Origin of the sequence: Parapedobacter soli (genome assembly GCF_025460835.1) — a bacterium.
GTDB lineage: Bacteria > Bacteroidota > Bacteroidia > Sphingobacteriales > Sphingobacteriaceae > Parapedobacter > Parapedobacter soli.
Window position 1 is genome coordinate 1 of the sequence record NZ_JAMXAY010000003.1, and the last position, 57,671, is coordinate 57,671.

At 50.9% G+C, this 57,671-nt stretch carries 46 protein-coding genes; 28 read left to right on the forward strand and 18 right to left on the reverse strand.

All coding sequences use genetic code 11. The annotated features are described in order from the left end of the window. Positions 1 to 7,190, reverse strand: a 7,190-nt coding sequence (locus NGM62_RS02125; RefSeq protein WP_262245541.1) for a BspA family leucine-rich repeat surface protein, incomplete at its 3' end; no start/stop codon positions are given. 367 nt (positions 7,191 to 7,557) lie between these two features. Here NGM62_RS02125 and NGM62_RS02130 point away from each other — a divergent pair. After that, complete coding sequence (locus NGM62_RS02130) at positions 7,558 to 8,205, forward strand: DUF6266 family protein (protein ID WP_262245542.1); 648 nt, start codon at positions 7,558 to 7,560, stop codon at positions 8,203 to 8,205. A gap of 10 nt (positions 8,206 to 8,215) precedes the next feature. After that, positions 8,216 to 8,788 (forward strand): DUF6266 family protein, encoded by a 573-nt coding sequence (locus NGM62_RS02135; RefSeq protein ID WP_262245543.1) that lies wholly within the window; start codon positions 8,216 to 8,218, stop codon positions 8,786 to 8,788. Positions 8,789 to 8,791: 3 nt separating this feature from the next. On the opposite strand, the gene NGM62_RS02140 is transcribed toward NGM62_RS02135, so the two are convergent. Further along, complete coding sequence (locus NGM62_RS02140) at positions 8,792 to 9,412, reverse strand: response regulator transcription factor (RefSeq protein ID WP_262245544.1); 621 nt, start codon at positions 9,410 to 9,412, stop codon at positions 8,792 to 8,794. Between the two features lie 70 nt (positions 9,413 to 9,482). Next, entirely contained in the window at positions 9,483 to 12,440 is a 2,958-nt protein-coding gene (locus tag NGM62_RS02145) for a sensor histidine kinase (protein WP_262245545.1), read from the reverse strand. A gap of 142 nt (positions 12,441 to 12,582) precedes the next feature. Between NGM62_RS02145 and nuoH the strand changes: the two genes are divergently transcribed. The 9 genes from nuoH to NGM62_RS02190 all read left to right on the forward strand — a co-directional run bounded on the left by nuoH (position 12,583) and on the right by NGM62_RS02190 (position 21,822). Further along, positions 12,583 to 13,656, forward strand: a complete 1,074-nt coding sequence (nuoH, locus tag NGM62_RS02150; RefSeq protein WP_262245546.1) for an NADH-quinone oxidoreductase subunit NuoH — start codon at positions 12,583 to 12,585, stop codon at positions 13,654 to 13,656. 231 nt (positions 13,657 to 13,887) lie between these two features. Then, positions 13,888 to 14,448, forward strand: coding sequence for a 4Fe-4S binding protein (locus tag NGM62_RS02155; protein ID WP_262245547.1), 561 nt, complete (start codon positions 13,888 to 13,890; stop codon positions 14,446 to 14,448). Further along, a complete protein-coding gene (locus tag NGM62_RS02160; RefSeq protein ID WP_262245548.1) occupies positions 14,448 to 14,990 on the forward strand; it encodes an NADH-quinone oxidoreductase subunit J family protein in 543 nt (180 codons plus the stop codon). Before NGM62_RS02155 ends, NGM62_RS02160 begins: the two co-directional genes overlap by 1 nt. Further along, complete coding sequence (gene nuoK, locus NGM62_RS02165; RefSeq protein ID WP_315975846.1) at positions 14,987 to 15,292, forward strand: NADH-quinone oxidoreductase subunit NuoK; 306 nt, start codon at positions 14,987 to 14,989, stop codon at positions 15,290 to 15,292. Before NGM62_RS02160 ends, nuoK begins: the two co-directional genes overlap by 4 nt. 10 nt (positions 15,293 to 15,302) lie before the next feature. Then, positions 15,303 to 17,351: an NADH-quinone oxidoreductase subunit 5 family protein gene (locus tag NGM62_RS02170; protein WP_262245549.1), complete on the forward strand. Its 2,049-nt coding sequence runs from the start codon at positions 15,303 to 15,305 to the stop codon at positions 17,349 to 17,351. After that, positions 17,348 to 18,952, forward strand: coding sequence for a complex I subunit 4 family protein (locus NGM62_RS02175; protein WP_262245550.1), 1,605 nt, complete (start codon positions 17,348 to 17,350; stop codon positions 18,950 to 18,952). The genes NGM62_RS02170 and NGM62_RS02175 overlap by 4 nt, the downstream gene beginning before the upstream one ends. A 17-nt stretch (positions 18,953 to 18,969) precedes the next feature. After that, positions 18,970 to 20,466 (forward strand): NADH-quinone oxidoreductase subunit N, encoded by a 1,497-nt coding sequence (locus tag NGM62_RS02180; protein WP_262245551.1) that lies wholly within the window; start codon positions 18,970 to 18,972, stop codon positions 20,464 to 20,466. Between the two features lie 760 nt (positions 20,467 to 21,226). After that, positions 21,227 to 21,442 carry a hypothetical protein gene (locus NGM62_RS02185; protein ID WP_262245552.1) on the forward strand — a complete coding sequence of 72 codons (216 nt, stop codon included), beginning with the start codon at positions 21,227 to 21,229 and terminating at the stop codon, positions 21,440 to 21,442. Beyond that, complete coding sequence (locus tag NGM62_RS02190; RefSeq protein ID WP_262245553.1) at positions 21,439 to 21,822, forward strand: type II toxin-antitoxin system VapC family toxin; 384 nt, start codon at positions 21,439 to 21,441, stop codon at positions 21,820 to 21,822. Before NGM62_RS02185 ends, NGM62_RS02190 begins: the two co-directional genes overlap by 4 nt. A 19-nt stretch (positions 21,823 to 21,841) precedes the next feature. Here NGM62_RS02190 and NGM62_RS02195 read toward each other — a convergent pair whose 3' ends face one another. Further along, positions 21,842 to 22,987 (reverse strand): TlpA disulfide reductase family protein, encoded by a 1,146-nt coding sequence (locus NGM62_RS02195; protein WP_262245554.1) that lies wholly within the window; start codon positions 22,985 to 22,987, stop codon positions 21,842 to 21,844. A gap of 390 nt (positions 22,988 to 23,377) precedes the next feature. Between NGM62_RS02195 and NGM62_RS02200 the strand changes: the two genes are divergently transcribed. The 4 genes from NGM62_RS02200 to NGM62_RS02215 all read left to right on the forward strand — a co-directional run bounded on the left by NGM62_RS02200 (position 23,378) and on the right by NGM62_RS02215 (position 25,680). Beyond that, the gene (locus NGM62_RS02200; protein ID WP_262245555.1) at positions 23,378 to 24,838 is read left to right on the forward strand and encodes a tyrosinase family protein; all 1,461 of its coding nucleotides are present in this window, start codon (positions 23,378 to 23,380) and stop codon (positions 24,836 to 24,838) included. Positions 24,839 to 24,976: 138 nt separating this feature from the next. Next, positions 24,977 to 25,324 (forward strand): hypothetical protein, encoded by a 348-nt coding sequence (locus NGM62_RS02205; RefSeq protein WP_262245556.1) that lies wholly within the window; start codon positions 24,977 to 24,979, stop codon positions 25,322 to 25,324. Positions 25,325 to 25,348: 24 nt separating this feature from the next. Further along, positions 25,349 to 25,555 carry a hypothetical protein gene (locus tag NGM62_RS02210; RefSeq protein ID WP_262245557.1) on the forward strand — a complete coding sequence of 69 codons (207 nt, stop codon included), beginning with the start codon at positions 25,349 to 25,351 and terminating at the stop codon, positions 25,553 to 25,555. Next, positions 25,552 to 25,680, forward strand: coding sequence for a hypothetical protein (locus NGM62_RS02215; protein ID WP_262245558.1), 129 nt, complete (start codon positions 25,552 to 25,554; stop codon positions 25,678 to 25,680). The genes NGM62_RS02210 and NGM62_RS02215 overlap by 4 nt, the downstream gene beginning before the upstream one ends. Before the next feature lie 153 nt (positions 25,681 to 25,833). Here the strand turns inward: NGM62_RS02215 and NGM62_RS02220 are convergent, their stop codons facing one another. The 3 genes from NGM62_RS02220 to NGM62_RS02230 all read right to left on the reverse strand — a co-directional run bounded on the left by NGM62_RS02220 (position 25,834) and on the right by NGM62_RS02230 (position 28,447). Then, entirely contained in the window at positions 25,834 to 26,775 is a 942-nt protein-coding gene (locus tag NGM62_RS02220; protein ID WP_262245559.1) for an Rpn family recombination-promoting nuclease/putative transposase, read from the reverse strand. A 406-nt stretch (positions 26,776 to 27,181) separates the two neighbouring features. Continuing rightward, positions 27,182 to 27,550 carry a VOC family protein gene (locus NGM62_RS02225; RefSeq protein WP_262245560.1) on the reverse strand — a complete coding sequence of 123 codons (369 nt, stop codon included), beginning with the start codon at positions 27,548 to 27,550 and terminating at the stop codon, positions 27,182 to 27,184. A 75-nt stretch (positions 27,551 to 27,625) separates the two neighbouring features. Next, positions 27,626 to 28,447 carry an AraC family transcriptional regulator gene (locus tag NGM62_RS02230; RefSeq protein ID WP_262245561.1) on the reverse strand — a complete coding sequence of 274 codons (822 nt, stop codon included), beginning with the start codon at positions 28,445 to 28,447 and terminating at the stop codon, positions 27,626 to 27,628. A 183-nt stretch (positions 28,448 to 28,630) separates the two neighbouring features. Between NGM62_RS02230 and NGM62_RS02235 the strand changes: the two genes are divergently transcribed. The 3 genes from NGM62_RS02235 to NGM62_RS02245 all read left to right on the forward strand — a co-directional run bounded on the left by NGM62_RS02235 (position 28,631) and on the right by NGM62_RS02245 (position 30,781). Then, positions 28,631 to 29,950, forward strand: coding sequence for a serine hydrolase domain-containing protein (locus NGM62_RS02235; RefSeq protein ID WP_262245562.1), 1,320 nt, complete (start codon positions 28,631 to 28,633; stop codon positions 29,948 to 29,950). Between the two features lie 308 nt (positions 29,951 to 30,258). Beyond that, positions 30,259 to 30,465 (forward strand): hypothetical protein, encoded by a 207-nt coding sequence (locus NGM62_RS02240; protein WP_262245563.1) that lies wholly within the window; start codon positions 30,259 to 30,261, stop codon positions 30,463 to 30,465. Then, positions 30,455 to 30,781: a type II toxin-antitoxin system RelE/ParE family toxin gene (locus NGM62_RS02245; protein ID WP_262245564.1), complete on the forward strand. Its 327-nt coding sequence runs from the start codon at positions 30,455 to 30,457 to the stop codon at positions 30,779 to 30,781. The genes NGM62_RS02240 and NGM62_RS02245 overlap by 11 nt, the downstream gene beginning before the upstream one ends. A 54-nt stretch (positions 30,782 to 30,835) precedes the next feature. Here the strand turns inward: NGM62_RS02245 and NGM62_RS02250 are convergent, their stop codons facing one another. Both NGM62_RS02250 and NGM62_RS02255 read right to left on the reverse strand, forming a co-directional pair. Next, positions 30,836 to 32,062, reverse strand: coding sequence for a hypothetical protein (locus tag NGM62_RS02250; protein WP_262245565.1), 1,227 nt, complete (start codon positions 32,060 to 32,062; stop codon positions 30,836 to 30,838). Then, entirely contained in the window at positions 32,055 to 32,675 is a 621-nt protein-coding gene (locus NGM62_RS02255) for an RNA polymerase sigma factor (protein ID WP_262245566.1), read from the reverse strand. Before NGM62_RS02255 ends, NGM62_RS02250 begins: the two co-directional genes overlap by 8 nt. A gap of 139 nt (positions 32,676 to 32,814) precedes the next feature. On the opposite strand from NGM62_RS02255, the gene NGM62_RS02260 reads away from it, so the two are divergent. Then, positions 32,815 to 33,807 carry a glycosyltransferase gene (locus NGM62_RS02260; protein ID WP_262245567.1) on the forward strand — a complete coding sequence of 331 codons (993 nt, stop codon included), beginning with the start codon at positions 32,815 to 32,817 and terminating at the stop codon, positions 33,805 to 33,807. Between the two features lie 115 nt (positions 33,808 to 33,922). On the opposite strand, the gene NGM62_RS02265 is transcribed toward NGM62_RS02260, so the two are convergent. Next, entirely contained in the window at positions 33,923 to 36,004 is a 2,082-nt protein-coding gene (locus NGM62_RS02265; protein ID WP_262245568.1) for a TonB-dependent receptor, read from the reverse strand. A gap of 109 nt (positions 36,005 to 36,113) precedes the next feature. Here NGM62_RS02265 and NGM62_RS02270 point away from each other — a divergent pair, with 109 nt between their 5' ends. Further along, a complete protein-coding gene (locus tag NGM62_RS02270; protein WP_262245569.1) occupies positions 36,114 to 36,752 on the forward strand; it encodes a hypothetical protein in 639 nt (212 codons plus the stop codon). On the opposite strand, the gene NGM62_RS02275 is transcribed toward NGM62_RS02270, so the two are convergent. Beyond that, the gene (locus NGM62_RS02275; protein ID WP_262245570.1) at positions 36,745 to 37,638 is read right to left on the reverse strand and encodes a hypothetical protein; all 894 of its coding nucleotides are present in this window, start codon (positions 37,636 to 37,638) and stop codon (positions 36,745 to 36,747) included. The two genes, NGM62_RS02270 and NGM62_RS02275, sit on opposite strands and share 8 nt — an antisense overlap. A 220-nt stretch (positions 37,639 to 37,858) precedes the next feature. Here NGM62_RS02275 and NGM62_RS02280 point away from each other — a divergent pair, with 220 nt between their 5' ends. From NGM62_RS02280 to NGM62_RS02295, 4 genes are all read left to right on the forward strand, one after another. Then, a complete protein-coding gene (locus NGM62_RS02280; protein WP_262245571.1) occupies positions 37,859 to 39,112 on the forward strand; it encodes a DASH family cryptochrome in 1,254 nt (417 codons plus the stop codon). A gap of 145 nt (positions 39,113 to 39,257) precedes the next feature. Next, positions 39,258 to 42,053 (forward strand): 2-oxoglutarate dehydrogenase E1 component, encoded by a 2,796-nt coding sequence (locus NGM62_RS02285; protein ID WP_262245572.1) that lies wholly within the window; start codon positions 39,258 to 39,260, stop codon positions 42,051 to 42,053. A gap of 22 nt (positions 42,054 to 42,075) precedes the next feature. After that, positions 42,076 to 43,329, forward strand: a complete 1,254-nt coding sequence (gene odhB / locus NGM62_RS02290; protein WP_262245573.1) for a 2-oxoglutarate dehydrogenase complex dihydrolipoyllysine-residue succinyltransferase — start codon at positions 42,076 to 42,078, stop codon at positions 43,327 to 43,329. Positions 43,330 to 43,351: 22 nt separating this feature from the next. Continuing rightward, positions 43,352 to 44,374 carry a hypothetical protein gene (locus tag NGM62_RS02295; RefSeq protein ID WP_262245574.1) on the forward strand — a complete coding sequence of 341 codons (1,023 nt, stop codon included), beginning with the start codon at positions 43,352 to 43,354 and terminating at the stop codon, positions 44,372 to 44,374. On the opposite strand, the gene NGM62_RS02300 is transcribed toward NGM62_RS02295, so the two are convergent. Further along, the gene (locus NGM62_RS02300; protein WP_262245575.1) at positions 44,361 to 45,122 is read right to left on the reverse strand and encodes a DeoR/GlpR family DNA-binding transcription regulator; all 762 of its coding nucleotides are present in this window, start codon (positions 45,120 to 45,122) and stop codon (positions 44,361 to 44,363) included. The two genes, NGM62_RS02295 and NGM62_RS02300, sit on opposite strands and share 14 nt — an antisense overlap. A 174-nt stretch (positions 45,123 to 45,296) precedes the next feature. Here NGM62_RS02300 and NGM62_RS02305 point away from each other — a divergent pair, with 174 nt between their 5' ends. The 3 genes from NGM62_RS02305 (at position 45,297) to NGM62_RS02315 (ending at position 49,218) form a co-directional block, all read left to right on the forward strand. Continuing rightward, on the forward strand, positions 45,297 to 46,889 hold the full coding sequence (locus NGM62_RS02305; protein WP_262245576.1) for a glycerol-3-phosphate dehydrogenase/oxidase: 1,593 nt from the start codon (positions 45,297 to 45,299) through the stop codon (positions 46,887 to 46,889). Between the two features lie 45 nt (positions 46,890 to 46,934). Then, entirely contained in the window at positions 46,935 to 48,419 is a 1,485-nt protein-coding gene (glpK, locus tag NGM62_RS02310) for a glycerol kinase GlpK (RefSeq protein WP_262245695.1), read from the forward strand. Positions 48,420 to 48,483: 64 nt separating this feature from the next. Then, the gene (locus NGM62_RS02315; protein ID WP_262245577.1) at positions 48,484 to 49,218 is read left to right on the forward strand and encodes an MIP/aquaporin family protein; all 735 of its coding nucleotides are present in this window, start codon (positions 48,484 to 48,486) and stop codon (positions 49,216 to 49,218) included. 10 nt (positions 49,219 to 49,228) lie between these two features. Here the strand turns inward: NGM62_RS02315 and NGM62_RS02320 are convergent, their stop codons facing one another. The 6 genes from NGM62_RS02320 to NGM62_RS02345 all read right to left on the reverse strand — a co-directional run bounded on the left by NGM62_RS02320 (position 49,229) and on the right by NGM62_RS02345 (position 55,282). After that, a complete protein-coding gene (locus NGM62_RS02320) occupies positions 49,229 to 50,197 on the reverse strand; it encodes an MBL fold metallo-hydrolase (RefSeq protein ID WP_262245578.1) in 969 nt (322 codons plus the stop codon). Further along, positions 50,197 to 50,790 carry a dephospho-CoA kinase gene (gene coaE / locus NGM62_RS02325; RefSeq protein ID WP_262245579.1) on the reverse strand — a complete coding sequence of 198 codons (594 nt, stop codon included), beginning with the start codon at positions 50,788 to 50,790 and terminating at the stop codon, positions 50,197 to 50,199. Before coaE ends, NGM62_RS02320 begins: the two co-directional genes overlap by 1 nt. A 24-nt stretch (positions 50,791 to 50,814) precedes the next feature. Beyond that, positions 50,815 to 51,762: a CdaR family protein gene (locus tag NGM62_RS02330; RefSeq protein WP_262245580.1), complete on the reverse strand. Its 948-nt coding sequence runs from the start codon at positions 51,760 to 51,762 to the stop codon at positions 50,815 to 50,817. A gap of 117 nt (positions 51,763 to 51,879) precedes the next feature. After that, positions 51,880 to 54,150: an aconitate hydratase gene (locus NGM62_RS02335; RefSeq protein WP_262245581.1), complete on the reverse strand. Its 2,271-nt coding sequence runs from the start codon at positions 54,148 to 54,150 to the stop codon at positions 51,880 to 51,882. A gap of 173 nt (positions 54,151 to 54,323) precedes the next feature. Continuing rightward, the gene (gene rpe / locus NGM62_RS02340) at positions 54,324 to 55,004 is read right to left on the reverse strand and encodes a ribulose-phosphate 3-epimerase (RefSeq protein WP_262245582.1); all 681 of its coding nucleotides are present in this window, start codon (positions 55,002 to 55,004) and stop codon (positions 54,324 to 54,326) included. Positions 55,005 to 55,072: 68 nt separating this feature from the next. After that, positions 55,073 to 55,282 (reverse strand): hypothetical protein, encoded by a 210-nt coding sequence (locus NGM62_RS02345; RefSeq protein ID WP_262245583.1) that lies wholly within the window; start codon positions 55,280 to 55,282, stop codon positions 55,073 to 55,075. A 247-nt stretch (positions 55,283 to 55,529) separates the two neighbouring features. Here NGM62_RS02345 and NGM62_RS02350 point away from each other — a divergent pair, with 247 nt between their 5' ends. Beyond that, positions 55,530 to 57,599, forward strand: a complete 2,070-nt coding sequence (locus tag NGM62_RS02350; protein ID WP_262245584.1) for an HD family phosphohydrolase — start codon at positions 55,530 to 55,532, stop codon at positions 57,597 to 57,599. The last annotated feature ends 72 nt before the right edge of the window (positions 57,600 to 57,671 follow it).

The following is a 57,671-nucleotide window of genomic DNA, read 5'->3' on the forward strand; positions in this document are numbered from 1 at the left end:
TCGCCAGCGAGGGTAAGCCTGTGTTCGGTGCCGTCATAGGTAGACGATGTATTGTTAAATGTAATGCCGCTGATTTCTGCTGGGATGATGGTCAGTGTTGCGGTCAACTCATCATCTCCGTAGTTCTGTCCACCGTCGATGTAGGCGGTTATTTCGTAGGTACCCACATCCGTCGCCCCGTTGCCCGGTTCGCCATCGATCTGGTAGGTCACCGTTACCCCTGCCGGCAGGTCGCCGGTCAGTTCAATCACGTATTCGGTGCCGTCATACACGAATGAGCCGCTGTTGAATTCAACGCACTCATACGCCGCGGGTGTAATCGTCAGCGTACCTTGCTCAAAAATGATTTCGTAGTTATCGCTAAGCGATAAGTTGCCCTGCGTGATGGCGTAATTACCCACGTTTTCGCCGACCTCGCGGTCAAGCCCGCCAGTAAACGCATCATCGCCAATCAATTCGGGCGCAAAGGTATACGTCAGCGCCGGATCATCCGTACCGAATGTTTTGGTTTTGTCGGCTGCAGCAACCGTGATCTCGAGAGGCGTAATCGTCAACATGGCGGTCAGTTCACCGTCTTCATAATTCGCACCACCATCGATTAGCGCCGTAATTTCATACGCACCGGCATCTGTAGCACCGTTGCCCGCCCCGCCGTCGATCTCATAGCTAACCGTCGTCCCTTCCGGCAGCTCACCGATCAGTTCAAGCACATGTTCGGTGCCGTCATACACGAACGAGCCGCTGTTGAATGCGATGCCTTCGTATTCCGCTGGGGTGATCGTCAGCGTACCCGCCTCGAAGGTGAGTTCGTAATTATCGCTTAGCGACAGGTTGCCCTGCGTGATGGCGTAACTACCCACGTCATCCCCGGCCTCGCGGTCGAGCACGCCGGTAAACGCGTCATCACCGACCAGCTCCGGGGCGAAGGTATACGTCAGCGCCGGATCATCCGAGCCGAATGCTTTGGTTTTGTCGGCTGCAGTAACCGTAATCTCGAGAGCTGTGATGGTCAGCGTGGCCGTCAGTTCGGCATCTTCATAATTATTGCCGCCATCGATCAGCGCGGTAATCTCGTACACACCGGCATCGGTAGCACCGTTGCCCGCCTCGCCGTCTATCTCATAGGTAACCGACGTCCCTTCCGGCAACTCGCCCGTCAGTTCAAGCACATGTTCCGTGCCGTCATACACGAACGAGCCGCTGTTGAATGCGATGCCTTCGTATTCCGCTGGGGTAATCGTCAGCGTACCCGCCTCGAAGGTGAGTTCGTAGTTGTCGCTTAGCGACAGATTGCCCTGCATGATGGCGTAACTACCCACGTCATCCCCGGCCTCACGGTCGAGCGCGCCGGTAAACCCATCGTCGCCGACCAACTCCGGGGCGGAGGTATACGTCAGCGCCGGATCATCCGAGCCGAACGCTTTCGACTTATTTTCCGCAGTCACCGTGATTCCCAGAGGTATGATGGTCAGCGTGGCCGCCTCGAAGGTGAGTTCGTAGTTGTCGCTTAGCGACAGATTGCCCTGCATGATGGCGTAACCACCCACGTCATCCCCGGCCTCACGGTCGAGCGCGCCGGTAAACGCGTCGTCACCGACCAGCTCCGGGGCGAAGGTATACGTCAGCGCTGGATCATCCGAGCCGAACGCTTTCGACTTATTTTCCGCAGTCACCGTAATTCCCAGCGGTGTGATGGTCAGCGTGGCCGCCTCGAAGGTGAGTTGGTAGTTGTCGCTTAGCGACAGATTGCCCTGCATGATGGCGTAACTACCCACGTCATCCCCGGCCTCGCGGTCGAGCGCGCCGGTAAACCCATCGTCGCCGACCAACTCCGGGGCGGAGGTATACGTCAGCGCCGGATCATCCGAGCCGAACGCTTTCGACTTATTTTCCGCAGTCACCGTGATTCCCAGAGGTATGATGGTCAGCGTGGCCGCCTCGAAGGTGAGTTCGTAGTTGTCGCTTAGCGACAGATTGCCCTGCATGATGGCGTAACTACCCACGTCATCCCCGGCCTCACGGTCGAGCGCGCCGGTAAACGCGTCGTCACCGACCAGCTCCGGGGCGAAGGTATACGTCAGCGCTGGATCATCCGAGCCGAACGCTTTCGACTTATTTTCCGCAGTCACCGTAATTCCCAGCGGTGTGATGGTCAGCGTGGCCGCCTCGAAGGTGAGTTGGTAGTTGTCGCTTAGCGACAGATTGCCCTGCATGATGGCGTAACTACCCACGTCATCCCCGGCCTCGCGGTCGAGCGCGCCGGTAAACGCGTCGTCACCGACCAGCTCCGGGGCGAAGGTATACGTCAGCGCCGGATCATCGGTGCCGAATGCTTTCGACTTATTTTCCGCAGTCACCGTGATTCCCAGAGGTATGATGGTCAGCGTACCCGCCTCGAAGGTGATTTCGTAATTATCGCTTAGCGACAGGTTGCCCTGCGTAATCGCGTAACTACCCACGTCATCCCCGACCTCGCGGTCGAGCACGCCGGCAAACGCATCGTCGCCGACCAGCTCCGGTACGACGGTATACGTCAGTGCCGGATCATCCGTACCGAACGCTTTCGACTTATCTTCTGCCGTCACGGTAATGACCAGTGGTGTCACCGTAAAGGCATTGTTATCCGCTTCGAAGGTAATCGCGTAATTACCTGCCTGATCACCACCGAACACCAGTTCGATGTCATACGCGCCCACATCTTCACCCGTTTCGCGCGATGCTGCCGACACGATATCCGCCAGCTCGTCATCAAACGCCAATGCATCGCCCGCAGCCAGTTCATACGCATACGTGGTGGGCTCAACCGCGCCGTATACTTTACCCTGGTCAGCTGCAGGAACAACGGTTACCGCTTTCGGTACCACCGTAACGGCTATCACAATTGATGCTGCCTCAAAATTATCCGATTCTTCCTGCTCGATGGTTAACGTGGCCGTTCCCACCTGTTGCGCCGCCACGACGCTTAGGTCCGCGAGATCAAGCACCGGCGTATCATCGCTATCAAATGCATAGGCGGGCTCGCCTTCCGGGTTGGTCGTACTGACCGCCAATTCCCCTGTGTCGCCGTAGGTCAGCGAGAGCCCCTCTTCTACGTCGATGGCGACGCCGTTCCATGAAGCTGCCAAATCCGGTATTCCTTTTGCCACGACGATGGTAACCTCTGCCTGTAGGCTTTCGACGTTGAGGTAGCACTCCGTTTCCGGTATCAACAATGGCACGGTAAACACGTAGGTTCCCGCTACATCGCCATCGTATGTACCCCCCACCGGACTCGCCAGCGTCCAGTTTGCCAAGTCGCCATCCAACGGTATGGAAACTTCCGTATCGTCGCTCAACCTAGCAGTCACGGTAGTAGGTAAGCCTTCTATGTCTCCCATCTCCGTACCATAGGCCACCTGCACGGCATCCGGCATGGTCAATGACTGAACAAACACGTACTCCCCTTGGTACTCGTAGGCCCCCATGTCTATCACACCGCCGCCTACAAAGTCATACACCCGTGGGTTGCCGCCCATATCGAGGTCGTCTGCCAGGTCTCCGCCCGCATCGATATACGCTTGGTTGCTACCCACGCTGATGGCAGGGCTGCACGCGCTTAATTGTAAATAACCGGCATCACCGGGCGTGGTACTCACGAATGCCGGATCGGCGTCGATGTTATTGCCGCCGTCCAGGATGCCCATTGCATTATTCCAGTTCGCACTTCCACCCGAATGAGCGACCAAGCTATTAACGACGGTTACCTCGCCGCCCACTGTGGAAACGGATATGGATGCGGATGGATCAGTCGGGTCACCTTCTACTTCGTTCTCCCATATCACTACATTGTTCAGCAGGGTTGAGGTCCGCTCCACATATATTGCACCGCCATCAAACTGGGGGGTGAAAACCCCGACAATCCAGTTCCCATAAAACGTGGCGTTGGTTACAGACAACGATGTTCCCGTACCACTGCTATGTATACCCCCACCCGGGCCGGAAAATGTTCCGTCTTCAACCAATCCGGCTCCATTGTCTGCGAATATGGCCTGCTTGATGTCAAGAGACCCTCCAAAATTACGTATCCCCCCACCACCGCCGGGTGCCATGTTCCGATAGAACGTCACGTTGGATAACTCCGGAGAGCTGCTTTCTGTTAAGAGGGAAACCGAGTTGTACATCCCGCCACCCCAATCGCCCAAATTATTAGACCATGCCACGTGGGTGAATTGTGGCGACGAGGAGATGACATATGTCCCACCACCAAAAAACCGATAAACGGTGCGTCCCATTACGGACGGGCCCGATGTATTGCCACTAGCGTAGCCACCTGTTACCGTAAATCCGTCCATGAGAGCACTGCCTACATATCCCGATGCAATGGTCACGTGATAGGCATTCTCGGTATGATTATCATAATTATCCGTATGGTCGTTACCGTTGAAATCTCCGCTTAGAATACTGCCTTGTTCCAGATTATTTATACCCGGCAGGATACGTGCATCTTCCAAGGTTTTAATTCCGGCAAGCGGGTCAAACCCACCATATAGTTGCACATTGGGTACTAGCACAAAACTATTGTCCCGGCCGCCGTCGGTGGTATATTGACCGTCGGCAGCGCTATATAAAGGCAAATACGTTCCTTTGGCCACAAAAATCTTCAGCGGATTCGAACCATTCCACTCTGGACTGCCGCCAACATGCCGCTCCCGCGCCCATTTGAGCGCATCGGCCAGTTGGGGGATGGCGTTGTCCCAGCTATCTCCCGCGCCTGTGTAGCCTGTGGCTGCCGTATTTACGTTAATATCAACGTAAAGTATATTGCTTCCGCCCGGCGTAATCGCCGCACCACATTGTTCTGAATCTCCTGTGAAACTCCATTGATGGTCGGCCACCAATTGCTGCCGCGCATCGGCACCAGCGCAATACGTAAGGCCATCTGCCCCAAGGTTTATATCTGATGGTACGTTTTCCTGTGCTGCCCACCCAATGAGCGTGGCGTCATAGTTGGCGGTAGAAATCCCGGAATAGCTTAACATCTCATACATACTGTTCACACGGGACACGTCCCAGCTACTCAGATCCTGATTGAAAACCGCTGCCTCATAAAACAGGCTGCCTGCATCACAGCCATTGGTCAACGCAATACCCGGTTTCCAGCCGGCCAGTGAACCGTTGAAAGCCAGCGCGCCGCGGAACATATTATACATACTTCGCACACGGGACACGTCCCAGCTACTCAGATCTTGATTGAAAACTGCTGCCTCATAAAACAGGTTGCCCGCATCACAGCCATCGGTCAACGCAATTCCCGGCTTCCAACCCTCCAGTGACCCGTTGAAGGCTAGCGCGCCGCGGAACATATTATACATACTGTTCACACGGGACACGTCCCAGCTACTCAGATCCTGATTGAAAACCGCTGCCTCATAAAACAGGCTGCCTGCATCACAGCCATTGGTCAACGCAATACCCGGTTTCCAGCCGGCCAGTGAACCGTTGAAAGCCAGCGCGCCGCGGAACATATTATACATACTTCGCACACGGGACACGTCCCAGCTACTCAGATCTTGATTGAAAACTGCTGCCTCATAAAACAGGTTGCCCGCATCACAGCCATCGGTCAACGCAATTCCCGGCTTCCAACCCTCCAGTGACCCGTTGAAGGCTAGCGCGCCGCGGAACATATTATACATACTGTTCACACGGGACACGTCCCAGCTACTCAGATCCTGATTGAAAACCGCTGCCTCATAAAACAGGCTGCCTGCATCACAGCCATTGGTCAACGCAATACCCGGCTTCCAACCCTCCAGTGACCCGTTGAAGGCTAGCGCGCCGCGGAACATATTATACATACTGTTCACACGGGACACGTCCCAGCTACTCAGATCCTGATTGAAAACCGCTGCCTCATAAAACAGGCTGCCTGCATCACAGCCATTGGTCAACGCAATACCCGGTTTCCAGCCGGCCAGTGAACCGTTGAAAGCCAGCGCGCCGCGGAACATATTATACATACTTCGCACACGGGACACGTCCCAGCTACTCAGATCTTGATTGAAAACTGCTGCCTCATAAAACAGGTTGCCCGCATCACAGCCATCGGTCAACGCAATTCCCGGCTTCCAACCCTCCAGTGACCCGTTGAAGGCTAGCGCGCCGCGGAACATCTCAAACATACTGCTCACATGGGACACGTCCCAACTACTCAGATCCTGGTTGAAAACCGCTGCGTCATAAAATAGGCCGCCTGCATCACAGCCATTGGTCAACGCAATTCCCGGCTTCCAACCCTCCAGTGACCCGTTGAAGGCTAGCGCGCCGCGGAACATCTCAAACATACTGCTCACATGGGACACGTCCCAACTACTCAGATCCTGGTTGAAAACCGCTGCGTCATAAAATAGGCCGCCTGCATCACAGCCATTGGTCAATGCAATTCCCGGCTTCCAGCCCGCCAGTGAGCCATTGAAGGCCTCCGCTCCGCGGAATAGATTATACATGCCGTTTACATGAGACACGTCCCAGCTGCTCAGATCCTGATTGAAAACTACGGTTTCACTGAACATACCGCCCAGATAGCAACCTCCGGCCAATGCGACTCCCGGTTGCCAGCCTGCCAGCGAGCCGTTGAAGGCCTTGGCACCGTAAAACATCTCCAACATCGTGCTCACATGGGACACGTCCCAGCTACTCAGATCCTGATTGAAAGACTCCGTCTCGCGGAACATGGATGACAAACTTTCCACTTCGCTCAGATCAGGTGCCTCCGTGGTGGTTACCTGAAGATTCTTGGCCCCATAAAATGCGCCGGACATATTTTTCCATGCGATGTCTCCCCATTGGTCAACCGTAAGGATCTTGTCTTTGTCTCCGCCGTTATTGAAGTAGATTCGTGGAAAATCACCCGTTATCGCTACCCGATAAATTCCGGGGGATGGGAAGGTAATCGTTAAATCGCCGGTTATCCCTGTTTCGGTGCCGTTGACAGCGGCGTCATCCACCTTCTCCCAGTTAACATCATAATTGTACCCGCTTCCCGCAGTTGGGATGCTGATTTCATTATCACCCGAGATGCCAGGGTTGGTGGTTTGCCAGGTAGTGATGAAGGGTTGTTGCGCCATTACGGCTAAACTTGGCATGACAAACAGCAGGACAGTCCACAACCGGACCATTGGCATGAGTAGATGGGGTAGAAATCTTTCCATAGCGCTACAAATTGACGACAAATCAACCATAAATAACACCCCTCCTTTGGGGGGGGGTATTCCCAAAACGCGTAAAGACACACCTCGTCCAATTTGGCAAATAAAATTTATCTACTACATATACTATTACTATAGTAATCTTAAGTTTAATCGTATTTTTATCGTAAATCCATCGTATTTTTATCGTATTAAATACGATGAAAATAGGTTATATATAGGTTTAATAAAGCATTTTTAGTAATTTATAAATAATTACGGTCTAAATTTTACTAATTATCTTTTGGCCGAAAAGGAAGAAACGTGTATACTTGTGGTGTCAAAACCATATAGGTCTACCCGACATGGCGAAATCTAAAACATCGTAATCATGGGTATCATTAAAAAAGGCATCAACGGGCCGTTCAAGGGCAAAGCGGGCGCCGTGGTGGGAAGTAGCTGGAAAAAAGTCGATTACATCAAGGGGTTGCAGCGGAAGAAAGGCACCAAGCGTAAACCCTCGCCCGAACAGGCGGTCCAGCAACAACGTTTTAAACTGCTGAACGATTTCCTTAGACCCCTTTCCAAGATATTGGAAATCAGCCTCAAGCCGCTGTTAGCGAAAGCCACGGGCGTAAACGCGGCATTTAGCCTGAATTACGATCGTGCTTTTTTGGTGGACGGTGAGCATACGTCGCTCAACTATGGGGCGATGCAGTTCAGCTATGGGTCGCTATACACCGCCGGGGCAGAAAAGGCTTGGCGCGAAAATGGTTTTGTAAAGGTCACCTGGCATACCGAGACCTATGGCATGGGCGGCGAAATGGATGATTTTGCCTATGTATTGGTATATTGTCCCGAAACCGACCAATTTTTTGGAAGTAAGCCGGATGTTACCCGGCAGGATGGCATCGCTGTTATCGATCTACTTGGCGATAAATGTACCACCGGGCTTCATACCTGGATTTTCTTCGTTGACAAACAGCAGAAGCGAGCCTCCCCAACCGTCTACATTCCCCTATCGCCAAGCGAATCTTAAAACCACCGCTATGGATCTCCTTTACGATCGCAACAGCCCCAAAAAAACGGAACAGTCCTATGGCAAACTTGCCGTCCAGCAACGGATGCGCCTCGCCATGGCCTTCCTCAACCCCTTACGTTCCGTCATCGCCGAAAGCTGGCTAAGCCATGGCAAGGGAAGCAAAAAGAAAGCCTTCGGGCAGGCACTGAAAAGCTTGATGCAAGACGCGCTGGAAGGCGACTATCCCGACCAGCACGTCATCCCCGAGCGTGTCTGCATCAGTACGGGCATCCTGCCCGGGCTGTCGGCCGAAGACGTGGTGCGCAGCGAGCAGACGCTGGAAGTGTATTTTTCAAGCAGGGAGACCCCGCTTGCGCGGGCCAACGATGAAGTGGTATTGGTGGTTTACAGTCCGCAACGAGGTATAGCCGCACGCAACACCCACGTATGCTACCGCAACGAAGGGTACATCAAGGTCAACCTGCCGCCCCAGCTTTGGGCAGCTCCTTTCCACGTCTACCTATTTATACACAGCGCGAGTAAAAAACAATACAGCAAGAGCGTGCACGTCGGGCAGCTGGGGCCGTGGCAGGAACCGTAACTTTTATTTGTATTTCCGACTGATCAGCGCATGGCGGCTATTTACCTGCAGCTTCTCGTAGATGTTCTTGATGTGGAATTTGACGGTCTCCAGCGAAATGTCAAAGCGGATGGCCACTTCCTTGTTGGTGAGCCCTTCTTCAATTGCTTCAACCACCTGCGCCTCGCGTGGGGTCAGCTTTTCCTGCAGGTCTTCGGTATGTTTCGGATTGAAATATTCCACTACCTTCCGCGCAATCCCCGGCGACATTGGCGCACCGCCTTCGTGCAACGATAATACCGCTTCTTTGATTTTTTGCAACGGCGTTTGCTTCAGCAGGTACCCCGACGCACCATTGCATAACGCCTGGAACACCCGGTTGGCATCGTCATAGACCGTCAGCATGATGACCTCACACTTCGGTGCACGCTTCTTGATACGCTTCACCCCCTGGATGCCCGACTCGCCGGGGAGGCCGATATCGGACAGGACAATATCTAGCACGACACCTTCCTTCCACTGATCGAAAAACGATTCGACCGAATGGGCAGCAAGCTGAACGGAAAAGCCGGGTTGCTCCTTGAAAAAATCCACCAGCATCCGTCGGATTTGCTCATCGTCTTCAATTATGGCTAGGCGTATCATATGGTAAAGGTACGTATTGTATCTATAAAACCATCCCCCCTTTTTGGGGAGGGCAGCAAATCGCAGACTGTTAAGGGATGATCAACGTGAGTCGGAATACGCCACCTTCTGCCGTATGCGACAACTCACCGCCTACCCGGTCTGCCCGTTGCAGCATACTCTCCAGCCCCCGCCCACCTTGATGGTTGGACATGGGGCCATTCCCGTCCGCATACCGGTTCTGCATGGTGAGCCGGATCTCGCGATCGAACTCCAGCACGATGGTAATTTCCGACCCATCACCATATTTAATGGCATTGGTAATGGCTTCCTTGAAGATGAGGAACAGGTTCTGCCGCACGAGCTGCGTAACGGCCCGTGTGGACTGGTCGCCCCGCACGTCAAATCGGTAACTGATCTCCAACTCTTCACGGAGTTTGAAGAGGTAATCCTTCATACGGATCACCAGATCCTTTACCGTATCGAAGCGCGAGTCGATAGACCACACCATGTCGCTCATGGTGAGCAATGCTTGTTTACTGGTATCGGCAATCTGCCGCAGCTGCTTGTCGTCGGGCAAGTCCCGGTGTTTGACCGATAGCATATCCGCCTGGAAGTAGATGCGAGTCAAGGAACTCCCCACTTCATCATGCAAATCGCTGGCAATCTTGATGCGCATTTTCTTCTCCTTTCGCAGGACATTCTCGCGGTACCTGAAAAAACCACCGATAGCACCGGCTACCGCCAACAACACCACCACGTTAAACCACCACGTTTCATAAAAGTGCGGCAACTTCGTTATGGTAAACGTTCTTTTACTACCTGTTAATGCGGTACTGAGGGTTTCCAGCTCGAAACGGTACTCGTCGGGGGAAGGTTCAATGAGGGAGATGAATTGCCCTAACTCCAACGGCTCCCAATTACCACCGTTGAGTGCATACCGGATTTCACAATCGACACGGTGATTGCCCGGTGTACCCACATAAAGGCCGGTTAAGCTTTGCCCTGCTAGCAGTTCCAGTGTGTGCTCGCCCCTATAGGGCCATGTGTAATCGGCCGATTTTGCACCTGATGCGCCCGTGGCCGTATGTATTTCGGTAATGTAGCTCTCCAGTTGATTCTGGCGCTCAAACCACGGTTGGGTCATATCCAGCACCGTGTAGCCCATTAAGCCACCAACGTACATCCGCTGCCTTGATGCATCCCAAAAAGACGCACCCGAATTGAACTCCGATTGGCTCAGCCCCTCCGCCGCACCGATACGCCGAACCCGCCGGCCATTGACCAGGTTCAAGCCATCGGCCGTGCCGGCCACGAACATACCATTGGCATGTTCCAAACTATAGACGAGGTTGTTGCTGAGCCCTTCCTTTCTGGTCAACACATCCACGATATACCCGGCCGTATCAAGTGCTACCAATCCCTCCCCTTGCGTGGCCAGCCAAATGGTGTCGCCTACCACAATCGACTTAAATACCCCTACATTACCGGATTGTGGGTATCGCTTGGTTAACTTCCCATTTCTCACCACATAAAGGCCCAGGTGCGTACTTAGCAACAAACTACTGTCGGGCAACACCCGGATATGCCGGATCTGAAAGTCCAACGCATGGGGGTCGCCCGATGCCAACAGGTATTTATCCAACTGGTAAGTCTTCTTGTCCAGAAGCCATAGGCCGCTCATACTACCGATAAGGTAGTTGTCCGGTGTTTCGGCAAGGCTCATCACGTATGCCGGCAAATTATAAATATATTGATTGCTCGCCGTTTCCGAAAGGGTGCATTGCAGGTCTGAAATCTGCCCGAGCTGCCGATTAAAAACCTTCAGCATCCCACCTTCTGTACCGATCAAAAGCTCGTCGGCATTCATCGGTAGCATCGTATAGGCGTGCTTCAGATTTTGAAAAACACGTGTTACCCCATCGGGCCCGATGAAGCCGGCACCATTATAAGTACCATAAAACAGCGCACCATCGGGATAAACATAGATTCCGCGTGTGCTCTTATTGACACCGGGATTCGTGGGAATGAGCTGTGATAGTCCGTTTGTCTTCGGGTACACCACAAAAATCCCTTCGTCGGTACCCAGCAATGCTTCGTTTCCGAAGATGGTAATGTTTGTGGTATTGAACCGATGTGTCGAGGGGATGGTCAACCGCTGTTTCAAACCGAGGTCAGCATCAAGTAGGCAGGCCGATTCGTCGTCGGCGTAGATAAGCATCCCATTGTCTGCGGCCATCACATACGACCTATCGTTCGATAGCACAAAATGCCCGGGTTGGAATGGCGACAACACCCCATCGGCATCAAACCGATAGATACCGTCGTCGTGGACATCCAGCAGTAACCCCTCACCCTGCGCAATCACGTTACTCACCATTTTGTTTATTCCAGGCAACATATGGTATTGTACATCAGCTGGGTTATCGGCGTCTATCGATAAAATTCCGCCCGCCGTGGTACCTACCCAGTATTTCCCCTTCCAGAATGCGGAGCTGCGCGGCGATTCTTTATTGTTGGCCTCGTTGCCCCGGTCATACAAGTCGTCTATACGTGTAAACCGGTTGTCTTCAATCAGCAGGAGGTGTCCGTTTTCATAAGCTACCATCATCGCCGTGTCGGTCAGCTGCCTGATCCAGACCACTGAGCGGTCGCGGATTGGTGGCATCAGGGCGGAGTCCACCGGATGCACCGTCCACGTTTTAAGATCCAAGTAGCTCAGATTGGCATTGCCCGCCATCCAGAGGCGGTTCTGCCGGTCAATCAGCATGCGCTGGGGCATATCATCGGTGAGCTGTTGATCGGCGATGGTTTCCAGGATATCCAATGACCGGTAACCGTCATAACGGTAAATTTCACCATTCGTCAAAAACCAGATAAACCCGAGGCTGTCTATGGTAATATCTTTGACCAATACTTCTTCACGATTGGGAAACAGCTTCAATTTGGCAATTATATATTCCTGTGCGGCAACCTGGTTAATGGTGCTAACGGTCAATATGATGGATAGTAACGTCTTTAGGATATCTAGCACAATATGTCCATTCATTGGGTAAAACGACGATAAAAATAGAAAAAATTCGGAAGCAAACACCGCTCAATATAATTCTGTAAGAATAATCTACCAACTCACTATATATTATCCATTCAAATCCTTATGTTTGCACGATATTTTTAGCAGGTAGCGAAACGTGGCTTTTTACCTTACATACCTTCTTATCGGGGCCATATTATTCGGGTTCATCGCCGGCTTCACACTGTTTGCCGTATATAGCGAACGCAAAATAGCTGGCTTCGTACAGGATCGGCTCGGCCCTATGGAAACGGGCCGATACGGTAGCCTGCAAACGCTTGCCGACATCCTCAAACTCATCCAAAAGGAATACATCACACCTGCTGCAGCCGACAAGGTGCTTTTTGCCGCTGCGCCGGTCATCATCTTCATTGCAATATTCCTCGGCTTCGCCGTGATGCCCTGGGCTCCCGGATTGGCGCCCTCCGGCCTCTATCTCGGACTCTTCTTCGTGATAGCCATCATATCTGTCGACGCCATCGGCTTGCTAATGGCCGGCTGGGGGTCTAACAATAAGTTTTCGCTGCTCGGCTCCATGCGGGCCGTGGCACAGATTGTATCGTACGAAATTCCTTCGGGCCTGGCCCTGATTGCTGCGGTGATGGTTGCGCAGACACTCGACCTCCGCGAAATCGTAGTCAACCAAGGTATACAAACCGCCGAGCACTTGTTGTTGGCAGGTATATGGGATGTAACAGATATCGGCGGACTGTTTGCCTGGAATGTGTTCCAAGCCCCCCATCTGCTATTGGCGTACGTGATTTTTTTTATCGCTTCCCTTGCCGAGTGCAACCGCGCGCCGTTTGATATTCCCGAGGCCGAGTCGGAACTGGTGGGTGGGTTCCATACCGAATATGGCGGACTCCGCTTCGCATTCATTTTCCTCGCTGAATATGCAATGATGTTTCTGGTGGCCATGATCGGCGTGGTGGTCTTCCTCGGCGGATGGAATACGCCGCTGCCGAATATCGGGGCAGTAAGGCTGGCGGATTGGACCACCGGACTGGTATGGGGTATTTTTTGGACACTTTCTAAGACACTGCTCATCGTGGGTGTCCAGATGTGGATCCGTTGGACATTGCCCCGGCTACGGGCCGACCAGCTGATGTCACTCTGCTGGAAAGTGCTTACGCCGTTGGCGTTCCTGTGCATGGCCATTTCGGGGATATGGCGGGTATGGGTGATGGTGTGATGGTGAGATGTGAGATGTGTGATGTGTGATGTGTGATGTGTGATGTGTGATGTGTGATGTGAGATGTGTGATGTGAGATGTGAGACAATAGACATTAGACATTAGATTTGAGACGATAGACATTAGACATTAGATTTGAGACGATAGACATTAGACATTAGACAAGAAATACTAAGTACCAGGCACTTAATACTAAGTACTTAGTACTAAATACTGAATAAGTACTGAGAAATGTTCAAAACAACCTTACATGCATTCATTACCGCTGCCAAGGGATTGGCGGTTACCCTGGCGCACTTTTTCGGTGCGCGGCGGTCGCGCGGTATGCGGGATGTACGTAAGGAGAATTATTTCGACCAGCAAGAAGGCGTAACGACGGTGCAGTTCCCGAAAGAAAAAATGCCCATCCCCGAGGTGGCCCGCTACCAGCTGGATGTCGAAATCGACGACTGTATCGTTTGCGACCTATGTGCCAAGGCCTGCCCTGTGGATTGCATCACCATCGAAGCCGTGAAGGCGACCGACGTGATCGGAAAAACATCCGACGGCAGCGTCAAACGCTTATATGCGGCGCAGTTTGACATCGATATGGCCAAGTGCATGTACTGTGGCCTATGCACCGTGGTTTGCCCCACAGAATGCATCACCATGACCGACCAATACGACCGCAGCATGACCAATCTGGCGGAACTGACGTATGCTTTTGCTAATATGACGCCCGAGGAGGTGGAAGAGAAAAAACGCGAATGGACAAAATTCCAAGCTGAAAAGGAGGCGGCAAAGAAAAAATAATGCAAGCACTGGTGTTTTATGCTTTTTCTGCTATCGCTATCGGTTCGGCCGTTGTGCTGGTCAGCATGCAGAATATGGCCCGGGCATTATTCCTTTTCTTCATTGTCCTTTTTTCCGTCGCCGGCCTGTACGTCTTTGCCTTGGCCGATTTCGTGGCCATCACGCAAATACTCATTTACGTGGGCGGCGTACTGGTGCTGATGCTCTTTGCGTTTATGCTTTCCAATAAGACATTGCTCGATCAGCTGCAACGTGGGACATCCCACTTCTTCGCACTACCGGTATGGCAGGCCCTGTTGATTTCCGCATGTTTCTTGGCCATCCTCGTGTACGCCTCGTTACAACTGGGCACATTCCAGCCTGCTTGGATGGTTGCCGCAGAAGCCGCAGGCACGACCATAGGGCCGGCCGATAGCACCGTGAACCACATCGGCATCCATTTGATGACACGGTACCTGTTGCCGTTTGAAGTGGTCTCCATACTGCTTATGATGGCGCTGGTCGGTGCTGCACACCTTACCCGGAAGGAGGCCAATCCATGATTACGCTTACCCACTTCCTTATCGTTGGCGCCTGCCTGTTTTCCATAGGTCTATACGCGGTAATGGCCCGCCGCAATGCCATTATGGTGCTGGTGGGCATCGAACTGATGATAAACGCAGCTGTCCTTAACCTCGTTGCCTTCGGGCGTTATGACAGCGAACATTATGGTGGCCAAGCTTTTGCACTATTCGCTATTGTATTGGCGGCAGCGAGCGTAGCGGTTGCGCTGGCCATCATTCTCAACGTGTACAGACATTACAAGACCATCAACCCCGAAGATATCAACCACTTAAAGGACTAACAAATCGACGTTGACGCCCGATACACCAACATACCCGATCCTGGCTGCCTTTGCAACGGTATTGTTTCCGTTCATCGGCTTCCTGCTATCGGCATTGGCTGGTAAAAAAGCCAAAAGTGGTTTCTTGGCTATCATTACAATCGCATTGAGCGTAATCACCGCCGGATATACCTTTGCCATGGTGTGGGGAGAAGCGCCTATACATGCCCAATGGCACTGGTTCACTATCGGCAACGAGGCTTTTCATTTGGGGATTTTCCTTGACAATATTGCGGTACTGATGTTGCTGGTGGTTGCAACAGTAGCCCTCCCCGTACATATCTACTCCGTGGCTTACATGAAAGGCGATCCGGGCATCCACCGCTACTGGACATACCTCAGCCTTTTCTGCGCCGCCATGCTGGGACTGGTTATTGCAGACAACCTCCTACTCACTTATATCTGCTGGGAAATCGTGGGTTTCGCATCTTACCTGCTTATCGGCTTCTGGTTTACCAAAGATGCCGCCGCCCAAGCCAACAAACGTGCATTTATCATCAACCGTATCGGCGATATCGGCTTCCTTATCGGCTTTGCACTGCTATATAGCGGTTTCGGCACACTCGATATCAACGCCCTTTTCGGTATGGAAGGACTTTTCGTAGTGCCCGCGGCTACGGATGCACCGGCTTCCGCCGCGCAGGGTGGGTTACCGGCCGGTTGGATTACGGTGGCAGGATTGGCCTTTTTCCTCGGTGCGATGGCCAAATCCGCACAATTTCCATTACATGTATGGCTGCCTGCGGCGATGGAAGGCCCTACTTCCGTATCATCGCTTATCCACGCCGCCACGATGGTTGCCGCGGGCGTGTTTCTGCTTGCCCGTATCTTCCCCTTGTTTGACGGGACCGTGTTGCTCATTATCGCTGCTACGGGAACCATTACCGCCCTCGTCGCTGCCTATTTCGCCCTCACCCAGTTCGATATCAAGAAAATATTGGCGTTCTCCACGGTCTCGCAGCTGGGTTTCATGGTGGCCGCCATCGGCATCGGCATGTATCCCATCGCCTTATTCCACTTGGTGACACATGCATTTTTCAAGTGCCTGCTGTTCCTCTGCGCCGGGGCCATCATCCATGAGATGCAGCACCTCAGCGACAGGCATCAACTGGGCATCGACCCCCAGGATATCCGTCAGATGGGCCGGCTGCGCCGGTATATGCCCGTTACGTTTGCCACGATGCTCATTGCGTCGCTCGCACTCGTTGGTTTTCCGCTTACATCGGGCTACCTTTCCAAAGACGCACTATTGATACACGCTTTCGAATGGGCGGCGTGGCAGCAGGGGGTTGCCCATATCATACCCTATGTACTGACTTTTGTAAGTATCCTTACCAGCTTCTACATCTTCCGGCTTTTAGCCAAGGTATTCTTTGGTCCTACCGTCACGGCGCCGTTGGCCAACGGCCAAGCAGGAATCCACGATCCCTCCTTTTGGATGCTTGGGCCCATGTTGTTTCTGGCAGCCTGTTCATTTTTCCCCCTATTCACACTACAGCCGTTGCACTATGCGCACGCATGGCTGTTGGAGGGAATCGGAGTTTCAACGCCGTGGGCACCCATTCCGTTGCTGCACGTCGCCGTGCCCGCCGTAACCACCGCAGCCACCTTGGCCATAGCAGCGTTGGCATGGCACTGGTATGTAAAGGGGAAGTATGCGTTGAAGACCGATGGCCTCCTCTATCGTTTCTCGCTGCATCAGGGGTATTTGGACAGCTTCTATGACCGCGTGGTGGTGGGCGCCGTATTGGGCCTGGCAAACATACTGCGTTGGTTAGACAAACACCTGGTAGACGGCATAGTCCACGGATTGGCCGCCATCGGGCGCGGCTTGGCTTCCATTGCAGGCTGGATAGACCGGCAGGTAGTTGATGGCTTGGTACGGTTGGTCGGCAAACTCGCCTGGGGGCTGGGCAGCATGTTGCGGCATACACAGGCAGGCCGGTTACAAGGTTATCTCTCCAGCCTATTTTTAATTATTTTGGTGATTTTGCTATACCATTTTATTGTGCAAGCATGAACCCACATCTATTAACCATACTTATTTTCTTACCGCTTCTCGCCGCGGCAGTGATGCTTACCGTCCCCGCCCGCCGGCAAAGTGCCTATCGATACATTGCACTCGTCACCGGTTTATTCCAGTTGGTGCTAAGCGGCGGGATGTATTACCTCTTCCACCCCAAGGGTGCCGGGATCTCGCAAGAGCGGCTTTACCAGTTCGTCGACCATATCCCCTGGATACGGCTCGATATGGGTGGCTTGGGCCGATTGGAAATCGATTACTTCGTTGGTGTGGATGGCCTTTCCATGCCGTTGCTTTTCCTTTCCGCACTGGTGATGGTCATCGCCATCGGCGCTTCGTGGAATGTGCAGAAAAGCGCAAAGGGCTATTTCGTCCTGCTGATGACCCTCGACATGGCGGTAATGGGCGTATTCTCGGCGCTCGACTTCTTCCTGTTTTATGTCTTCTACGAATTGATGCTGCTGCCGCTGTATTTCCTTATCGGTATATGGGGCGGCGTCCGGCGTGAATATGCGGCCATCAAGTTCTTTCTTTACACGCTATTCGGCTCGGTATTCATGCTGCTGGTTATCGTGGGCCTTTATTTTTCGGTAACCAACCCCGACACGGGCGCACATACCTTTAATATGCTGTATATGATGGACCCGGCCAACTACGTTTCGGGGTCGTTCTTCTCGGCATTGGCCAACCAGGAGCTCTTCAGCATACCGGCGCGCCTGCTCGGCTTCATTGTGCTGTTCATCGCATTCGCTATCAAGGTGCCCATTGTACCCCTGCATACGTGGCTCCCGGATGCACACGTGGAGGCCCCCACACCTATTTCGATTATACTGGCGGGCATCCTACTCAAGGTGGGTGGGTACGGTATCCTCCGGATATGCTTCAGCATCTTCCCCGATGCGGCGGTACAGTCGGCGTGGTGGCTCGGATTAATCGGCGTGGTATCCATTATCTATGGGGCGCTTGTGGCGTTGACACAACACGATTTGAAGCGTATGATTGCTTATTCATCCGTGTCACACATGGGGTTTGTGATACTAGGCATGGCTTCGCTCACCACGGAAGGAACCGCTGGAGCCATGTTCCAGATGATCAGCCACGGGTTCTTATCGGCCGCCCTGTTTTTCCTTGTGGGCATGCTTTACGACCGCGTGCACGATCGGGGAATCTACCATTTCCGCGGACTGGCAACGCTCATGCCGCGGTACACGGTATTTGTGGCGCTTGCTTTTTTTGCGTCGCTGGGACTGCCCGGGTTTTCGGCATTTATCGGTGAAGTGTTCGTAATCATCGGCACATTCAATGCCGAAAGTGTAAACGGCCTGCTTCCCCGCTGGATGGCCATTGCCGGATCGGTGGGTATCCTGCTCAGCGCCGCGTACTTCCTCTGGACATTGCAGCGGATGTTTTTCGGGCAACCCTATCTCAAAGGGGGTGGCGCATGGTCTAAGGCGTTGACCGATGCATCACCACGGGAAACGGCGATTATGGTGCCGATGCTGGTGCTTGCATTGGTGCTTGGCGTGTATCCCGCCCTTGCATTCGATAAGATTAACGCATCGGTGCTGGCACTGGTAGAATTGGTGGTGGGTAATTGAAAGTTGATAAGTGAAAATTGATAGTTAACGTGATCGATCTGCTGCCTGACATATCAGAAAGACTGGACCACATTATCCACAGCCTACCCGCCTTGGCACCCGAGCTGGTGTTGATTGCAACGTTCGTTGCGAGTATCCTTAGCGGGTTGTTTGCCGACCGGTTGTGGTGGCACGGCACGTTTGCTGTGACTGTCATCGGCATCCTGCTTTCCGCCGTGTGTAGCAGCTTTCAGGTAGGCAATCCCGATGCCGACGGGGTGTTATTTGGCATGGTCTCCACCGATGCGTTCGGGCAATACATGCGGATCCTGGTTGCCGTCGTCTGCCTGCTGTTTGCACTCTTCGTACATGCCAGCCCCGATTTCCGCGCACACCGTAAAAAGACGGCGGATCTTTACACCATCTTGTTGGCCGTTCATATCGGCCTCAACCTGATGGCGCTCGCTACCAATTGGCTGATGACATTCATCGCCATTGAGATGGTATCCCTTGGCTCTTATCTCATGGTGGGTTACCTGGCAGCGGCACCACGGCAAACCGAAGCGGCAATGAAATACGTGTTGTTCGGGGCGGTATGTTCGGCAGTAATGCTGTATGGCATGTCTTTGCTCTACGGCTTCACGGGCACCCTGGATTACACGTCGCCGCAGCACATCCAAGGACTCAACGGCACTCCTTCGGCGTTGGTTACCCTTGCTCTCCTGTTTGTTTTTACCGGCATAGGTTTTAAGCTTACGTTCGTACCGTTCCATTTCTGGACGCCCGATGTGTACCAAGGGGCACCCACGCCAGTCACAGCCTTTCTTTCCACCGCACCCAAAATCGCAGGCATTGCCCTGCTGGCCAATATCCTGTATGCGTGGCCTGCCGATAGTTTTGCCTATCAAAACCTCCAACTGATGCTGGCGGGTGCAGCTATCGTGACGATGCTATGGGGGAATTTGGCAGCGCTCCGGCAGACCGACGTGAAACGGATGATGGCCTACTCATCCATCGGCCATACGGGTTTCCTGATGATGGCGGTATTGGCGTACTCGTCGCAAGATTATACCGCCCTGCTATACTATTTGGCGGTTTACTCCCTGATGAACATGGGAGTATTCATGCTTACCGGTTATATCGAGTCGCGTACCGGGGCGGTGGACTTAGCCCGGTACGACGGACTGGGTAAAATCATGCCGCTTGCACTGGTATGCTTTACCCTCATCATGATATCGCTTACAGGTATCCCTCCCACGTCGGGTTTCGTGGCAAAGCTGTTGGTGTTTACGGCCGTATTCCATAGCTGGCAGGCCACCGGTGATATCAGCATGGTTCTGCTGCTGATTGTCGGTGCACTCACCACGGTCATTTCGCTGTTCTATTACTTCAAGATTCCGTTGCACGCATTCCTGAAAACAGCGGACAGCCAACCGGAAATGAAACCCATGCGGTATTCCATTTTATGGTTGGCGGTGGTACTTACGGTTGCCGTATGGGTACTGGGGGTATTTCCGGATTGGTTGGTGGGTTAACGGGATTAGCAAATTCTTATATTCTCGGCCTACTTCTTGGATTCCTTTTGTTATGGAAACAAGAAAGTACGCGCACGACCAGCCTCTTTTCATTAATAACAAAATAAAGCGAATAAGGGAATTTTGTGAGTTTTAAGGCGCGCACCGTTTTATACCGTATTCTTGTTCTTGTTAACGGATCAGATTCAAGGGATTTGTAAGCTACATCTAATGCCGAAATAAACTGGTAAGGCGCATACAAGTCGGCGCAACTTGCTTTGGCCTCCTAGATTTAACATCACCAAGGAAGATTTTTTAGGATAACCACAACTACCGCGGCTAGCAGCAAGAGCAACAGGCTGACCAATTGCGCTTCCTGACCATCACTGCTTCCGCTCGCCAGCTAACCACGACCAGCGCGGCAGTACCTTGCGGTTTGCCAACCGACCGGAATCTATATACTTCGAAGTGTTTAGCAATTAGAACGTTAAATAGCTTGTTACCAAAATGGTAACAATTTTTATATCTTCGCCTTTATACCGACTTAAAATCGTTTTTAATATTTTTAACATGATGGCCGCCATTAGACAAATAATTTTGAGTGATTAGACCGAATTTTGTATTTTTGGACTAATGGTTGATTTGACTGACTTTTTTTTCGGTTGCACCACTTTTCCGGCTTCGAATTTGTTATCCAGTCGTTAATCTTTATTTTTGTAAATAGTAACAACGTACAGCTACTATGCAAGAGGTAACATTGAAATTCAAAAATAACAAGGCAATGGAAGCGCTGTTGGACTTTGCAAAGAAGTTTGATGTGGTAGTAGAAAAGAAGGTACCCATTCAAAAAACAAAAGGCACGCCGAAACCCAACCAAGACCAGTTGCCTATTACATTTGCAAAACACGCCGATGTTACCGCGTTGGCTGGCATTTGGAAAGACAGGGAAATTTCACTTGAGGAATTGAGAAAAGGCGCCTGGGCTGACCGCATATGAGTTACGTCATTTGCGACACCAATATTTTCATCTCACTTTTTCGGGGAGTTAACACGACAATTGCTGAACTGCAAGCTATTGGTAGTGAAAACACGTTAATTCCTTCAATTTCGGTTATGGAACTCTATCGTGGTATGCGAAACAAAAGTGAAGTCAACCAGATGAAGAAAAAACTGAATAGCTATAACATAATTCACTATAATGAAGATGTGTCCGAATTGGCTATTAAACTGGTGCTCGACTATCGGCTATCACATGACCTCACGATACCCGATGCTATAATTGCTGCAATGAGTGTCGTTTATCAGATCCCTTTGTTTACTTATAATGTCAAGGATTTCAAGTTTATTCCGCATATAACATTGCATCCCAGCAGGTAGCACACTCATTTTCCGGCTCCTATGGCTGTATGGCCACGATTTTTTCCAATATATCCTTCACCTCGTCGGCCGTGGGATTTACGGCAAGGATGGCTCCCGCTGCATCGATCAGCACCATAGCGCCGCCCTCGTTGGTGATGCCGTATTTGGTCCATACGCCATACTTGCTTTCCAGATCGATGAGATTGGCGGACCAAGGCGGCTTTTCCCGCTCCAATAAAGCAACGAGCGCATCCGTATTTCGGATTTCACGGGCAATGTTCACAATATCGAATCCCTTTTCGTTGAAAGCCTCATACACAGGCACCATCGTGCGGGTCTTTTTAATGCAGGGGCCGCACCACGATGCCCAAAAGTTAAGCAGCGTAGCTTTTGCAGCGAGAAGGGAGTCGGCCAGTACCCGGTTACCTTCCAGATCATCCGCGTGGAAGCTCACATACTGCTTGCCTTCCTGCAATTGGTATCTCCCATTCAGGTACGCGCCTATCATTTCCGTATACGGATTGTCGGGGAAACGTGCCGCAAAAGCCGGATAGTGTTTTTCCGCCAAACGGTACGTCGCCTCATCGTTCGTTGCAATCAGCAATTCCTTAATGAGCTGATAAGAAACTAGGGTCGGGTGCTCGGTGATATACGCGTCGTGCAGATCTAAATATGCCATTCCCAGCAGTGAATCTTTGGCCAGATGATGGAGACTGTCGATTTCCGCTTCCCGTGTCGCCAGTTGTTCCTTGATGCTTGATCTAAACTTATGGTATTCATTGGTCAACGGGCTTCCCGAGACGGTATTGGCCGCATAGCCTTCGCCCGGATGGAGCGTAACATATACGTTCTCACCCGAAAAGACGACAAACGGCCGTAGGAGTCCGGCATTGAAGTTCTCTTCAGGAATCAACATGTAGGCTTCGGGGTGACCTGCCGGAAGCGTAAACTGGAATTTGCCATCTATAACGGGAACCAGGATTTGGCGTGCGTAAGGATGTTCATGCGCCTTTGCAAAGACGATGTGCTTGCTTTTGCCACCGACCAGTTCGCCTGAAATCATCCAGCTGCGCTGTATGGCTCCCAATACTATGGGTTTCGCGGTGGTTTCTTGGCCTGCAGCTATATTACTCCCTGTGGTTACGCAGATGGTCAATACGGTAATTTGGATCAGTCTATACATGGCGTAAGCTATTAATTGGTGAATATCAGTTCTAAACGATTACTTATGGGGTACTACGAAGGTAGCTAACGGAGAAAATAAGCGGTAGCCTTTTAACATTTTTAACATAGTAGCCGATATAAAAAAGTTTATTCGCAGCAATCTGCTTTCATCGGTGCTCATGATCGCTTCGCAGTTATCGATCTCATTATCCTCGCATCCATCCGCAGGGCATGGGGCGCTGCCGCATCACAACTTCAGGTTACTGCATTCAACCTAACCAAATACCTATTCTGGGGTATTGTAGGGATCGGACACGCCGATTAGTTTTGTGTGTATCCTTACTGGTTATCTGGTAGATAGTATGTGATATCGTTTAAATACACCATTAAAATTAAACACTAAATAATTATGGAACAGTTGGAATTTTCTTCCCAAGGCCTAAACCGGCGTCTATTCATCAAAGGTATGGGATGGATTACCGTTGGACTTCTGGCCGGCGTTGCACTAGGCGGCTGTGAAAGCTGCATTGAACAAATCAGGAATAGGCCGATACGACGGCGATTACGTAGCGGGTCGGCGGAGGTTGATGCGGTTTTGGAAACCTATCGCGAAGCAATCACGCTAATCAAAGCGCTTTCGGCGGCCGATGCCGCCGATCCGCGGGGGTTGGTGGCCCAGGCTGCTATCCACGGAACAAGTGGCAGTGGCTTTAACTACTGCCAGCATGGAACCGACCACTTCTTCTCCTGGCACCGGGCTTATCTCGTTTGGTTTGAGCGTATCTGCCAGAAAGTGACGGGCGACGAAAGCTTCGGCCTCCCGTATTGGAACTGGAATCAAGATCCTGCGATCCACCCCGCATTCTTAGACCCTGCGAGCGTGCTGTATATGCCACGCAACAATACCACTATGGCAGGGCTGTACCCTGTGTCCGATGATGCACTCAACCCTATCTTCTCAGACACCAACTTCTTTACCTTTTCCTCGCAGCTGGAGGGCACGCCGCACAATAGTGTTCATAGCTTTATCGGCGGCAGCTTTGGCGGCGCCGGCTCGGCGATGGATCCGATATTCTGGATGCATCATTGCATGGTTGACTATTGCTGGACCAAGTGGAACCTCGAGTTGAACAACAACAACACCAACGATTCCGGCTGGCTCAATGAAAATTGGACCCATTTCTATGACGCGGACGGCAATCCGACAGAAACAACGGCTGGAGCCACCACCCTGATGCCACTGTTCAGTTACCAATACGAAAGCAGTGCCATCGGCAACAATCCGGCAACAGAAGAACCGGCAAGGTCCGATTTCAAGAAATTGGAGGACCGTGTCCGCAAAGGAGCCGACATCAAACTGGATATCAAGCAACGCATCCCACTGGCAGACACGGCAATGATCGGTATGCGGCAGCCCTTTACGGCGAGGTCATCTGCTAAGGTTAGCGAGTTTACACGGATACTAAACATCGAAAAGGCTAGCGATACCATCTTCGCGAGCATCGGCTTTGCAAGTTTACCACCCGCCAGTGACTTCTTTGTCCGGGTTTTCGTGAATTACGCAGCCGCAGATGTCAATACGCCAATAGGCGATCCGCACTTTGCGGGAAGTTTTGCATTTTTCGGAACAGATGGCGGCCACCAGGGCCATGGCGATCATGACCACCACCAGCCGAAGTTTCTGGTCAACATCACACCCACGATCGAGCGTCTCCGCAGTCGCGGTGAATTGCAGGATAGCTCCGAACTGACCATCCATCTGGTCAGCGTGCCAAACAGTGGACAATTTTCAAATCCCGATGCCGTGCTACGGCTGAACAAGGTAGAACTGATTGTTACACCGGTTATCGTGAATACGCAGAAAAATTAACCCATTTTTGTAATGAAATAATCGAACGGGTTGTTGACCATTAACTTTTACATATTGCCCTTGTTATTGGCGTCATTGGTTGGCGTGTCTTGCCGCCAACCGGGAGAACGACAGCACGCATTAGGCCAAAATCAGCAGATGGCGGATTCTATTCATATCACCACCTTGTCACAGCCGTCCTTTCGACAGCGGATTCGGGACGTGGAAATGACTGGGCGTAATAAATTTGTTCGGGTGACCGTAGACAGTATTTTCAACCCGAATGTCGTTGCCATTAGCTTTGAACTTTATTGGCATGCAGCGGGTCGAACGCAATTCCTTGGCGCTGTTGCCCCGTTCCCGGCGGATTATCCCGGCAGCTTCATTGTCGCTACCGATGGTAAACTGGCCGGAGACGGACAGTTGGAATTTAGATTGGTATTGCTAGACAGCCGAGACAAAGGCGCCCCGCTTAAGGTTTTGGTGAGACCCCTCAAACTGGAATAAAGGAATTGCAAAGTTCCATTTACAATGGCGGACGAATTGCACAGCTGGAACCATGGCCTTATTACCCTCGGTGATTTCAACATCGAAAAGGCCGGCGCCCCCACATACGAGGCCTTTGTCTCCAGAGGGCTATATGTACCACCGGATCTGCAGGGTATCCCCCGGACAATCTTCAAAAAACCTATTCGTTCTACGACCAACTCGCTTGGATTGAAAATGAACTGGCTATGACGTACGTCCGGGGCGGAATCTATGATTTCCGCGGAACCATACTGCAAAGCAGGGATTATCCCGAAAGCCAGCTTTCGTGGCGCATCAGCGACCACTTCCCACTGTGGGCAGAGTTCATCACTTAATACTTTTTCCACCTCGCCATGAAGCTACGGCAATCAAATATCCGGTATACCGAATGAATCCTGTGGATAGTTTACGGGACGAGTAATTGATGGGGTTAGGGGGACAAACCACTTTAGCTAGCTTGGCCATTCGTACGATAACACGAATTACCGCTACTTCATTTTCTTATTCAAATCAGCACGGACCTTGCGCACGAAGTCAACGGATACTTCCGCAACCCCTGCTGCTGCGCTATCATCCAGACCCAACTGTTGGATTAAATTTGCCACTACGGTAGCTTTACCCTGCTCAATTCCTTGTTCAATTCCTTGTTCAATTCCCTGCCTAAGCCCCTTTCGAATTAATAAATCATACGTGCTCATGACTTTATTTTTAATCGTTAACGGTAATCCATTTACAAATTCTTTTATCTGCTCTTCGGTGAAGTCAACCCTGCCTAGGCTGTAAATCAAAAGTGAGGTATGCTGATCATCACTTCCCTCCACCAAGCCCGCAGAAAGTATATCTCGAAACCTTTCCTTTAACTTGCGCTTGTCAAACGCGTACTTGAGGGTAAGCAAAGCAGATACCAAAAACTGATTACCTATTGCGTTGATAGCCGCTTCAGGAGTATCCCTTAAGTTGTGGTAAATATACTCAAAATTCGGAATAAATCCAAGGAGCCCGCCGCCTAACTCATTGAACAGCCTCTCCAATGTCCAATATTCCCATTTCTGCTTGCCGTGATAAAACAAGACGGGTATAATCGGCGAAAGCTCCCTGTACCGCTGTTTGATCTGCTGCTGGTATCCAGAAAAAAGGTAACCACCCACTTGCACAGGTGTATATTTATCAGGTGTGCTTTTATGCTCTACTAACAAGCATATCGCCACGCTGCCTTTTCCATCGCGGCGAAGGCAAGTATAAACCACGTCCGACATTGTCTTTTCCAACTCGGCAGACACATAGCTATCCGGCACCCGCTTAAGTGTGGTGAGATCCAGCAACTTAATGAGGTGGTCGGGCAACGCTGATTTGAAATAGTCCACCGCCATCTGGCTGTCAGCCAGTACCGATCGGAAAAAACTGTCGTGAGGCGAGTAGATGTTTGTCATAATTCATCGGTTATCCTTATGTATATCACAAATATACAAAATGATAAATTCATTAGCAAATATTCCTCGATGAGAATACGCGAAGTTTTCACCTACCTTTACCTCAACGCTGAATATATGCTGGCATACAGTCCTATATTTGGCCCATAGCCGATCCCGAACGGGTAAACGAACTACGGAAAGCCGCCGGTTTTGAACTCACCGTAGAAGAGAATGCCAAACGGCTGGATGCGGTTTACAACCCCAAGCAGGAATTACCCAAAAAATAGGGATGTTTAATCCAAATCCCATGCCGCTAAATCGGGGCGATCTTAACCAAAAGAACTTTTGTTAAAAAGAACGGAAGCCATGAAGCCGATATTAGACATTAAAGATGACGAGGCACCCTTCTTCCTTGAGGTGCTTATTATTCAGTGGAATACAAACCCAGTTTATTCCCCTCTGTGTCAACAAAAAGCGCAAAACACCCCATTTCAGTGCTAATTTCAGTTTTAGGTAAAATCAGCTGCCCCCCATGTTCCACCACTTTGTCCAGCATGGGCTGCAAGTCGTTGCCCGCATTGAAATAAATAACTACGCCGTCTGCAGTTGGTTTGTAGTCATTACCGTTAACCAAGACCACGTTTGCCGTTTCGCCATCGCTTGGCAAAACCCCCATCCGGGTGCCGCCCATATCGACTTCTTCAATGGTTACGTCTAAAATGGATTGATAAAACGCTACCGCCCTCGTGAAGTCGGCTGTCGGAATTTCTACGATTGAGATTAAATGATTCATATGCTTTACTATTAGAGTTTTTGCACCGTAAAATTAGTAGGCGTTCAGCGCCCGAAATAGTAAAAACGCGACATGTTAACCCTTCGCATAAAAAAGAGAAGACAAAGCCAGCTGGTCGTCCGTTAGGAATTCCTTCGGTGTGGTTCCGGTAAACTCCCTAAAATCCTTGATGAAATGGTTTTGGTCGTAATATTCGCTTTTGTAGGCAATCTGTGTTAGCGTTCCCTCCTTTTTATTGAGCAACAGCTTTAATGCCGTTTGCAGTCGAATAACCTTGCCTAACTGTTTCGGGCTGATCCCTATTTGTTTCACAAACTGTCGTTCGAGCTGCCGTCGTTTTGATAGATCGCCTTTAAGTATCGATCGGATTGAAGAGCTGCCGTTGGTCGCTAGTAAGGTGTCTATCGTCGTTGTTACGATATGATCTATCGTGGATTTTTCGTTGAGTTTATCCAGGAAGAAAGCTTCGATTCGCTCAATCCGTTGTTTGGTATCCTTGGCCGCGATGATTTTTCGCTCCAACTCGACGGCAATTACTTCTCCAAAAAGCTGAGCGATCGGTGTTTCTTTATTGGCAAGGTTTTTAATGGGTACGTTCACAAAGTTCGCAAATCCGTAGGGATAAAAACGAACGGCAAACGTGTTCACATAGCCCGTTGGCTGAATGTAAAAGGGTTCAATTGTCTGCCCCAGAACCATTGCGCGGGGTTGTAGTAGAAAGTCATCTCCGGCTGTAAACCGTTTAATGTCGTCTCCAAGAATAAAGGCCATTTCGATACAGCCGTCGGGAATGATTCGTTGTTTTTCTGCCCCGTATGCTGCTGGCACTTCCAACGTCCAATAACATTGGATAAATGCCGATAAATCTGCGTGCGGTTGGAACGTCTGGTAGTTCATTTTAGTTGGTATATTGATTAATACCTCGAAAATACACAAATATCCGGCGTATTCATTATCATATTTACATCCAAAAATGGGTCCTATACCAGCCAAACGTTCTTAAGTGATGGCAATTAATTCGCGGAGCGCCACCTAAGCGGTGAGTCAGTAACAAAACTGATTGAAAATCGTCTCATTCATATGAGAAGACTAACCACCATAACATCATTGCTTCTACTCGTCGCAATGACTGCCTTTGGCCAGGATTTCGACACGAACAAACTGGACGCCTATTTCGATACCTTAGCGAAGAACGATCGGTTTATGGGCAGCGTAGCCGTATCGAAAAATGGTGAACTGATTTACACCAGATCGGTGGGATTCCTTGAAGCAGGTAATCCGAAAGCAGCGGATGACAACACCAAATACCGGATAGGTTCGATCAGCAAACCATTTACAGCTACGTTGATCATGAAAGCGGTGGCGGAAAACAAACTGCGTCTGGACCAAACAATTGATAATTATTTCCCAACGATAGAAAATGCCGCGGAAATAACGGTTAACCAGTTGCTTAACCACCGCAGCGGCATAGCCAATTTTACCAGCCGCCCTGATTACCTCGAATGGCATACGCAACCGAAATCAGAAGAGGAACTGGTGGCGATCATTGCTGCCGGTGGTAGCGACTTCGAGCCGGATACAAAAGCCAGCTACAGCAATTCGAACTACGTGTTGTTAACTTATCTCTTAGAGAAAGTCTTTGCAAAGCCCTATGCATCGCTATTGGACGAATATATTGCCCAGCCCCTAGGCTTGACAAACACATTCGTAGGCACTGCAATAGAACCAGCAAACAATGAAGCGCGGTCATACAGGGCGTTAGATGGATGGGCAGCCGAACCCGAAACCGACATGTCGATACCGCTCGGTGCCGGAGCCGTCATATCTACACCGACGGATATCATCCGGTTTGGTGAAGCGCTGCTCACCGGTAACATCATACCAGCGGAAAGCGTAGGGCCGATGAAAACCATCAAAGACAGTTACGGCATGGGCTTGTTCCAGATGCCGTTTCACGAAAAGCAAGCCTTTGGCCATTCGGGCGGCATTGATGGATTCCATTCCACCTGGCGGTATTTTCCAGAGGAACGCGTTTCATTTGCCCTTACATCCAATGGTACTGCAATGAACACCAATGATATCGCTGTCGCCGTATTGAGCGCTGTCTTCCATAAACCCTATGACATCCCTGTGTTCAGCAACTACCAGCTGCGGGAAGGCGAGGTGCAGCAGTACCTGGGCGTATATGCTTCCACGCAATTGCCCCTAAAGATGACCATCACCAACGAAGGGAATACATTGTTGGCACAAGTAACCGGACAGCCTTCGTTCCCCTTGGAGGCCACCGCTAAAGACAAATTCAAGTTTGACCAGGCCGGCGTGGTCATCGAATTCGATCCGGTAAAAGGCTTACTTATTCTTAAACAAAACGGAGGGGAGTTTTCTTTTACCAGGGAGTAAATAGCAGGTTTCTACCTCAATACCATGCACAGTGCCAACCAGCCGTGGTATGGACGAGACGTTGCATACCATGTATGCAGCGGAAGTGCAGGAGTTACCCAGAAAATAAGGATGTTTAATCCAAATCCCATGCTGCTAAATCGGGGCCGATCTTAACCAAAAGAACAGTTTTACTGTAATCATCCCATAATTCGTTATCTTTGCATGGGATATAGGTTTAAGTACATTTCCTTACTATATTAGATTATAGGAGAAATTATATTTACTTTGCCTCGATAAATTGGATTTTGAAAATAAGAACGGAAGCCATGAAGCTGATATTAGACGTTAAAGATGACAAGGCACCTTTCTTCCTTGAGGTGCTCAAAAACTTCAAGTTTGTAAAGGCAGAACAACTTTCCGCACATAAAACAGAAGTATTCAATAGCCTACAGCAAGCGGTCACAGAAATGAACCAAGTAACCGCGGGTGAATTGGAGGCGCGCGATGCAGAAGAGTTTCTGAATGAGCTATAGCGTCAAAACGATTCCCGTTTTTGAGCGGGACTTTAAAAAATTGGCAAAAAAATATCCATCGCTAAAGTCCGACCTAGCCGCTTTAATACAATCATTGAAAGATGAACCGGAGCAAGGCACGCCCCTAGGAAAAGCGTGTTATAAAATTCGTATGGCCATCAAAAGTAAAGGTAAAGGCAAATCTGGCGGTTCAAGGGTAATAACATGTGTACGGGTTGTGAAATCAACGGTTCACCTACTGACAATTTACGATAAGAGTGAAAAAGAAGATATTACCGATGGGGAACTTAACGCATTTTTGGCGGCGATAGATTAAGCAATAGTAAACTTCTAAAATACCATTTCGTCAATGCAAGTTCAGGCTAAGCACTCATCGCAAGTAAAACCGAATAGACACCCCACCATGCCACCAACGGTAGTCGTCGTTCCGCAATCTGCCTACGGGAACGGCCACAAAGGGCGCCAGCACCAGGTTACGGCGCGGTAGAATCGGCGGGGTATACTGGCCGGAAAGCCGGATGAATCCTACGTACGTATTACCCATATACACCGAGTCGGCCTGCTTCATCAGGGTCCGCTCCCCTTCCAAGCGCCCGGTTCCATCTCCATTGCCTACCCACCGGTTACGCTGAAGGACATCCGTGCGCTGGTCGCGCACCACGCGGAACGGTGCAAGCCCCAACGAGGCGGTGAAGTTTTCGGAAATAGCATAATTCAACGACACGGGTATGGCCACCATCCCTACCGCATGCTGCACCCCGACGACCTGCAAACTAACCGTATCGGCCGGATCCGCTTCTTTATCCTTCCCAACCCTTACATTCAGGTAGCTCACCCCTATTTCGGCACTTAACTGGTCGGACAGCGGCAGCCGGGTGGAAATACCACCGCCTAGCGAAAACCCCTTATTCGTTAATAGCGGCGTTATATGGGCTCCTACGTCAATTCCACTTAAAGTAGGCCAGTTCCACGACCAGCCGCCAATCTTAGGCAGATCGATGTGCAAAGAGTTGCGGAACCGCTGCGGCGACCGCTGTGTACTTCGCTTCACTATTCCAGCTCTTGCAGGTCGCTGGTTTGCCGGTGAACGGACAATCGGCGCGTTCGTTTCAATACGAGCAATGGCGCTTCTGTGCTCATGTGCTTCGGTGTCACCAAGCGCTTCCCTCGGTATCAGATCGCTAACCATACTATTGCGCGTTTGAATAATAGCGTTGTCCGTTCGGGCCCTCGGACGGTTTGTGGATTCGCGTGTTTGTTCCTCAGTCGGTTTTACCAACGAATCCACGGTCAGCGAATCAGCCTGCCCCTTGCCCTGGTCGGGTCGCGGATGCGGACGTGGAACTTCGCTGGGGATTTGCTCACCGACATCATCTGCGCGATCTAGCAACGGTAGTACCCGGACCGAAGCATACACTACCACAACGAGCGTAGCGGCGATCCCGGCTAATTTCACGAATAACGGAATAGGTTTACGGCGCTTCCCGTTCCGATGCTGCTGGAAGTGCTCCCACTCGGAACGGTCGTATTGCTCCTCGAAATTCCGGAGAGAATCCCGCAGGCCGTCGATCAATTCTTTCCTCGGTCGCTTATCCATCGTGACGCCCTCCAAAATATTTGATGTATAATGCCCGTAGCTCCTGCTTTGCCTTTGCTAAATAAACGCGGCTGGAACTGGCGGGAATCCCCATCAGCTGTCCGATTTCATCGTGCGAGTAACCCTCCAACTCATAGAGATTAAAAACAATGCGGTGCAGCTCAGGTAGTCCCTGCAACAGCCGCAGGATATCTTCTACATCCAAGGTGTCGTCCATTTCTACCGCGGGATGGTTTTCCAACCCATCTATAGCCAGCGTATCGGGCAACGTACGTTGGGCCCGCAGGCGATCGATGGCCGTGTTGACGGTGATGCGGACCAGCCACGCCTCCAATACGGCCTTTTTGTCGTCACCGTTCCCTTTTAACGTGGATAACTTACGGAACGCTTTTACAAAGCTATCGTTCACCACCTCCCGCGCGGTCTCCCTGGCGGGCACATAGCGACGGGCCACCGCCATCAACTTACCCCAGTACCGGCTATAGAGCCCTTCCTCCATCTCCGCCGTTAGGTGTACCCTACCCTCGAATATATCAGCTAAAAAATCGTCGTCTTTCTCGTCCACGTAAAGCAGGTGTCCTAATCGTATATTTCTAAAGTTTCTGGCCTCCATTAGTAAAGACGAGTGTTCTTTACAAAACGCTAATAAAAATAACCCATATTTTCAATTTCAATGATTTCGGTCTAAAAAGCGATAAAACGGCTAGCATATCCGCGGTGCCTACCGTCTTGTTTACGGAAAGAAGACATCCATGTTCCTATCCGTGATCATACCCGTATTCAACCGGCCCAACGAAGTAAAAGACCTGCTGGATAGCCTCAGCCGCCAGACCGATTCCGCTTTCGAAGTGGTCATTGTAGAAGATGGATCCACCCATACCTGCGAAGTGGTGGTAACGGCGTTCCGGTCCAAATTGGATATCAACTACCTATTTACAGAGAATGCTGGCCCAGGCCCGGCGCGGAATGCAGGAAGTGAGGTGGCCACAGGCGACTATCTGGTTTTCCTCGATTCGGACTGTGTTTTGCCGGAACGGTATATCGAAACCCTTCGGCAGTCCCTCACATCGGATTACGCCGATGCGTTCGGCGGACCTGACCAAGCGCGGGCCGATTTCACGTTGCTGCAACGGGCCATCAACTATTCGATGACCTCCTTCTTTACCACGGGCGGCATCCGCGGCGGAAGTGAAAAGCTGGATAAATTCCATCCACGAAGCTTCAATATGGGGTACTCAAGGGAAGTATTTGAGCGAACGGGTGGCTTCTCGGCGATGCGTTTCGGAGAAGACATCGACATGAGTATCCGGATCATCGCGGCCGGGTTCACGACACGTCTCATTAAAGGCGCGTATGTTTACCATCGGCGGCGCACCAGTCTACGGCGGTTTTTCAAGCAGGTGTATAATTCGGGCATTGCACGCATCAACCTGTATAAACGGCACCCCCATTCACTGAAACTAGTGCATTTAGCCCCTGCGGTATTCACCCTGGGAGTTGTTTTCATTTTAGCGCTGTCGCTGTTTTTATCCCCTTACTTTTTGATCTTGTTGCTTGCGCATGCGGTCTTCATCTTGGTGGATGCAGCCATACGGAACCGCAACGTTTTGATCGGTCTCCTAGCTGTTGTAGCGAGCTACGTGCAATTGCTGGGGTATGGCTTGGGGTTCATCCATGCGTTTTTCGCCCGCGTTTTGTTCCGCAAGAGGGAGTTTGCCATGTTCCAGCGGTCTTTTTATAAATGAAGGCAACGGGCCGCCCCTTCCAAGGTGCCTGACTATACTAAAGGCCATTACTATATGGTGTCAGCCTATTGTAGTAATACGATGCGCTCCTGCCATACATCAATCACGACATGGCTCAATACCGAAATGCGATACCACCGTAAAAATTCCGTGGTGCAGCAGCATTGAAGAAACGCCCCCCAAACGCATTGATATCGTTGCCAAGACTATACTGTTGGTTTAACAGGTTGTCGCCTCCCACAAAAAGCTGGATAGCCAGCTTTTTCCTTATTAACTTCTCCCAAGTTAGTTTGGCTTGTAGCAGGTGGTATTTATCAGCGAATGTGGTATTGGCATCGTTCAGCGGAATCCCGGATGTGTAATTATGCATGAGGTATGCAGCTATGTCAACGGGGAACCGAACCAAAAGGTCGCTCACTACCGTACTGCCGGGCACGCCGGTCAGTTTGTTGCCCGTAAAATCGTCGTCACCGGTACGGTAGTCACTAAAACGGAAGTTACTCCAGGTGATGTTCGACCCGGCTTGGATTCCACGTACCCACCCGGTTTGGCGTGGCTCAACCAACCAAGCTGCTACAGAAAGCTCCGCACCCCGCTGCTCCACCCCTCCTGCATTGTTGAAATATTCCGCGCCGCCGTCCCGCAATTGACGGATAATGGCATCGCTCATACGGTAGTAGAATATCGAGGCGTCCATCCAGAACCTGCGGTCGGAGCTTTGCCACCGGACCCCCATTTCGTAGTTCCATCCGGTTTCGGCCGCAAGTGCTGTATTGATTATATTATCGGACGGGCGCACCTCGGCAATCGTCGGCGGCGAATAACCCCGCGAAACGGAAGCGCGCCACGCCAACGCAGGCGTAAAAAGGTACGACAGTGCCACCCGGGGCATCCACTCGGCATCAAACCGGTTTTCTGTATATGTCTGTTCCGGCTCCGGAAAAACAGACTTGAATGCATAACCGTAATAGTTCAAACTCACGGATGCTTCCACAGCAAGCCGCCTATGGATATCGGCACGGGCCCGTGCAAAATAAAAATGCTGGCGGCTGCGGAGCAAGTCGATTGCCTGTTCATTACCCCGCACACCGCCGTTATTGTCGTAATTGGAAATGTCATTCTGGCCGACCTGCCACTCTACCCCCCCGTTTACATGCCATTCCACGGTACCGTCACCTCCACTTGTGTAGTCAACGTACGTCCGGAACCCCACATTATTTTCGTCGCGCACCTCATAGTTGGTGATAAACGGATTCCGGAAATCGGTATGCATACCGAATACGGTAGCCACATGCCGTAGTCCAGGGGTGATTTTCGCCTCGTGCACCAACCCGCCCACCAGTGTCTTATTACTGATGCTGGCTTTCTGGTCTACCGCCCCCGGAACGGCAGCCGTAGCCGGCCGGGCCAACCGTGGGTCTTCGGCAAACTGCGCTGCGGTAAGCCCTCCGGGTGTAAGGTAATACAAATCAGAATACAATGCTACCAACCGTAATTCATTATCGGCATGGTAATTCCATCGCTGTACGGTCTGGAATGTAGTCCGCTCCATAGCAGAATGCTGCCTGTAACCGTCTGAACGCTGATAGGCCTGGTTAACGCTAAACCGGTACTTTTCAGAGGGGTGCACTATCGCTGCCAACTGCTCGTGGAATAGTCCATAGGTACCTCCATTCAGCCGCAGTGCAGCGGTATTGGTCGAGTCGGCGGCTGTGCTTCCGTATGGCCTCAACCTAACCACACCACCCGAATTGGCACCGAAGAGGCTGCCATCCGGTCCTTTCAGTATTTCGATACCGCTCACACTTCCGGCATCAAGCAGATTCAGGTAAGTGTTGCCTCCCGCATCCGTCAGCGGTATTTCATCGAGATATACCTTCACGTTGCGCACGCCAAAGGGCGAGCGCAACAAACTACCCCGCAACGACAGCCGGTAGCTGCCAGGCGAACGCTCCTCCATGCGCACCCCCGGCACCGCATTGATGGCGGGAACCAAAGACACCCCGCTTTGGTTTGCCAATGCAGCTTTACTGACAACACCGGCCGAGCTTGTAAGGCGCAACAGCGGTTGTTCGGCAAAATAGGCACTCACCGTTACCTCACCCAGGTGGTGCGTGGTATCTTGTTGCGCACCCGCGCACACACCAAAGCGCACCACTCCAAAAACACAAACTGTACTAAGTAAAATACGTATCATGGGCTATCGACAATCGTTCGGCGAAGTTACAGATTATAGATTAAACTTTACCGTGTACCGATGGTCTAACCCTTTTAGTGATATTCACGGAAAAGGAGGTACCCATATCATGAAAACAATCCTCACATGGCTCGCCGTCTTTGTAGCCGGCACCGCAGTTGCTCAAGACGCCGATACCATACATATCGCTAAACTCGAAATCGGGCGGAACAAGAAGGAAGTTTTTAACAGCCGCGATTCGTCGCTGGTAGTCCATATCGATACCTTGGTGATGAAAGATAAAAGCCAATTGGTGTTTTTCGGGAAAAAGGACGTCCAACTTCGGGTGGACCACGCTTTGATCGAAAAACGCGGGTATATTTTCGGAACCGATGGTAAAAACAACGGTACCGACTTCGGTATCGACATGCGGTTCGAAAAGTTGGGGGCACTCTTCGTTCTCGCCGGAGGCCAGGATGCGAAAAATAATGGATCGCGGACGTTCCCCAATGGCGATGGTGGGGATGTGATGTTCACCTATGACAAGGGGGGCATTACGCCCCAGACGGACAACAGGAAAGCGGTTCATTACCTACAGATCGACACGCGCGCCGGCGGATACCGCGTGAATCCTCAAAGCGACCTACGCAATATCTATAGCATGATTAACCAAGGGACTGCTGGGCGCCCGCTGGGCAACCTTTCGCAGGGCATGGTATACTCCGGATCGCCCGGTAAAGACGGTGAAACCACACTGGAAGCTAGGTAGTGGGCGCAGGGCGGCTCGTGCCCAATGCTTCCCTAACCGATGCCTGGTAGGACGAAAGACTGACAGCTGGATATAGCGTATTCAGACCGTTATTCACGGCTACCAGGTCTTTCCGCATATAGGCGTTAAAGGCGGCTGCCACATCATGCTCAAATTTGTAGATATAGCGGCCTAAAAGGGCTGAAACAGGCCTACCCAACCCGGGCAGCGCAAGCACTTTCTTCTTTAGCTTAGCAATATCCATATACCGCTCAAAAGCGTCTTTATATGTCATCACCTCTGGCCCCCCCACGTCGAAAACCTTCCCATAAGTACCAGGGTCGCATAGCATCTTATTCAGGTAAGCACAAACATCGAGCAAGTGGATGGGTTGGCACCGGCTTACTGCAAATTCCTTCGGCAGGACCACCAGTTTCGATTTTGCCAAACTTGACAGGATATTCATCAGTACAGACCCCTTCCCGATAATATTGCTGATTCTTACCACCGTATAATCCAAACGGCTACGACCCAGATACTCTCTTATGGCACCTACATTGTCATCGGCCAATTTGGTGACATAAATAAGGTGTTGGCAATCAGTGAATTTGAGCGCCCTAACAAACCGTTGTAGCGCGATGAGATCCATCTCCATACGGATACCAATCTCGTCTACAGGTGATTGATTGAAATAAAAGGCGACCTGGGTATCCTTGTCAAAGCCAATGGGGAGCGCCCCTCTAAATAAATCTCCTTCCTGTACTTTTATACCGTATTTCTCGGGCACATGCTTATAAAAGAACTTCTTGTTCCGTATCAAACAGGCCACCTCATGCCCCTCGTCAGACAAGCACACAGCTACGTTCCTTGCTAAGTAATTATTCAGGCCGGTAATTTGGACTCTCATATACAAATGCTACTACCACGCTTATTGAGGCGGCTCGGTAAATTATTAGTATTAGCTATTACAATTGAAAACAAAATATGTTTCCTACGTACAGATATTTTTGTGCAAACTTACGGTAAACGGTTTGTGTTTTTATTGTAAATATTCGCACCATAGGGCCCAAACGGCATTCCCATAAATAATAAAGGTTATATTTGTGACATTTAATCCCCGCTTAAGTATGGAAAAGAAGACAATTTTGGTTTGGTTCAGGAATGACCTGCGTATCCATGATAATGAGATACTGCTTCGTGCCGTTGAACGCAGCCAAACGATTGTCCCTGTTTACTGTTTCGATCCAAGATATTTTACAGATACCGACCTTGGCACCAAGAAAACCGGGGTGCTCCGGGCGGCATTCCTACGTGAAAGTGTTGCTGCTTTGCGTCAGGACTTAAAGGAACTTGGTGGCGATCTGATCATTGCCCAGGGTTACCCCGAAATAATCCTCCCCCAAATTACCGAAAAATACGGTGTGGACGAGGTTTACCACCACCGTGAGGTGGCCTTTGAAGAAACCCGGATATCGGGGCTCGTGGAGGCGGCGTTGTGGAAAATGCAGATCAACCTACGCCATTTCATCGGCCACACATTGTACCATAAGGAAGATCTGCCTTTCCCTATCAAGGATATTCCGGATGCATTTGCCACATTCAGGAAAAAAACCGAACGGGAGAGTTCCATCCGCCCCGAATTGGGCCGCCCCGATACAGTCCGCATACCGGAAGGGATGGAAGCTGGCAACCTACCCCACCTTTCCGAACTGGGTTTCAGCAAAACAGCCACCGAATATGCAGCTAATCTCCGATTCGAAGGCGGTGAGCGTGCGGCACTCAAACGCATGGATGCCTTTTTATATGGCGACCATGACTCATCAGACTACTCATGCCTCTCGCCGTATATTGCCATCGGTGCGTTATCGCCCAATACGTTCTACCACGCGGTAAAAGAGGCCGAGAAAAGCGTAATCGACAAAAAGCGCAGTGAGCAGATCATACTCAAATTGCTATGGCGTGATTATTATCGCTTTATGTTCAAAAAACACGGCAACCAATTTTTCCAGTTGGGCGGTATGACCGGGATCCCACCCGAAACGATTGCCGACGACCAAAAAGCATTTGACCAGTGGAAAACGGGTAAAACGGGTTGCTCAATAGTAGATAGCAGCATGAAGGAGCTCAACGAAACAGGGCACATTACCCATCACCAGCGCGTGATTGTAGCTTCCTACCTGATACACCACCTGAAAGTCAATTGGCTTAAGGGCGCAGCATGGTTTGAAGAAAAGCTGCTGGACTACGCGCCGGCCAGCAACTACGGAAGCTGGGGTCACGCCGCAGGCGTAGGAAGCAGCGTGAAAGACAACAAGCCTGTTGACATCAAAAAATTGAGTGCACGGTTTTACCCTAAAGAGGCGCTGATGCCTGATGGTTAAACATGATGTACTTATTCAGACAAAGGCGGGCACGAAATCGCTAAAATCGCATTACAGCCAAAAATTGGCTGTAAAATTGTAGTATATTGCTATGGCAAACGATTTAATAATTATAACTTTGACGCAGTATTGCATAAACAACTAAATGGACAAGCTTTCTTACCTAAGTAACGCAGATTCGGCCTACATCGACTCGTTATACGAAGCCTATAAGGAGGATCCCGATTCGATTGACTTCGGTTGGCAGAAATTCTTTGAAGGTTTTGATTTCGGACAAAATGGGGCAGCCGCCGGCGCACCGGCGACCCCCGACCATGTGTTGAAAGAAATCAACGTCTTGAACATGATCAACGGTTATCGAGACCGCGGCCATCTGTTTACCGAGACCAATCCGGTACGCCAACGCCGGAAATACTATCCCGGCAAGGAATTGGAAACCTTCGGGCTGAGCGAGGCCGACATGGACACGGTATTCAATGCCGGTGTGGAGGTAGGGTTAGGTCCCGCTACACTACGCGATATCAGGCAACTGATCGAAGATACTTACTGCCGCTCTGTGGGGGCAGAATTCAAATATATCCGCAGCCCCGAAAAGATAAAATGGCTGCAAGAGCGGATGGAAGGTGAACGGAATACGCCCAACTTCCCAATCGAAAAGAAAAAGCGGATCTTGCAGAAGCTCAACGAAGCGGTAGTATTTGAAAACTTCCTGGGCACGAAATTCCTCGGCCAAAAGCGCTTCTCGCTCGAAGGGGCTGAAAGCTTGATACCGGCGCTCGACTCGATTATCGAAAAAGGTGCCGATCTAGGCATCCAAGAGTTCGTGATTGGCATGGCGCACCGCGGCCGGCTCAACGTGCTGACCAATATCTTGGGTAAATCGTATGAGAGCATCTTCTCCGAATTCGAGGGCAAGACATACGTAGAGGACGCAGAACAGGATTTCGGAGGCGATGTGAAATACCACCTCGGCTATTCTACAGACATCGTCACAGACAACGATGCCAGCGTGCACCTCAGCCTGGTGCCTAACCCTTCACACCTGGAAACCGTAGATCCCGTGGTCGAAGGATTGGTGCGATCGAAGATTGATATGAAGTACGATGGCGATGCCACCAAGATCGCCCCGATACTCATCCATGGCGACGCTGCCATCGCCGCACAAGGTATCGTGTACGAGGTCATCCAGATGTCTAAACTGGAAGGTTTCCGCACCGGGGGCACCATCCACATCGTGGTGAACAACCAGGTAGGGTTCACCACCAACTTCAAGGACGGCCGTTCCTCGACCTACTGTACAGATATTGCCAAGGTGACGCTGTCGCCGGTCTTCCACGTAAACGGTGACGACGTCGAGGCGCTTGTATATGCCATCAACCTTGCCGTGGAATACCGCCAGAAATACCACACAGACGTATTCATAGACTTACTCTGCTACCGCAGGTACGGGCACAACGAGGCGGATGAGCCTAAATTCACCCAACCCCTGCTGTATAAGGCGATTGAAAAACATCCGAATCCGAGGGAGATTTATAATAAAAAGCTGCTTGAGCAGGGCAGCGTCGACGCCAGCTTGGCCAAGGAGATGGAAAAGGATTTCCGTAAATTGCTCCAGGACCGACTAGACGACTCGAAAGAAGAAGAAAATCTTACCCAAGACAACCCGATGTATTCGGGGGCCTGGAAAGGACTACGGAAGGCGAAATATGAGGATATTTTCGTACCCGTTAAAACCAGTGTCACCGAAAAGGTATTTCTATCGCTCGCAGAAGAAATAAACACCCTTCCCAAAGACAAGAAGTTTTTCCGGAAGATCTCACGCCTCTTCGATGAGCGCCTCAAGATGGTCGAATCCAAAACATTCGATTGGGCCATGGGCGAACTTATGGCCTATGCGACGCTACTCAACGAGGGCTCACGCGTGCGGATAAGCGGGCAGGATGTGGAACGTGGTACATTTTCCCACCGTCACGCCGTCCTTACACTGGAAGACTCGGAGGAAGAGTATATTCCATTGCAACAAATCAACGGCGGCAATCGGTTCAACATCTATAATTCCCACTTATCCGAATACGGAGTATTGGGATTTGAATACGGCTACGCACTTGCCAATCCCCAATCACTAACGATCTGGGAAGCCCAATTCGGCGACTTTTACAACGGCGCGCAGATTATCGTGGATCAGTACATCTCGAGTGCCGAAACCAAGTGGCGGCGTTCCAACGGACTGGTTATGCTTCTCCCCCATGGGCTTGAAGGCCAAGGACCCGAACACTCATCAGCGCGCATTGAGCGTTTTCTTGAACTGTGCGCTGAAAACAACATGCAAATTGCAAACTGCACCACACCGGCCAACTTCTTCCATGTATTGCGCCGGCAACTCAAGCGGGCATATCGCAAACCGCTGATTGTCTTCACACCGAAAAGCTTACTGCGCCACCCGAAAGTCGTCAGCAATATCAGTGAGTTTATCGGCAAGTCGCAATTCCAGGAGGTTATCGACGATAGTTACGTAAAGACTGCCGACGTGAAGCGGGTTCTCTTCTGCTCGGGCAAAATTTACTATGACCTACTCGAAAAACAGCAAGCAGACGAACGCAAAGATGTGGCCATCGTGCGCGTAGAGCAGCTGTACCCCACCCCAATGGACAAACTCCGAGCAATACGGTATAAATACAAAAATGCCACGGAGTTCTTCTGGGTGCAGGAAGAACCGGAAAATATGGGTGCATGGCCTTACATTTGCCGGAAATTCAGGAACCGTAATATCACATTGGACGTTATATCGCGGAAAGAAAGTAGCAGCACCGCCACCGGATATGCGAAACAGCACATAGCCCAGCAACTTGCCGTCGTGGGCCGTGCATTTGAAGACAAGGCAGGTGCGGAAGTGAAAGAAAAGGTAAAAAACAGCGTGAAAACCGCTGCCAAAGTAGATTAACCAGGAAATAAAACAGTTGTTTATGAGCTTAGAAATCAAAGTACCGACCGTAGGTGAATCCATTTCGGAGGTCACCCTATCGCAATGGATCAAACAGGATGGTGACTATGTGGAGATGGACGAGACAATCGCCGAACTGGAATCGGACAAGGCAACTTTCGAGCTGCCTGCTGAGAAGGCGGGGATTCTGCGGACGGTAGCCCAGGAAGGCGATACCCTCGAAATCGGGGCCGTGGTTGCGACTATTGAGGAAGGCGAAGCTCCCGCATCGGGCAGCGATACCAAAGCCGATGAGCCTGAAAACGCAGCTACACCCCAAGCCGACAGTAAACCTGCACCACCGACCGACAACAGTAGCTCAATCAGCTATGCCACCGGTATTGCCTCTCCGGCGGCGGCTAAAATCCTGCGTGAAAAAGGGATTGATCCGGCTGCTGTGAAAGGCACTGGCAAAGACGGCCGGATCACCAAAGAAGACGCTGAACAAGCTTCGGCCCCGCAAACGAAGCCTGCCGCTGAAACCAAGCCTACAGCAGCTGCGGCACCGCCACCGAGCACAGGTGCCATTAGTGGCCCACGCAACGAACGGCACGAGAAAATGTCGTCGCTCAGGAGAACGATTGCCCGACGATTGGTAACCGTAAAGAATGAAACGGCCATGCTCACCACCTTCAACGAGGTGAACATGAAGCCCATTATGGATCTCCGTGCCAAATACAAAGAAACGTTCAAGGAGAAATTCGGCATCGGTTTAGGATTTATGTCGTTCTTCGCCAAAGCGGTGTGCACAGCATTGAAAGAGTGGCCCTCAGTAAATGCAAAGATAGTGGAGGACGAAATCGTATACCACGATTTCGTAGATATATCCATTGCCGTGTCTGCTCCGAAAGGACTTGTTGTGCCGGTAATCCGTAACACAGAGTCATTGTCTCTCCATGAAATCGAAAAAGCAGTGGCCGAACTGGCATCAAAAGCCAGGGAGAACAAACTGACCATCGAGGAGATGACGGGTGGTACCTTCACCATTACCAATGGTGGTGTTTTCGGGTCACTGATGTCTACGCCAATCATCAATGCGCCACAATCAGCCATTCTGGGCATGCACAACATCGTTGAACGCCCGGTGGCCGAAAACGGACAGGTAGTTATCCGCCCCATGATGTACGTTGCGCTCTCATACGACCACCGTATCATCGATGGCCGTGAGTCCGTGAGCTTCCTTGTGCGGGTAAAACAGCTACTGGAAGACCCTGCTCGCTTATTATTGGAGGTTTAAGCCGCGGCAGCTCGCTTTTACTATGATTGCTGCCTCACGCCGTATACCTGTCCTGTTTGCCGTGCTGCTCGCTTTTACGGCAGCGCATGCCCAGGACATCGGGTGGAATGTAGACTTCCACGGCTTTGCGGACAACCGGGAATATGCACACTCGGATAGGTATTCCCAGTCCATACTCGGCATCCGTATTGCTCCCGAAATCTATTTTTCGCTGGATAGCAGCCATTTTTTACATACCGGCATCAACTACCTGCATGAATTCGGCTCGCGAAGCACCAGCGATGGAAATGTTTCACCCACCGTCTACTACAACTATAAGCGTCAAGGACACGACTTCTTTATCGGCATGTTCCCACGTTCGGGTTTGCTAACCGGTTACCACCGCGCAATCCTCAACGATACTCTCCAATATTACCGCCCAAACGTCGAAGGCCTGCTGTGGCGCTATACCCGAAAAGCGTTTCGCCAGCAATTGTGGATCGACTGGACCAGCAGGCAAACGGAAACCGAAAGGGAACAGTTCCTAGTAGGTGCCTCTGGCCGGGCCAACATCGGGATAGCGCATGTATCGCACCAAATTACCTTATGGCACAATGCGGGGAGCAAGTCCGCTGCCGGCGTTGACAGCAGACCGATACGTGACAACGGTGTGGCAATGGTGAAGCTCGGTGCCGACCTCACACACCTATCATTCCTTGACTCACTGGATATAAGCGGCGGTGGGATCGTGGTTTTTGACAGGCTACGCGGGGTTTACAATTGGCATATACCTAAAGGATTCATTGCCGACCTGTATGCGGAGTACCGAAAGTTCTTCGTCGCCAATAGCTTCTATTCGGGAGAAAGCCTACCCATTGTATACGGTGATCGGTTTTACACGTCCAACCGCTATAACCGGCTGGACATCGGCTGGAAACCACTCCAATATAAGGGTTTGGAAAGCCAGTTTACGCTGAGTTTCCATTTTACCCCGGGCGCGGTGGACAACCAGCAGCAGTTCACACTACGTTACCGAATTGGCAGGCTGTACGCTATACCACAGTAACTTTAACCCCCCTACTCTCCAACGCCTTCACGGTATGAGGTGGTATACCGCTGTCGGTAATGATCCGGTCTACCTCGTCAACCCCGCAAATCCGACCGAATCCACGCTTACCGAATTTGGTTGAATCGGCCAGCACAATCACTTTTTGGGATACTTCCATCATTTTACGGTTAAGGTGGGCCTCCTGCACATTCGTCGTTGTCAGTCCAAATTCAATATCTATCCCGTCGACCCCAAGAAAAACCTTGCTGCAGAGGAAATCGTCCAAGATACGCTCTGCGTAAAGGCCCGCTACCGAAGTGGAACTTTTCCGGAGGGTCCCACCGAGCTGCAATATTTCGATATTAGGATGTTTAATCAGTTGCACGGCAACGTTCAACGCGGAAGTTACCACCGTCAGATTACCTATCGGTTGAATTTCTTTTGCCATCGCCTGTACTGTCGTGCCGGACGCAATGATAATCGAATCGTTGTCCGAAATAAGCGAAGCTGCTTCCCTTGCAATAGCGGCCTTTTCGGCTGCCTGCATCCGCTCCTTCTCAAATACTGTCCGATCAGCGGCGTATGGGTTTATCAATGTCGCGCCCCCATGCGTACGGAACAGTAGTTGACGATCCTCCAATAATTTCAAATCCTTTCGAATGGTAACGGATGAAACGCCCAGTATTTCGCATAGATCCGCAACATTTACCGAACCACTTTCCTTTAACTTACTTATTATAAGCTGATGGCGCTCTACATTGTTCATATTCTTGACTATATCGGCAACTAAGATACATATTTAGTAATGACTATTTAATTTCACTTTACTTTCGAATTATATTTTTTCATTTCACTTTGTTATTTATGAAGTATTATTTAGGTTTGTGACTGCAATTAACAAACATCGCGTATCACATGTATTTATCTTCATCCCCCACCCATGCATAACCCGTCGTTAGACCGCCAAAGAGGGCTTTCTGAAGTCAGCAAACCGCTCGTTTGGGACCTCGTTGTTATTGGCGGCGGGGCAACCGGCTTAGGTATCGCGGTCGATGCCGCATCGCGGGGATACAAAACCTTATTACTCGAACAGCATGATTTTGCTAAGGGTACTTCTAGCAGGAGTACAAAACTGGTACACGGCGGTGTGCGTTACCTAGCTATGGGCGACATAAAACTGGTTTACAGCGCACTACGTGAGCGCGGCTTGATTTTCCAGAATGCACCCCATGTTGCGCATACCCGGCCCTTTATCATTCCATGCTATTCCCATCTGAGCAAATGGAAGTACCTGATTGGGCTGAAACTCTACGATTGGCTAGCCGGTAGATTCCGTATCGGGCAATCTTCTTTTGTATCAAAGAAAGAGGTAAGCCAGCGCTTCCCCACCATGAAAACCGTCGGCCTAAAAGGCGGCGTACGTTATTTCGATGGACAATTTGACGATGCACGGCTCGCGATTAACCTTGCACAGACAGCAACGGCTCACGGCGCCACCACCCTTAACTACTGCAAGGTCGTTGCACTTCGGAAAGACGTGTCTGGCAAAACAAGCGGAGTGGTCTTCACTGACAGTGAAACCAATAAGCAGCTGGAAATCGATGCGAAGGTTGTTATCAATGCCACTGGGGTGTTTGTAGACAACATCCTTCAGCTAGATATACACGAACACCGCCCTATCGTAAAACCGAGCCAGGGTATCCACATCGTAGTAGACCGCTCTTTTCTGGGCGACAATGATGCATTGATGATACCCAAAACCAGCGATGGCCGTGTACTTTTTGGAGTTCCTTGGCATAACCATGTACTTCTTGGCACAACAGACACCCCGATAGACACCCATAGTCTGGAGCCTCGGGCATTGGAAACAGAAATCGAATTCATCCTCAACACGACAGCTGCCTATCTCAACCCTTCACCTCAACGAAAAGATATTCTAAGTATATTCGCTGGACTGCGACCGCTTGCGGCCCCAGCTAAGTCAGATGGGTCAACGAAGGAGATATCCCGCGACCACAAACTCATCGTGAGTGCATCGGGACTGATTACAATCACGGGCGGCAAGTGGACGACGTATCGGAAAATGGCAGAAGAAACGGTCGACAAAGCCGCAATGGTTGCTGGCCTCGATTTCAGCCCTTGTCGAACCGAAGCTATAAAAATACACGGTTACACAACATCCGGGGAGACGACGGGCCATTGGGCTGTTTACGGAAGTGATGCTCCCTACATCCGGTCTCTATGTGACAGCACCCCGCAGCTGGGGGAAAAGCTGCATAATGATTTCGAACATACCGCCGCGGAGGTCGTATGGGCCGTGCAGCATGAGATGGCGCGGACCGTGGAGGATGTTTTGGCACGGCGGCTTAGGGTACTTTTCCTCGATGCCGCAAAATCGATTGAGATGGCACCAAAGGTGGCGGCAATCATGGCAGAACAGTTGGCCAAAGGCGACGAATGGATTACTGACCAACTCGACCGCTATGAAAAACTCGCCAAGGGATATCTAGCCAATACGACAGTATCTAAATGAAATTGCAAGCAGTAAACACGAACAAAAACGCAAATAACCAACATGATGAACCAATATATCTTATCGTTAGACCAAGGGACTACAAGCTCACGGGCAATTATTTTCGACAAAGAGGGCCAAGTGATCGCCGTTGCACAGAAAGAATTCAAACAGTATTATCCACAATCGGGCTGGGTGGAACACGACGCCCAAGAAATCTGGTCCAGCCAACTATCGGTTGCCACCGAAGCCGTAGCTAAAGCAGGCCTTCGCGCCGATTCGATAGCAGCTATCGGTATCACCAATCAGCGCGAGACTACCATTATCTGGGACCGCGCAACAGGCCGCCCCATCCATTCGGCTATCGTTTGGCAAGACCGACGGACGGCCGGATACTGCGACGAGCTGAAAGAAAAGGGTCACGGCGAGACCATCCGGGAAAAAACAGGCTTATTGATCGATGCTTATTTCTCTGCCAGTAAAATCAACTGGCTCCTCGACCATGTTGAGGGGGCACGTGAAAAAGCGGAAAGAGGCGAATTAGCTTTCGGCACCGTAGACTCTTGGCTGGTATGGAATCTCACTGGCGGCGAAAAGCATGTCACCGACGCTACCAATGCATCGCGTACGATGCTATTCAACATCCATACGCTCCAATGGGACGAGGAGCTCCTGAAACTATTCGATGTACCTAAGAGTATGCTGCCTGAAGTCCGGAGTTCTTCCGAAATATATGGCACAACAGCGGCCAACATCCTTGCCGCCCGCATCCCTATTGCCGGTATCGCGGGTGATCAACAGGCAGCCCTCTTCGGGCAACTGTGTACCAAACCCGGAATGGTCAAGAACACGTATGGTACGGGCTGCTTCATGTTGATGAACATTGGTGATAAGCCTGTCCTATCAAGCAATAATTTAGTGACTACTATTGCTTGGCAGCTGGGCGATAAGGTGAGTTATGCCCTCGAAGGGAGCATCTTCATCGGTGGGGCCATCGTGCAATGGCTACGTGACGGGCTGGGTATCATACGCAAGTCATCCGACGTCGAAGAACTGGCATCAAAAGTAGCGGATACCGGCGGGGTGTACCTCGTCCCGGCCTTCGCCGGCTTAGGTGCCCCCCACTGGGATCCCTACGCAAGGGGCACCATTGTAGGGCTGACACGGGGCAGTACAGCTGCCCATATCGCGCGGGCAGCGCTTGAAGGGATTGCATTCCAAACCGTCGACATCCTCCGTGCCATGGAGGCCGATGCAGGCACGGAAATCAAAGAGCTCCGGGTAGATGGGGGGGCCACAGCGAACAACTTATTGCTCCAGTTCCAGGCGGATATCTTGCAGACAGAAGTGGTAAGACCGCAAATTACCGAAACAACGGCCATCGGGGCGGCCTATCTAGCCGGATTGGCGGTTGGCTTGTGGAAACATCCGGATGAAATCCAGAACCAGTGGCAGATTGATAAGACGTTCGAACCGGATATGGCATACGACCACGGTTCGGCTTTGAAAAGCTGGCACCGGGCTGTGGAAACGGCACAAACCTTCAAATAGGCATAAGTTCAGGCTTCGGCCGTAAAAACGCAAGTAGTTAAAACACAAAAGTAAAAGAAGAAAAATGACCCCATTCATCGCAGAATTCATCGGCACAGCTTTTCTTATCCTGCTCGGGGGCGGGGTTGTGGCCAACGTCGTCCTCCACGGTACCAAAGGGCACAATAGCGGATGGATTGTCATTACCACCGCATGGGCATTGGCTGTCTTTGTGGGTGTGGTAATCGCAGGCCCGTATAGCGGGGCCCACCTCAACCCAGCAGTTACCTTTGCCATGTATGTGGCCGGCAATATCGGTGGTGTTGAAGCGTTGGACTATATACTCGCGCAGTTCATTGGTGCAATGGTAGGCTCGTTCACGGTGTGGCTACTATACAAGGACCATTTCAAAGGTACGGCCGATGCTGGGGCAAAACAGGCTGTTTTCTGCACAGCTCCCGCCATCCGCAACCTCCCTATTAACCTACTCAGTGAAATTGTGGGTACGTTTGTACTTTTGTTTGCCGTCTTTTACTTTACCGATGCAGAGCTGGGCAGCGACAGCACCACACCAATCGGACTCGGCTCACTGGGTGCCATCCCGGTGGCGTTCGTCGTGTGGGTAATTGGCCTGGCTTTGGGTGGGACCACGGGCTACGCCATCAATCCGGCACGCGACCTTGGCCCACGCATTGTACATGCGCTGTTGCCTATAAAAGGCAAAGCTGGGTTTGATGCACGATATGCATGGGTACCCATCGTCGGGCCACTGGTTGGCGGCGGACTTGCTGCCTTGATGTTCCTTTGGTTGGGCACCTAACCACAACCACCTACGGTATAACTTGCTGTTGGTCCAAAATCCGTCTTACGGGGATCACCCCCGCGAAAAAACTTGCCAAATGCCGTCCATCGCCGTGCACCGTCCAGATTTCGCGGGGTGATACGCGGCCTACATAGTCCAGAATATCGTTCCAATCCACATGGTCGGAAATATAGAGCGATAAATCGTTATTACGTTGCAGGTGCTCCCACCCCGATGCAAACACACGAACAAACGGGGTTGCCCTGTAGTAACTATTGAATGCCATCGGTGGGACTAGGTAAACATGATGGTTTAGGCTATTTTTCAATGCCCGGCGATTATAGGGTTCATAGCGTAAATGAGATACCCCCATTGCAGTATATAGGCGGTGGAACGGTAATATACCATGATGTACAAATACCCGCCTGTCCGGGCAGATCCTATTCAACAACGAGGTGAGCCGCTGCGCTTTTCCCAATGCATAGGTTCCGATCAGGACATGATGTGGTATGCCATTAATCTTCGATATTTCTGCCACCGGGTCGGGATGTGATACCTTCGGGTCGGCAAACGTGCTTTCTGTAATCAGCACGTCCGCCCGTAAGGTTTCAAGCGGTTCACATGTGTCGTCGTGCTGCAACTTGTAATCGCCCGTAAACAAATAAGTGGTTTCCCCGTAGGCCATCACTATCTGTGCCGATCCTAGCATATGGCCCGCAGGTATGAAGCGGAGTACCACCCCACCCAGTGAAAACTGTTGATGATAAGGGGTTTCCACAAAGGCATGACCAGCTTCGCCACGGTAACGAAACCGCATAAAAGCCACCGTTGGCGCCGTAGCGTAAACGGTATGCTGGCCACGGCTCGCATGGTCGGCATGGGCGTGGGTTATCACTGCCCGGTGCACGGGCAGTATAGGGTCGATGAAAAAGTCACCGTAACGGCAGTAGTAACCCTCAGCACGCTGGACAATGAAATCAGGCAGAATAGCTCCCATTATGACTGCTTAGTGCGAAAAAAACGGTCCAGCTCCAATACCTGCGGAATGAGGGCTTGCTTACCATCGTTGATGATTATAAAATCCGCAAGCCGTGCTTTTTTCTCATCGGTCCATTGCCGTTGTATACGTGCGCGCACTTGTTCAGCGGTTATCCCATCGCGTTGCACTACCCGCCCGACCCGTACAGCCTCGGGGGCGGTCACAAGCACCGTGTAGTCGTTCAGCTCAAATGAGCCGCTCTCGAAGAGCAATGCGGCCTCCTTAATGGAATAGGGCCCTTCTTGCCGGCGGGCCCATTCTTCCCCTGCCTGTATGGCCACGGGGTGTACCAGTTTGTTCAGTTTCTCGAGGCGTTGCCCGTCATTGAACACTTGGCTCGCCAGATAACCCCGGTTTAACGTGCCATCATGGTAGTATGCCTCTTCGCCAAACTCCGCCCGTATTGCGGCAACCAATCCCTTGTGGGTGATCATTAACCGTTTGGTTTCACTATCAGCATCAAAAACGGGTATCCCCAAAGTACTGAATATCTGGCACACTGTAGACTTGCCACTACCGATCCCTCCGGTTATCCCTACCTTTATTGGCATCTATGTTCCATTTTAAATTTACTACTACCGCCTAACGAAAAAATCAACATTCTGTGGCTCGACTTTGACGAGCTTACAAAACTCGGGTATCCGGGTGATGATAACCGGCAGGTTCTTGATATCATTATCCACCCAATCGTCCATGTTGACCACCGCTTCAAATGTGCCTGCGGTCACTTTGGTAAAATCTCGCAACGACACCATAACCGTGAGCTGTACCTTACCGGGAAGTAACTTCACCGAACTGAACTGATTGCCGTTCTCGACCTTCAATGGCACTTCCAATATCTTTTCGGTTACCTCCCCCACGGGGATGTCAACTTCAACAGAAGTTGGATACACATTGATATTTGCACGTTGATTATGCTTCAGGTATGCAATAGTGCGTATACTGTTGTCTACATTCGATGCACGGATGGTGTCTGTTTCCCACTCTTCGATTTGCACCACATCCTCTAACGGACCGGTAATGGTGACGTATTCAGGCGATATGCTCAACTCGTCGATAATTGCGTATTGTTTCTTGAATTGTAAGCGATGCAACGCCTTTACCGGCACTTTCCGCTCCGTCTGTTTAGAAAAATCGAAATACAGGGTATCCGGCGATACGGAAACCACCCGCTTGTTGGCTGGGAACTGCCGATTCACAAAACCCAACTGGCTTGTAAACACCACCCAATTCCGGTTGCGGAGCCCACTCAAGTCGACCTGTATCGTTGGTGTAGACGATTGGAATGTTGCGAAAAGCAGTTGCCACCCTGTGGCCTCTAACTGTACACTCACTGTGTCAGACTGCAATGGGTGGAACGCTCTATTGTCCGGTGCATTCACGTATTGCATTCCCGCTTTGACGGTATACACGTAATTACTGGATATGGCAAACAGCGCCCACGCTAAAAAAGAAAAAATGACACATTTCGCGAAAATGCTCAGTTTGCGCCGTTGCGCTTTGTTTAAATTCAATATAGGCATGCCAAACAACAAACTTAGCAAAAGTTGCTTTTATTCACAAAACAAAAAGAATGGCATCAAAAAGGCCGCCCAGCGGTATTCCACGGGCGGCCGTTGCTTAGTTTAGTTAGAAGGTGGTTACCCGATCGCCTCGCCTTGGCGTATGATATTCAGCGCACCGCCGGCTTTGAACCATTCGATCTGCTGGGCGTTGTAACTGTGGTTTACCAATATATGGTCTGCGGTACCGTCAGCGTGGTGTGCAACCACCGTCAGCGGTGTGTCGGGTGCAAACTCGGTAAGTCCCAGGATATCGAGTGTATCATCTTCCTGAATTTTATCGTAATCGGCCTTGTCGGCAAAAGTCAGGGCAAGCATACCTTGTTTCTTCAGGTTGGTCTCGTGGATACGCGCAAACGATTTGACCAACACCGCACGGACCCCCAGGTGGCGTGGCTCCATGGCAGCGTGTTCACGCGATGACCCTTCGCCATAGTTCTCGTCACCCACGACGATCGTACCAATACCGGCGGCCTTATAGCTCCGTTGTGTGGCCGGAACCGGCCCATACGCACCTGTCAGTTGATTTTTCACCGAGTCTGTTTTCTCATTAAAGAAGTTGACTGCTCCGATGAGTAAATTATTGGAAATATTATCGAGGTGTCCACGATACTTCAGCCATGGGCCGGCCATCGAAATATGGTCGGTGGTACATTTACCTTTAGCCTTGATGAGCAGCTTCAACCCGGTTAAGTCGGTCCCTTCCCACGCAGGGAATGGGTCGAGCAGCTGCAAGCGGTCTGACGTCGGGGAGACCACGACTTCAACCTTCTTTCCATCTGCCGCAGGCGCCTGGTATCCCGGATCTTCTACGTCAAATCCTTTCTTCGGAAGCTCGTCGCCCGCCGGCGGATCCAATTTCACCGCCTCACCGCGGTCGTTGATCAGCGTGTCGGTTATCGGGTTGAAAGATAAGTCACCCGCAATCGCAATAGCCGCCACCAGTTCAGGCGACGCTACGAACGCATACGTATTGGGATTACCATCTGCCCTTTTCGCAAAATTACGGTTGAACGAATGGACGATGGTGTTCTTTTCTGCTTTTTCTGCACCCACACGTGCCCACATACCGATACAGGGTCCGCACGCGTTGGTGAATATCGTTGCATCCAGATCGGTGAATGTTTCGAGTAAGCCATCCCGGTCGGCAGTATAACGCACCTGCTCCGAGCCAGGATTGATTCCGAATTCGGCTTTTGTTGCCAACCCTTTGTCTACCGCCTGCTTAGCGATGGATGCTGCACGCGAGAGGTCTTCATAAGAAGAGTTTGTACATGAGCCGATGAGCCCCCATTCTACCTTCAATGGCCAGCCGTTCTTGGCGGCTTCCTCTTTCATCTTTGATACCGGCGTGGCCAAGTCGGGTGTGAAAGGGCCGTTCAGGTGTGGCTCCAATTCAGACAGGTTGATTTCAATCACCTGATCGAAATAGCGTTCCGGATCGGCATACACCTCGGGGTCTGCCGTGAGATGTTCCCTGATAGCGTTGGCCGCATCGGCCACATCCGCACGGTTGGTTGCCCGCAGGTAGCGCTCCATCGACTCGTCATAACCGAAGGTCGACGTGGTAGCACCTATCTCTGCTCCCATGTTACAGATAGTACCTTTACCCGTGCACGACATCGACCGAGCACCTTCGCCGAAATATTCAACTACACATCCCGTCCCCCCTTTTACCGTGAGGATACCCGCTACCTTCAGGATGACGTCTTTGGGTGCCGTCCAGCCGTTGAGCTTACCGGTCAACTTGATGCCGATCAATTTCGGAAACTTGAGCTCCCAAGGCAATCCGGCCATCACGTCGCACGCATCCGCACCGCCTACTCCGATGGCAAGCATACCCAAACCTCCGGCATTGACAGTGTGCGAATCGGTACCGATCATCATCCCGCCCGGGAATGCATAGTTCTCCAACACCACTTGGTGGATGATGCCCGCACCGGGTTTCCAGAAACCGATACCGTATTTATTGGATACGGAAGCGAGGAAATCAAACACCTCCCGGCTTTCGGTAGTCGCCACTTCCAAGTCCTTCTCCGCCCCTTCCTTGGCGCGGATTAAATGGTCACAATGCACTGTAGAAGGCACTGCCACGCGGGGCCTTCCGGCCTGCATGAACTGCAACAGCGCCATTTGGGCCGTTGCGTCTTGCATCGCTACGCGGTCGGGGGCAAAATCCACATAAGATTCGCCACGCTCGTATGCCTGGGCGGCGGCGCCGTCCCACAGGTGGGCGTATAAAATTTTCTCAGTCAGGGTCAGAGGCCTATCCACCACCTTACGGGCAGCGGCAATCCGTTCGCCGTATTGCGAATAGACCTTCTTAATCATATCAATATCAAATGCCATCTATCTAATAATATTTTAAAAATAACATAAGCAGCAACAGCGGGCTATGAAATACCGCTATTTCTAAATTTGTTGCGAATTTACAAAAAAAAGACCGCATCTCTAAGGCCGCCCGGCCGGGCAACCAATTTGGAAATATTCCAAACAACTCAACTGTTCCACCACCCGGTGAGTCACACCGAAATCAGGTCTGGGGAGATTTTCTTAAGTTCCGCGATGGCCTGCGTCGGGTTTTTTGCGGAAAAGACCGCATTGCCTGCCACCAGTATGTCAGCACCGGCTTTAAGGAGGGCCAATGCATTGTGGCTGCTCACGCCACCATCCACCTCGATGAGCAGGCTGTCGTTGCGACCGGCTGCCATCTCACGCAACTCCATTATTTTCCGATAAGTCGATTCGATAAAATTCTGCCCCCCAAATCCCGGGTTGACCGACATGATGAGCACCAGGTCCACATCCTCCACAACCTCATACAAATGCGACACGGGCGTACCCGGATTGATTGCCACGCCAGCGGTGCACCCTAACTCTTGGATAGATTGCACGGTACGGTTCAGGTGTGTACAGGCTTCCGCATGAACGGTGATGTTGTCGGCGCCGATTGCTTGGAACTGCTCGATATACCGATCGGGTTCTACGATCATCAAGTGTACATCGAGCGGCTTCTTGGCATAATGTGCAATGGATGCGAGCACCGGGAATCCAAACGAAATATTGGGTACGAAAACCCCATCCATGATATCCACATGGAACCAATCCGCCTCACTTTGATTGACCATTGCTATATCGTCATAGAGATGGGCGAAATCTGCCGATAATACGGACGGTGCAACGAGGTGCTTACGTTTGGACATATTGCTTCTTTTCCGCAAAGATAGCGAATTGCTCACGATTCCTTACCAAGGAAGGTGCCATTTCCATTTTATTTGTCAGCAAGGGAGTCGAAACGTTCAGCCAACTCGTACGAACGGGGCCCGGCTGTTTGGGAAAGCCGGGGATGTGCCTTCGCATCAAGCAGACGTCCCGCAAATAGGATATTCAATAACTGTCTAACTTGCTTGTAATCAAATTCAGATTTGGCCAATGTAATCAGATAGGCGCTGTCCGTGATTTCGATGTTTGATGTTGTCATGATATACCAATTTTTATTCTGTTAGGAAAGGTACCCTTCGATTGATAACCTATCATTACCCATATTTTATCTTATTATTAAAAACTATCCGGCCGGCGTTGATGGCTTTTAGCCTCGTTTTGCTACCTTTGCTGCATACGCACTGGATTGTTGACCCTGTATAAATACATTGGATGTGGCGAGGTTAAAAATCAGATATAAATCAACCGACACCAAGGGAAATTACTCTTACGTATTAAAGTATGGGATGATACTAACCAGTATCGTTCTGATTGCCATGCTTTTACCAAAGCAGCCTCGGTTCAGGTATGAGTATGAGAAAGGCAAGGTGTGGATGCATGAGGATTTGGTATCGCCGTATAACTTTGCCATACTGAAAACCCAAGCCGAACTTGATAAAGACAGAGAAAGTGTACTGCGGTCGGTACACCCTGTTTACAATCACCAGCCACAGGTAGCCGAGCAGGAACTCTCCCGGTTCGAGGCCGACTTACCGGAGAAGTGGCAAGCGGGCGGGTTGGATACGCTCGATGAGAATATGGCCGCTTATGAACAAGCGGGCAAGCAGTTGCTGGCAGAAATCTATAAACGGGGCGTGATTGCGCTCAACAACAAATTCCAGGGCGACCGCACGAACTACAATTTCACACTGCTTACGGATAATATAGCCAAGCAGGTAAATACGGCGAGTGTATTTACTACCGAAACTGCATTGGAACACATCAAAAAAGCAATCGGAAGGCGGTCGGCCATCAAGCAGAAGGACTGGCTGGCTGATGTGCTCGGCGACTATATCCAGGTGAATCATCTGTTCAACGAATCGCTCACCTCCAAACTGGAAGGGGATGCGTTAGCGACAATCTCCACCACGCGCGGTATGGTACAACGTGGCGAGCTCATCGTGGCGAACGGGACCACCGTCAATAACGAAACTTTCCAAAAGATAGAATCACTCAGAAAAGCCTATGAAGAAGAGGCCCGCATCGGCGGTAACCGCACGTTACTGCTGTTGGGGCAGTTTCTCGTAGTAGCGCTGATGGTATCGCTGCTTTTTGTGTTCGTGTACCTTTTCCGTAAAGATATCTATCACAACAACAGGCTGATCCTCCTCATTCTCATCGTCATTACGGGTATGCTGGCGGTTTTATCGTGGGCTATTACCATCAAATTACCCAGCCTCTATTATATCCCCTATTGCATCGTTCCGGTCATTGTGCGCGTGTTGTTCGACACCCGGCTAGCGCTAAACATCCACTTGCTCATGGTACTGCTGGCCGCATTTTTCGTACCCAATGGTTTCGAATTTGTTTTCTTGCAGTTTTCTACCGGTATGGTTGCCATATACAGCATCAAAACGTTGATAAAGCGGGAACAATTCCTGATTTCGTCGGCCATTATCTTAGCCACTTATCTGGTGGGTTATATCGGTATGGGACTGATGCGCAATGGGTCGTTCAGCAACCTGTATTGGTCTGATCTCACCCCGTTTATATTCAGCGTATTGCTCACCCTACTCGCCTACCCACTTATCTACGCCGTCGAGCGTGTATTTGGCATCATCTCAGACGTCACGTTAATGGAGCTGACCAACAGCAACTCCAAGTTGCTGCGCGAGCTTTCCTACAAAGCCCCGGGCACCTTCCAACACTCCATGCAGGTAGCCAACCTGGCCGAGGCTGCCATCTACCAGATTGGTGGCAATACATTACTGGTGCGTGCCGGCGCGCTCTACCACGACATCGGTAAAATGTCGAACCCCCAATATTTTATAGAGAACCAGACAAAGGGGTACAATCCGCACGATAGCTTATCGTTTGAGCAAAGCGCCCAGATTATCATCTCACATGTAGCCAAGGGTGTAGAGTTGGCCAAAAAGAATCAGCTCCCGGAGGTAATCATCGACTTCATCCGTACCCACCACGGCACCACGCGGGTAGACTATTTCTACCAATCGTACATCAAATCTTTCCCCGAAAAGCTGGTAGACGAGGACATGTTCCATTACCCGGGGCCTATCCCCTTCTCTCGCGAAACCGCGGTATTGATGATGGCCGACTCGGTCGAGGCTGCATCACGGAGCCTGAAAGAGCCTACCGCCCAAGGGCTCAACGACGTCGTCGATAAGATCATCGAGTCAAAAATGAATCAGAAGCAGTTTATCAACAGCAACATTACGTTGAAGGATATCACCACCGTAAGTGAGATATTCAAGGAGATGCTGAAAAGTATCTACCACGTGCGCATCGACTACGAGGCGGGTAAGAAAAACGTTCCTGCCCCCAAAACAGATTCGTCGGTAGCCGGCACTACCAATTAAAGGTTATGAAATTGTTTTTTTGGCCCGCAAAGGTTTCCGAAATTCGTTTTTTTGTATTACGTTTGCAGGCGC

Excerpts from the sequence above, each read along its gene's own strand:
- NGM62_RS02250 (WP_262245565.1), bottom strand. The coding sequence starts at position 32,062 with ATGGATAAGCGACCGAGGAAAGAATTGATCGACGGCCTGCGGGATTCT.
- NGM62_RS02140 (WP_262245544.1), bottom strand. The coding sequence starts at position 9,412 with ATGATACGCCTAGCCATAATTGAAGACGATGAGCAAATCCGACGGATG.
- glpK (WP_262245695.1), top strand. The coding sequence starts at position 46,935 with ATGAACCAATATATCTTATCGTTAGACCAAGGGACTACAAGCTCACGG.
- NGM62_RS02300 (WP_262245575.1), bottom strand. The coding sequence starts at position 45,122 with ATGAACAATGTAGAGCGCCATCAGCTTATAATAAGTAAGTTAAAGGAA.
- NGM62_RS02245 (WP_262245564.1), top strand. The coding sequence starts at position 30,455 with ATGAGCTATAGCGTCAAAACGATTCCCGTTTTTGAGCGGGACTTTAAA.
- NGM62_RS02255 (WP_262245566.1), bottom strand. The coding sequence starts at position 32,675 with ATGGAGGCCAGAAACTTTAGAAATATACGATTAGGACACCTGCTTTAC.
- NGM62_RS02205 (WP_262245556.1), top strand. The coding sequence starts at position 24,977 with ATGGCGGATTCTATTCATATCACCACCTTGTCACAGCCGTCCTTTCGA.
- NGM62_RS02285 (WP_262245572.1), top strand. The coding sequence starts at position 39,258 with ATGGACAAGCTTTCTTACCTAAGTAACGCAGATTCGGCCTACATCGAC.
- NGM62_RS02145 (WP_262245545.1), bottom strand. The coding sequence starts at position 12,440 with ATGAATGGACATATTGTGCTAGATATCCTAAAGACGTTACTATCCATC.
- NGM62_RS02225 (WP_262245560.1), bottom strand. The coding sequence starts at position 27,550 with ATGAATCATTTAATCTCAATCGTAGAAATTCCGACAGCCGACTTCACG.
- NGM62_RS02275 (WP_262245570.1), bottom strand. The coding sequence starts at position 37,638 with ATGAGAGTCCAAATTACCGGCCTGAATAATTACTTAGCAAGGAACGTA.
- odhB (WP_262245573.1), top strand. The coding sequence starts at position 42,076 with ATGAGCTTAGAAATCAAAGTACCGACCGTAGGTGAATCCATTTCGGAG.
- NGM62_RS02195 (WP_262245554.1), bottom strand. The coding sequence starts at position 22,987 with ATGTATAGACTGATCCAAATTACCGTATTGACCATCTGCGTAACCACA.
- NGM62_RS02260 (WP_262245567.1), top strand. The coding sequence starts at position 32,815 with ATGTTCCTATCCGTGATCATACCCGTATTCAACCGGCCCAACGAAGTA.
- coaE (WP_262245579.1), bottom strand. The coding sequence starts at position 50,790 with ATGCCAATAAAGGTAGGGATAACCGGAGGGATCGGTAGTGGCAAGTCT.
- NGM62_RS02320 (WP_262245578.1), bottom strand. The coding sequence starts at position 50,197 with ATGGGAGCTATTCTGCCTGATTTCATTGTCCAGCGTGCTGAGGGTTAC.
- NGM62_RS02345 (WP_262245583.1), bottom strand. The coding sequence starts at position 55,282 with ATGACAACATCAAACATCGAAATCACGGACAGCGCCTATCTGATTACA.
- NGM62_RS02295 (WP_262245574.1), top strand. The coding sequence starts at position 43,352 with ATGATTGCTGCCTCACGCCGTATACCTGTCCTGTTTGCCGTGCTGCTC.
- NGM62_RS02330 (WP_262245580.1), bottom strand. The coding sequence starts at position 51,762 with ATGCCTATATTGAATTTAAACAAAGCGCAACGGCGCAAACTGAGCATT.
- NGM62_RS02270 (WP_262245569.1), top strand. The coding sequence starts at position 36,114 with ATGAAAACAATCCTCACATGGCTCGCCGTCTTTGTAGCCGGCACCGCA.
- NGM62_RS02240 (WP_262245563.1), top strand. The coding sequence starts at position 30,259 with ATGAAGCTGATATTAGACGTTAAAGATGACAAGGCACCTTTCTTCCTT.
- NGM62_RS02210 (WP_262245557.1), top strand. The coding sequence starts at position 25,349 with ATGGCGGACGAATTGCACAGCTGGAACCATGGCCTTATTACCCTCGGT.
- NGM62_RS02185 (WP_262245552.1), top strand. The coding sequence starts at position 21,227 with ATGGAAGCGCTGTTGGACTTTGCAAAGAAGTTTGATGTGGTAGTAGAA.
- NGM62_RS02220 (WP_262245559.1), bottom strand. The coding sequence starts at position 26,775 with ATGACAAACATCTACTCGCCTCACGACAGTTTTTTCCGATCGGTACTG.
- NGM62_RS02265 (WP_262245568.1), bottom strand. The coding sequence starts at position 36,004 with ATGATACGTATTTTACTTAGTACAGTTTGTGTTTTTGGAGTGGTGCGC.
- NGM62_RS02130 (WP_262245542.1), top strand. The coding sequence starts at position 7,558 with ATGGGTATCATTAAAAAAGGCATCAACGGGCCGTTCAAGGGCAAAGCG.
- nuoK (WP_315975846.1), top strand. The coding sequence starts at position 14,987 with ATGATTACGCTTACCCACTTCCTTATCGTTGGCGCCTGCCTGTTTTCC.
- NGM62_RS02200 (WP_262245555.1), top strand. The coding sequence starts at position 23,378 with ATGGAACAGTTGGAATTTTCTTCCCAAGGCCTAAACCGGCGTCTATTC.
- NGM62_RS02135 (WP_262245543.1), top strand. The coding sequence starts at position 8,216 with ATGGATCTCCTTTACGATCGCAACAGCCCCAAAAAAACGGAACAGTCC.
- NGM62_RS02215 (WP_262245558.1), top strand. The coding sequence starts at position 25,552 with ATGACGTACGTCCGGGGCGGAATCTATGATTTCCGCGGAACCATACTG.
- rpe (WP_262245582.1), bottom strand. The coding sequence starts at position 55,004 with ATGTCCAAACGTAAGCACCTCGTTGCACCGTCCGTATTATCGGCAGAT.
- NGM62_RS02230 (WP_262245561.1), bottom strand. The coding sequence starts at position 28,447 with ATGAACTACCAGACGTTCCAACCGCACGCAGATTTATCGGCATTTATC.
- NGM62_RS02160 (WP_262245548.1), top strand. The coding sequence starts at position 14,448 with ATGCAAGCACTGGTGTTTTATGCTTTTTCTGCTATCGCTATCGGTTCG.
- NGM62_RS02280 (WP_262245571.1), top strand. The coding sequence starts at position 37,859 with ATGGAAAAGAAGACAATTTTGGTTTGGTTCAGGAATGACCTGCGTATC.
- NGM62_RS02305 (WP_262245576.1), top strand. The coding sequence starts at position 45,297 with ATGCATAACCCGTCGTTAGACCGCCAAAGAGGGCTTTCTGAAGTCAGC.
- NGM62_RS02350 (WP_262245584.1), top strand. The coding sequence starts at position 55,530 with ATGATACTAACCAGTATCGTTCTGATTGCCATGCTTTTACCAAAGCAG.
- NGM62_RS02155 (WP_262245547.1), top strand. The coding sequence starts at position 13,888 with ATGTTCAAAACAACCTTACATGCATTCATTACCGCTGCCAAGGGATTG.
- NGM62_RS02190 (WP_262245553.1), top strand. The coding sequence starts at position 21,439 with ATGAGTTACGTCATTTGCGACACCAATATTTTCATCTCACTTTTTCGG.
- NGM62_RS02175 (WP_262245550.1), top strand. The coding sequence starts at position 17,348 with ATGAACCCACATCTATTAACCATACTTATTTTCTTACCGCTTCTCGCC.
- NGM62_RS02315 (WP_262245577.1), top strand. The coding sequence starts at position 48,484 with ATGACCCCATTCATCGCAGAATTCATCGGCACAGCTTTTCTTATCCTG.
- NGM62_RS02335 (WP_262245581.1), bottom strand. The coding sequence starts at position 54,150 with ATGGCATTTGATATTGATATGATTAAGAAGGTCTATTCGCAATACGGC.
- NGM62_RS02235 (WP_262245562.1), top strand. The coding sequence starts at position 28,631 with ATGAGAAGACTAACCACCATAACATCATTGCTTCTACTCGTCGCAATG.